Below are 57,671 nucleotides of genomic sequence, written 5' to 3' on the forward strand. Positions count from 1 at the left end.
GTGTGGTCGGCGACGAGGACAACGCTAGGGCTGCGGAGGGCCGCCGACGATCCAGTCAGCCGCCCGACCCGGGTACAGCAGGCTGTACCTTTCCCCCCGCCGTGGGCCGGCTCCGACCTCGGTCACCTATGGTCTGTGCCGGGGAGGTGCACATGGCGGAGGCAGACACCGGCGGGAGCCGCGAACGCGGGGTGCGGCGGTATCTGCGCGACCGGGTACGGATCTCCGTCGACGCCCTGGAACACCTGGTCGGCGGCCTCGGTACGGCGATCCTGGCGTTCGCGGCGCTGCTGCTGCTCTCCGTGGTGGCACTGGCCTGCCTGGTCGGGATCGGTCTGCCGGTGATCCCGTCGGCGTTGAAGGCGGTACGGTCGGCCGCCCGGCGGGAACGGGCCCGGCTGTCCCGATGGGGGTTCCGGCTGCCCGAGCCGCCACCGGTGCCCGCCGGCCTGCGGCAGGCCCTGCGCGATCCGTGGGTGCGGCGGGAGTGCGGGTTCGTGGCCCTCCACGGCACGGTCGGTCTCGCCCTGGGCGTGTTCGGGTTGTCCCTGCCGCTGTCCGCCGTGCAGAACCTGCTGTTCCCGTTCTACTTCTGGTTGCTGCCTCCGGAGGAGGGTGGCCCGGGTCTGGTCAACTGGCGCATCGACGGGCTGCCCGACGCCCTGGTGGTCGCCCTGATCGGGGTCGGCTGGCTCGCCGTGACGGTGGCGCTCGGGCCGCGCATGGCCCGCCTCCAGGCGCTGCCGGGGCGACGGCTACTGGCCCCGCCCCCCGACGTCGACGCCTCCCTGCGGATCGCCGAGCTGACCGCCACCCGGGCGGCGGCCCTGGACGCCCACGCCGTGGAGTTGCGCCGCATCGAACGCTCCCTGCACGACGGGGCGCAGAACCGGCTGGTCGCGGTCACCGTGCTGCTCGGTGCCGCCCGGCGGGCACTGGCCCGCGATCCGGCGCAGGCGGCGCAGGTGCTGGACCGGGCCCAGGACGCGGCCGAGTTGGCCCTGGCGGAACTGCGGACGGTGGTGCGGGGGATCCTGCCCCCGGTGCTGGACGACCGAGGGCTGGCCGGTGCCCTGCACGGGCTGGCCGCCGGCTGCGGGGTGCCCTGCACGGTGGAGGTCGAGGTACCGGGCCGGTGCGCCGCGTCCGTCGAGACCACGGCCTATTTCGTGGTGGCGGAGGCGCTGACCAACGTCGCCCGGCACAGCGGCGCCAGCACGGCCGCCGTCACCGTCCGACGCGAGGCCGACCGGCTGCACCTGTCGATCACGGACGACGGTCGGGGTGGCGCCGATGAGCGGCACGGCTCCGGCATCGGTGGCATCCGGCGCCGGGTCGAGGCCCATGACGGCCGGTTCACCCTGACCAGCCCACCCGGTGGGCCGACGACGATATTCGTGGAGTTGCCGTGCGGATCGTGATCGCCGAGGACGACGCCCTGCTGCGCGAAGGGCTGGCCCTGCTGCTGCGGGCCGAGGGCCTGGAGGTGGTGGCCACCACGGACTCCCCGACCACCTTCCTGTCCGCGGTGGACACCCATCGGCCGGAGGTGGCGATCGTCGACGTGCGGATGCCCCCCACCCACACCGACGAGGGGATCGTGGCCGCCGTCGAGGCCCGGCGTCGGCACCCCGGCCTGGCGGTGCTGGTCCTGTCGGCGTACGTCGAGCAGGCCTTCGCCACCGACCTGCTGGCCGCCGGCGCGGTACGGCTGGGTTACCTGCTCAAGGAACGGGTGGGTCGGGTCGAGGAGTTCCTCGGCGCGCTGTACCGGGTAGCCGAGGGCGGTACGGCGATCGACCCCGAGGTGGTCAGCCAACTCTTCGCCCGCAGCCGCCCGGACAGCACCCTCAGCCTGCTGAGCGCCCGGGAACGGGAGGTGCTCGCGCTGATGGCCGAGGGGCTGGGCAACACCGCGATCGCGGAACGGCTGTTCGTCACCGAAGGGGCCGTGCACAAGCACATCCGCAACATCTTCGCCAAGCTCGGCCTGGCCCCGGACGACTCGGCCGACCGTCGGGTGACCGCCGTCCTGCGGTACCTCAAGGACACCCAGGGCCGCGTTTAGTACAGCCTGCTGTACCCCGGTTGGCCCGTACGCTAGATCGTCCGGGACGCCGTAGCGCCATAGCTTTTCCGTGTACTCGATCTGCCGAGCTCACGGAGAGGCCGATATTCATGTCCGCCATTGCTGGACGACCCGCCGAGCCGGCGGTACGCGTCGGAGGACTCACCCGCACCTACGGCACCGGGCCCCAGGCGGTCACCGCCCTGGCCGGCATCGACGCGGAGTTCCACCGCGGCACCTTCACCGCGGTGATGGGTCCCTCGGGCTCCGGCAAGAGCACCCTGTTGCAGACCGCGGCCGGTCTGGACCGGCCCACCTCCGGCGAGGTGTGGATCGGCGACCAGGAGCTGTCCCGGCTGTCCGAGACGAAGCTGACCAAACTGCGTCGCAGCCGGATCGGTTTCGTCTTCCAGGCCTTCAACCTGATCGGGGCGTTGACCGTCGAGGAGAACATCCACCTGCCCCTGCGGCTGTCCGGTGCCAGTCCGGACCCCGCCTGGCTCGGGCAGGTCCTGGACCGGGTCGGGCTCGTCGACCGGTTGCACCACCGTCCGGCCGAGCTGTCCGGTGGGCAGCAGCAGCGGGTGGCGATCGCCCGGGCCCTGGCCATGCGCCCCGAGGTGATCTTCTGTGACGAGCCCACCGGCGCTCTGGACACCCAGACCGCCGCGGAGGTGCTGGCCCTGCTGCGGTCCGTGGTGGACCAGAGCCGGCAGACGGTGATCATGGTGACCCACGACCCGGTGGCCGCCTCGTACGCCGACCGGGTGATGGTCCTCGCGGACGGCCGGATCGTGCACGACATGCCGCAGCCGGGTCCGGAGCGGATCGCCGAGCAGTTGGCGCTGCTCGGACGCCGTCAGCTCGTCGCGCAGGGGAGCTGAGCCATGCTGAGCCTGGCTGTCCGGATGCTGCGGCACCGGATCGGAAGCGCGGTAGCCACCCTGGTCGCCCTGGCCTGCGGGGTCATGATCCTGATGTCGGTGGGGCTGCTGGTCGAGTCCGGACTGCGCTACACCCCCACCCCCCAGCGGTACGCCGCCGCCGACATCGTCGTAGCGAACCACGACATCACGATCACCGGCCGGGAGTTCGACGGAACGACCACCACGACCAGGGTGCCCCTGCCCGAGGGTGGGACGGTGCCGGTCACCCTGGCCGAGCAACTCCGGCAGGTACCCGGAATCACGATGGTCGCGGTCGACCACACGATGCGGGCGGTCGTACCGACCGTGGCGCCACAGCGGACGGCCGCCCACGGGTGGAGCAGTGCCGCCCTGACCCCCTACCGGATCGTCGACGGCCGCCCGCCGACCGCAGCGGACGAGGTGGCCGTCGACCTGCGGCTGGCCAGAACCGCCGAGACCGAGGTGCGCCCCGGCGACCGGATTCCGGTGATCGTGCAGGGCGGGATGCGCAGGTACACCGTCAGTGCGGTGGTGGAACGCGCCGTGGAGGGCGACTGGCCCGCCGCGGTGTTCTTCACCGACGCGCACGCTGCCGCGCTGAGCCCGTACCCGGGTCGGGCCGGGGCGATCGGGATCGTGATGACCTCCGACGCGGACACCTCCGTCGTGCTGGCCGAGGTGCGGCGACTGTCCACCGAGGCCGGAGCGCGGGTGTTCACCGGTGCCGAGCGCGGGCGACTGGCCCAGTCCGAGGCCCTGGCGGCCAGCGATCTGCTGGTGGAGGTGGGTGCGGTCTTCGGCGGGTACGTCGCCGGGCTGGTGATGTTCGTCGTGGCCGGCACGGTCGGGCTGGCGGTCCGCCACCGCCGCCGGGACCTGGCCCTGTTGCGGGCCATCGCGGCGACCCCCGGCCAGATCCGGGTGATGATCGTCGCCGAGGTGCTGCAACTGAGCCTCGTGGCGGTCGGGTTGGGCATCCCGGCCGGGCTGTTCGCCACCGGCTGGGTGCACCGGCAGTTGATCGCCCGGGGCTTCATTTCCGAGGGCTTCCCGCTCACCGGCGGCCTGCTCTCCGCCCTGGCGGTGACCGTGACGATCATGCTGGTGGCGGTGACGGCGGCCCTGATCGCCGCTGGGCGCACCGTACGCATCCGCCCCACCGAGGCCCTCGGTGAGGTCGCCGTGGAGCCGGCCCGCAACAGCCGGACCCGGCTGATCGTCGGGCTGGTGACCCTGGCCGCCGGGATCTCCCTCACCATGGTCACCACGGCCGCCCGGGGCCCGGCCGCCCTCGGCGCGGCGCTCGGCATGCTGTACGTCCTCGTCCTGGCCGCCGCTCTGCTGGCGCCCTGGATCAACCGGTACGCCGCACGGGCCCTGGGCCCGGTGCTGCGGACCGTCTGGCGGGACAGCGGATACCTGGCCGCGGCCAACCTGCGGGCCAACGCCCAGGGCATGGTGACCGTGCTGACCGCCCTGGTGCTGTCGGTGGGCTTCGGGGGCTCGATCTGGTTCCTCCAGGACAACCTGGAACGACAGACCCTGGCCCAGAGCCGCGCCGGAATGCTCGCCCAACACTCGCTGGTCTCGCCGGTGGGGCTGGCCCGGACCGCCGTCACCGACGCCCGCGCGATGCCCGGAGTCCTGGCCGCGACCCCGATCCGACGGACCACGGTACTCACTCGGGTGCTGGGTGAGACGGAGGAGGTCAGCGCACAGGGCATCGACCCCGCCGGTGTCGAACACACCCTGGACCTCAAGGTCACCGAGGGCCGGCTGGCCGACCTGCACGGCGCCACCGTGGCCCTGTCCACCCTGCAGGCCGCCTCCCAGGGGGCGAAGGTCGGCGACCAGGTGGCGATGTGGCTGGGCGACGGTACCCCGGTGCGCTTGCGGGTGGTGGCCCTCTACGAACGGGGGCTCGGCTTCGCCGACGTCACCGTGAATCGGGAGATCATCACCGGACACACCGCCACCGACCTGGACGACCAGGTGCTGATCCGCACCGAAGGTGATTCGGTCCCCCTGGCCGACCTGGTCGATCGTCATCCGGGCAGCGGGCTGATCGACACCGGCACCATCAACGGTCAGTTGGCGCAGGACCTGGCGATCAGCGCCTGGCTGAACAAGATGCTCATCGGGGTCATGGTCGGCTACGCCGCGCTGGCCGCCGCCAACACGATGGTGATGGCCGCCCTGGCCCGGGGTCGTGAGCTGGCCCTGCTGCGGCTGGTGGGGATGACCAGACGCCAGGTCAAGCGGATGGTGCACGCCGAACAGGTAGGCCTGCTCGGTACCGCACTGCTCATCGGCGGGGTCATCGCCGTGGTCACCCTGACCTCGGTGGTCCGGACCCTGACCGGGCAACCGGTGCCCTACGTCCCACTGGCCGGCGGGCTGGCCATCATCGGCGGCGCCACCCTGCTGGCGCTGACCACCACCGTCCTGCCCATCGGCGCGCTGCTGCGCACCCCGCCGGTCAACGGCATCGGGATCAAGGAATGACCCCGGAATCCGTCTCGTGGATCGCGGCACCCGGCCGCCGATCCGACAACTCACCAGGAGGTCCCGTGTCAACGTCAACGACAGAGAAGTCCATCGCCCGACGGGGCATCGCCCTGCTGGCCGCCTGCACGATGATCGGGTTAGCCGTGGTCGGCGTACGGTCGGCCGATCCGGCCGTGGCCAAGCCGCCGAAGGACACCATCCAGGTCAGCCTGAACGAGTTGGTGGGCGCCGGTGTCGCGCCGGGAGCATTCGCCTCGGTACGGGACCGCACCGGCCGGGTGACCCACTACACCGCCGGGGTGGCCGACCTGCGCACCCGGGGGAAGGTTCCCGCCGACGGGTACTTCCGGATGGCCAGCAACACCAAGATGTACGCCGCCGTCGCCGTCCTGCAACTCGTCGACGACGGCAAGGTCCGCCTGGACGAGCCGATCGAGACGTACCTGCCGGGTCTGGTTCGCGGCACGGGCTTCGACGGGCGGACGATCACCGTCCGGCAGGTGCTGGAGCACACCAGCGGCCTGCCGGGTTACGACCTGCCGCACGTCTTCCAGTGGCGCGACCGGTACTTCGAACCCCGCGACCTGCTCGACTCGGCCTTCGCCAAGGAGGCGACCAGCCCGGTGCCCGGCGCGACGATGCAGTACAGCAACACCAACTACATCCTGGCCGGGCTGCTCGTGCAGAAGGTCACCGGACGGCCGATCAGTGAGGTGATCACCACGCGGATCCTCGACCGGGCCGGCCTGCGGCAAACCTACTGGCCGGGGGTCGGCGACCAGAGCATCCGCAAGCCGCACGCGAACGGCTATCTCCCCCACCCGGAGACCGGGAAGTGGACCGAGATCACCCGACTGGACCCCTCCATCGGCGGCGCCGCCGGACAGATGATCTCCACCCCGAGTGACCTCAACCGGTTCCTGGTGGCGTTGCAGAACGGCAAACTGATCAAGCCGGCGACCCTGGCCCAGATGCGCGCCGGCAAGCCGTTCTACCCGGGCGGGGAGGACCTGCCCGAGCTGGTGTGGCACTACGGGCTGGGCACCATCGGCTTCGAGCTCAGTTGTGGCGGTCGGGCCTGGGGGCACGGCGGCGACATCGACGGATACTCCAGCCGTACCGCGATCACCACGGACGGCCGGGCGGTGACCCTGGTGGTGACCGCGGACTCCAGCCCGGTGCCCGACGGGGTGTTCCGGGTGCTCGACGCCTTCGACGCCGCGTTGTGCGCCGGCCGGTAGCCGTACCCTGATCGGCCGCCCCTGCGGGTTCGCGCAGGGGCGGCCCTCCCGTCAGGGGTGCAGAACCGCCTTGATCACGTCCTGCCGTCGGTCGAAGCGCTGGTAGCAGCCGGGTGTAGCGGCGATCGGATCACCCGCCCGCACCTCGGCGAGGGTGGCCGCGGCGTGCCAACCGGTGACAAGCAGGTGGCCAGGGTCGACGACGGTGCCGACGGCCGTGCGGCGGTGGCTGGTCGGCTCAGCTGTGATCGAGGACGAAGGCCCGCATGAGGGCTGCGCACTCGGCCGCGTGGGTCTCCAGCAGCAGATGTCCACCGTCGTAGATGTGGGCGTCCATGCGGTCGAGGACCCGGTGGTAGGCGAGGACCTCCTCGACGTCGAAGTACGCATCGTGCCGTCCCCACATCACCAGGGCCGGCGGCTGGTGGGCGCGGTGGTAGTCGGCTATCTCCTCGAAGCGGGCCACGTGGTGGGCGTAGTCGGTGAAGAGGGCGAACTGGGCGTCGAGGTTGCCGGGGCGACTCATCCGCTCCCAGTCGAGATGCCACGACTCCGGTGGCTGCAGGACGCGTAGGTGCTCGGGCAGCCCGGCGAGGTACTGGTCGCGGGTACCGGCGAAGTTCAGCCAGTCCGGTAGCGCCGCACGCCTGCCCTCGGTCGGATCGGCCCAGTACGCCCTGGCGCTGTCCCACTGCTCTCCCAGGCCCTCGGAGTGGGCGTTGCCGCTCTGCACGATCAGGCCGCGAACGCGTTCCGGGGCCCGGGTGGCCAGGTGGTATCCCACGGGTGCGCCGAAGTCGTGCAGGTAGACGAAGAAGCGCTCGACCCCGAGGCGGTCGAGCAGGCGTTCGACGGTCCGCGACAGATTGTCGAAGGTGTAGTCGTAGTCGTCGACCGGCGGCGCGCAGGACATGCCGAAGCCGGGCAGGTCCGGGGCGATCACCCGGGCGACCTCGGCCAGGGTGGGCATCACCTCGCGGAAGGAGTGCGAGGAGCTGGGGAATCCGTGCAGCAGCAGGAGGGCCGGCCGGCCGGGGCGCCCGGCCTCGCGGTAGAACACCTCCAGGCCGTCGAGATCCACCTGTCGGTGCCGGACCTTCTGGACGCTCTGCATCGTCGGCCTCCCGGCGGTTGGCATCGCTCACCAGCCCCATCGTGGCGGACCGGCACCCTGATTGACCGCCCGTTGCGACACCAGACCAACGACCGGGTCACTGTCAGGGCCCGGCGCTACCCTGCCGGCATGGCCGAACTGGAGGAACTGATCGTCGCCGACGCCGCGGCGCTGCGGGACTGGTTGTCGGAAAACCATGCCCGCTCCCCCGGGGTCTGGCTGGCCCTGGGGCGCAAGGGTGGCACGGTGACGACCCTGACCTGGCAGCAGGCGGTCGAGGAGGCCCTCTGCTTCGGCTGGATCGACGGGCAGGCCCGCAAGCGGGACCAGGAGACCTCCTTGGTCCGGTTCACCCCCCGCAAGCCCCGCAGCTCCTGGTCACAACGCAATGTCGCCCATGTGGCCCGCCTGGAGCAAGAAGGGCGGATGCAGCCATCCGGCCGGGCCGCGGTGGAGGCCGCCAAGGCGGACGGACGCTGGGCGGCCGCCTACGCCCCACCCTCGGAGGCCGAGGTGCCGGCCGACCTGCTGGCCGCCCTGGCCACCGACCCCGCCGCCCAGGCCATGTTCGAGGTCCTCACCAAGACCAACCGGTACGCCCTCATCCACCGCCTAGGCGCGGTGAAACGGGCCCAGACCCGGGAACGGAAGATCGCCGAGTTCGTCGCCATGCTGGCCCGCCACGAGACCATCTACCCCCAGAAGGCCAAGCCGTGATCGGCTGCTGCCCGCCCCCTGGTTCCTGGCCGCATGGCAGAAGATGCGCACCCGGCGGCCGTGCGTCATCGTTTGCCTGTCGACCAGCCGAAGGGGAGACGAATGGGACAGGCCACCGTCATCCGCTACACCACCAGACCGGAAGTCGCCGAGGAGAACGCCAAGCTGGTCGAGGAGGTCTTCGCCGAACTGGCGCAGACCCGACCGGACGGCCTGCACTACGCCACCTTCCGGCTGGGCGACGGCACCGAGTTCATGCACCTGCTGGTCGCCGAGGAAGGCTCGACCGCGCTGACCGACACGGCCGCCTTCCAACGCTTCCAGGAAGGCATCCGCGCCCGCTGCGCCGCCCCGCCCCAGTTCACCCAGGCGAGGGTGGTCGGCTCGTACGCCCTCGGCGGCATCTGACCCTTCTCCGGTTGCTGCGGTCAGCCGAGGGCACGCCACAGGGACCGACCCGCCAGCCGTGGGGTCGAGCCCATTGCGAATCCGGCAGATCGTCCGGCGTCGGCGTCATGAATAGGTCTTCCGACAGGGGTTGGGATCCTGCTCCCTCATCCTGAGGCTACCGCCGGTGCTCGACACAAGCAGGGAACGCCGTGTCCATCTTCATGCGAATGACGTCCCTGCGCCTCTCCCACGGAGGCCCTCCGGCGCGGACAGGCTTCACTCCTACATCGTTCAGCACAAGCATGGCTTGCCCAGTGATCCCCTCGCTCGTCATTTGACCGGCCCAACAATCATCGAGGGATGGATGCTGTCGCCCCGCTCGTAGGTGTTCTGATAGGTGGCCTCTTGGTGCTGGTTAGCGACCTGCTGCGCCGCCGAGTCGAATGGCAACGCGAACTTGTGAAGAGACTCGCCGCCAGCGGCACGGACCTCGTTGTGCTCCTGCACGGCAGCTTCGGCGAACTCATCGAAGCCCGCGATACGGCCAGGCAGGTGGAGAATCCGCACGCCGGCCGGGCGGATCGCCTCCAGGCGTACAGCCGCTTCTACGCCAACCCAGGCAGCCGAGCCCTTGGACCTCATGCCGAACGGGTTCTCACCGCGCACCGCGCTGTACGCGCTGCACATGACGCTGCAAATGACGTATGGGAGCGCGCTGCTGGTGAATACTTGGAGGCGACCGGCGCGTTCGAACTCGCCTTACACAAGGCCATTGTTCGGGGTCGACCACCTCGTGATCCTCAAACTTCAGAGGTGGCACCAGACTCGCCCTGAACCTCGCTTCCCGCGTTCGATCACCCAGTGCCTCAGCAACTGCACAACCAGCACCTCCTTCGGACAGACAGGTTGTCAAGATCGTGCTTCTCGGCCATTGCTAGGGCCTGCCGCAAGCGCCTCTATTCAGGGGAATCTTGTCGACCAGGGGCATGAGCTGGCTGGCCGCAGCGGGGCGATCTCAGCCCTCGAGAACGTCGGAGACGATCCATGGTGGCTACTCACCCTCCTCATGTTCAGACAGAACGACTCTCACGTCCCGGCCCAATATCATTAAGTGAGAGTTGTGATCCCCCCGTAGCTTCGCTGCCTCGTTTCGGTGGTGGGAATAGCGCACCGTCTCCGTTGTTGATCTCATAGCGCCACCGCGGATTCAGATCCGTATCGTCTGAATAGTCCTGCTGCCTCGGCCCATCGGATGCAAATCTGACGCCGACGCCTGGGGCCGCTCGCAACCCCCAAGCGCTGCGTCGCCTTGGCTGACAATCGCCGCGCGAATCGCCTCCTCTCCGGCAGCGGTCGGCACAGGTCGTCGAATGCTTCCTGATTGCGGCTGCGGCGGTCGCTCGGTCGTCGCATTCCCTGCGGTAGCGGCTACGGTAGAGTCGGTGCGGTGACGGACCCTACCGCGCCGCTCTACGTCGCTGCGGACATTCATGGCCACCGCAAGGAGTTCGGTCGCGCGCTCGTCGAGGCGGGCCTTGTCGGCCCGAACGGCCGTTGGTGCGGCGGACCTGCTCGATTGTGGCTGCTCGGTGATTACGTCGACCGTGGCCCCGACGGAATCGGTGTGATCGAGGACATCTGGGCCCTAGCTGCGGAAGCAGCCGCCGTTGGCGGCGAGGTACGGTGCCTGCTGGGCAACCACGAGGTGCAGCTGCTCGCCGCCCACCACTTCGGCACGACGCCAGTTGTCGGGCTCAACGAGCCGGGCGGTTTCCACAGTGGTTGGGCCAGATTCGGCGGTTGCGACGAGGATTTGCGCCGGTTGACCGACGAGCACCTGGCCTGGATGTCCGCCCTGCCGGCCGTGGCGGTCGTCGACGACATCCTGCTCGTGCACTCCGATTCCGTGCGGTACCTGGAGCATGGATCCGATGCGGAAGCCGTCAATACCAGTGTGCGGACCGCCCTACAGACGCGCGACGCCAAGGTGTGGCTGAAGCTGTCGTATCAGATGAGTGATCGTGGCGCGTTCCGCGGCGACGACTCGGCGAAGGTCGAGGCTGCGGTTTCCGCCATGCTCGACCGCTTGGGCGGCACGGAGATCGTGCACGGCCACAGCACCCTGACAAAGCACTTCGGGGTGGTGCCCGAGGAGGTCAAGGGGCCACTGCGGTACGCCGGCGGCCGAGTGTTGGCCATCGACGGCGGCGTCTACGAGGGCGGCCGCATCATTGTCACCCGGCTGCGGTGAGCGCCACCATCGTGGTCGGGCGGCGACATCTGCCGCCCAACCACGGCGGTTACCGCTGCGATGGCACGGCTGGGGTCGCCGCGCCGGTCACGGCGGCCGCTGGCGGCGGGCAGGCTACATAGCGGCTGTCGGCGAACATCAGCGCCGGCCCGTCCGACAGGATGTCGAAGGCTTGGACAGCGCCGAACACGACGGCATGGTCGCCGGCCACGCGGACATCCACCACCTCACAGTCGAAGTAGCTGACACCCTGCTCCAGGATCGGTGCCGAGGAGCACGGTGCCGGCCGCCAGTCGACGCCGGTGAAAGCGCTGGCCCCGGTCCCCCGGCGGGAGCTTGCGAACCAGTCGGCCACCGGCTGCTGGTGGGCGCCGAGCACCGTGACGGCGAAGATGCCCGACGAGTGAATCCGCTCGTAGGTGCGACAGGTCAAGCCGAGTGACACCAGCACCATCAGCGGATCCAGTGAGACCGTGACGAACGAGTTGACCGTCATGGCGTGCGGCTGGGCGTCGTTGAGAGTGCTGACGACGGCCACCCCGGTCGGGAACCGGCCGGCGGCACGCCGGAAGCGGAGGCTGGTCGAGTCGGGGGTCCTGGTTGCCTGCGAGGTCATGGGGTCTCCGCCGATGTCAGCGCGCGGAGCCGGTCGAGGTGCTCGAGACCTGCCATCACCTGATCGGCGGGTACTCCGAAATCGATGAGGCAGGCGACCTCGTCGACCCCGGCCTTGGCGAAACGCTCGACGGTGTGCTGTGCCTTCTCGACCGTGCCGAGCAGGCCACTCTCGTCGTAGTACCGGTCGAAGGCCCGCTGCACGAGCGCATCGATGTCGCGCTCCCGCAGCTTGGAGGGATCGATCCGGCGGGCGGTACCGGTCTGCGAGCCGAGTAGCAGGCCGAGTGAGCTCCGCAGGTATGCACTGAGGGGCTCACGAACCAGATTGCGGACGTGGTCGTCGGCGCCCAGGAAGGTGTGCACCATGAGCACGACGTGACCGGGCCACCCGTCCGCCCCTGGCCGCTCGGCGATCGCTTCGCGATACGCCTCGATCTTGGTGGCGACGTCGTCCAGGTCCTGCCCCAGCAGGTGGGTCAGCACCCCCGCGCCGATCTGCCCGGCGGCGCGGAAGGTTTCCACCCCACCGGCACTGGTGATCCAGATCGGGATGTCGTGCTGTACGGGGGCCGGGAACGCACGCACCTCAGTGGCCGCACCCACTCCGTCGGTGACCGGCATCGGCTCGCCACGCCACAGGCGTCGTACCTGCTGGGCGTACTCCAGGGTGAGTTCGCGGCGAGTCTGGTAATTCTCCGGCCGCAACGCGAAGTCGACCGCGTGCCAGCCGGAGGCGAAGGAGACTCCGGCCCGACCTCCGGAGAGATTGTCGACCATCGCCCACTCCTCCGCGATACGCAGCGGGTGGTGCAGGGGGGCCACGACACTGCCGGCCCGCACCGCGACCCGCCGGGTGACCGCGGCGACGGCAGCGGCCGTCACAGCCGGGTTCGGATAGATCGCACCGAACGGGTGGAAGTGTCGCTCGGGAGTCCAGACGGCCGTGAAGCCGTGCTCGTCGGCGAACCTGGCTCCGTCGAGCAGCATCCGGTAACGGTCGTGTCCGGCGTCGCGCTCGTCGCTGGCGAAGTAGAAGAGGCTGAAGTCCACCGGTGTCTCCGTTCAGTTCGTGGGTGCGAGTGAGCGCACCATGTCCAACAGCCGGTCGTAGCTGGCGTCGAGGTCGCTCGACATGGCCAACTCCCAGATCAGTCGGTCGGCCAGCAAGCTCCGCAGGTCGTCTTCGATTTCACCGAGGAGCACCGGATCGGCCTTGCCGGTGGCGAAGTCGTCGCGGCATCGCTGCACCGCCTCGTCGACCGTCAACGGCCGTATGGTGGCGTCTCCGCGGCTCAGGAAAACCACGCTGTCCGGCACGACCGAGGACCGCAGCCTGGCGGTCAGCGGCCCGCTGATGGTCACGCGAAGCTTCTCGCCGTCGTTGACCGGTGCGGTCACCGCCTGCGCCAGGTCCGCGTTGCCGGCTAGCCGCTCCGGGGTGACGTAGAGGGCCTGGGGGTAACCCCACAGCCGTCCCGGTACCTCGTCCCGCAGGTCACGGACCATGATGTCCTCGCCGACGAGTTCGGCGCCGTGCCGCAGAGCGGTGTGGACGAAGGTCGACTTACCCATACCGGTGGGCCCGCTGACCAGCACAGCGTGCCCGTCAGCGACGAACGCCCCGGCGTGCAGGGGGTAGAGCCGCGAGGAGCGACACACCAGGTACAGCGCGAGTCGCTCGAAGATCCACCGACCCCACACGATCGGGTTCGTGAGGTCCGCCGCGCACAGGGTCACCCTGGCGACCCCCGCTGCCACGTCGAACTCGCACCTGGAGCCACCCGTGTCGATGATGATCGGATCAGCGGCGATCACCTCCTCGGTGTGCGGCGGCTCTGCGGTGGCTGCGGCAGGATGGTCCGCCACCCGGACGGCCAGCCTGAGGCTGGGCGCGTCCGCACGTGGCGCTACCGGCGCGCCGAAGAAGGCGTCCACCACCGTGGCCGCGCGTGGATCCGCGACGCAGTGCACCGAAATCCCGTAGATCTCCCGGTAGGTCTCATTCATCGCGCGGCCTCTTCCTGACGTGGGGGTGTACCGGGGACCGAGCCCATGCCGCTGTCCACGGTGGTGGCGGGCGCCGCTGCGGCAACCTCGCGGGCAGGAGGGCGGGTGCGTTCGGCCCAGCGCGCCACGAATGGTGTGATCGCGCCCGCCGCGAACAGCAGGGCGCCGAAGATCAGCCAGCCGGGGCGACCCACACCGATGATGAGGACCGCGGTGATCGCCGGGGTGACCATCTTGGCCACCTTGCCCCCCATGCCGAACAGGCCCTGGTACTGCCCCTGCGCGTGCTCCGGTGCGAGTTCGTACGCCAGAGCCCAGGAACCGGCGGCGTAGAGCAGTTCCCCGAGCACGTGGATGAGCGCTCCGACGATGAGGACGACCACCGCCAACCAGGCGGGCGCACCGGCGGCCAGGGCGAAGACCCCGCAGCACACCGCCAGAAGCAGCCCGGAGCGGCGCAGCGCCCGGGCGCCGCCCTGGACGGTTTCGGCGCCGGCGCTGGCCCGCACCTGAAACAGGATCACCATGATGGTGTTGACCAGCAGGATCGCCGAGTACACCGCGACCGGTGCGTTCGTTCGGTCCGCGATCCAGAGCGGCAGGGCCACCGTCAGCAGCCCGTCGTTCATGGCCAGGATCGCCGTCAGCGCAGTCACGGCGAGATATGGCCGGTCCTTGAGCACCAGCCCGACGGAGGCCTTCTCCTCGTGCCGGGTGATGTGCTCATTGTGCAGACGCAGGAAGAGCAGGGCGCCGAGGATGAAGGCGGCACCGCTGACCAGCAGCATCGTCCGGTAGGCGGCACCGGTGTTGAGCTGTAGCGCGACGCCACCCACCACCGTGCCCAGCGAGATGCCGATGTTGGTCACGGAGCGCAGGTAGGCCCGAGCCTTCACCCGCTGCTCCCGGGGAACCGCCTGGGCGACCAGCGCCCCCCGTGACGCGTCGGCTCCCGCCTCCGCACCGACCACGAGCGCGGCGAGGACCACGAAGCTCGTAAACCCGCCGACGAAGGTGTACCCGCAGACCAACGCGCCCTGCAGGGCGACGAAGGCTATCGCGGTGTTGCGGGCGCCCAGCCGGTCGGCGACATGGCCCGCCGGGATGCTGATCAGCATGCCGAAGGCGGCGGCGAGGGACAGGCCTAGCCCTACCCGGGTCGGCGAGATGCCCACCGAGCGGATGAAGTACAGGACGCTGACGGACAGGAGAATGCCGTTGCCGAATGTGCGGGCCAGGTTGCTGACGGCCAGCACCCGCACCGGACCCTGCGGCGGGACCAGATGTTCTAGCAGTTTCACGTACGCACCCCCGCGGTCGAGCGTTCGGCTTCCGGTGACGGAGCGGCCAGGAGGGCTAGCAGCCGACCCCGGTCGACCTTGCCGTTGCTGTTGAGTGGAAACTCGGTGAGGCAACGGTAACGACGGGGGACCATATATACCGGGACCCGACGGCGTAGCCAGGTGAGCAGTTCGTTGTCGGCGACCATCCCGCCGGTGTAGAAGGCGGCCAGCACGACGTCCTCCCCTTCGGGAGCCGCGACGACGACGGCGTGGTCGACCGCGGGATGGTGGCGCAGCGCGGCCTCGATCTCACCCAGCTCGATCCGGTACCCCCGGATCTTCACCTGGTTGTCCAGCCGACCCAGGTGCACGAGCTGGCCATGTTCCACCCGGACCCGGTCCCCGGTGCGGTAGTAGTCCGCCGCCGAGGGACTCCCCAGGGTCGGTGTGACCACCCCCCGGTCGTCGAGGGTGCAGAAACGGCCCCGGTCGTCCGCCGGGTCGAGGTATCCGGTGAAACGTTGCTGCCCGCGTACCACCAACTCTCCCTCGCTGCCGGGGACCCCGTCCTCGTCGACGACGAGGTATTCCAGCGACGGGTAGACGGCGCCGATCGGCACGGTGTCGTTGGAGGTCGGCGGCCAGGTCTCCGGATCCGGACCCAGGCGGTACTCGCTGCACGCCAGGGTTAGTTCCGTGGGCCCGTACACGTTGTCGACGATCGCGCGCGGCGCTACCCCCCGCCATGCTCGGGCCTGGGCGTAGGTGAGCTGCTCGCCGCAGAAGATCGCATACTTCAGCTCGGTCACCCGCCCGGCCGGCAGGTTTCCGAGCCCACCGGTCACCGTGATGACGGAGGGGACGGAGAACCAGTGCGTGATCGCGTGCTCGACCAGGTAGTCGACCGGGCTCAGCAGTTCGTCGCGGGTGGGAACGATCAGGGCCGCACCGCCGCCCCAGGTGACGAAGAGGTCGAACACCGACAGGTCGAAGGTCAGATCGAAGGTGTGCGACATCCGGCAGCCGGGGCGTACCCGGTAGCGGTCGATGTTGTGCGCCAGGTACCCGGACAGGTTGTGGTGGCGGATGGGCACCCCCTTCGGCTGCCCGGTCGAGCCCGAGGTGAACAGCACGTAGGCCACATCGTCCGGCGCGGTGCGGTAGGGGGGCAGCGCATGCGTGACGTGCGCCGCCAGCAGCTCCTCGTCGGTGACGGTCAGCACGTGGGAGTGCAGCTCGGCGGCGACCGCAGCGGCGACGGCCCCGTCGGACAGGACCAGGTCCACCTCGGCCATCTCGCAGACGGTGGTGTTGCGGACGGCCGGGTAGCGCGGATTGAGCGGGACGACGGCGGCACCGAGACGCTGTACGGCCAGGTAACCGGCGTACGCGACGATGCTGCGCGAGGCCAGGAGCGCTACCCGCCGGGGCACGGCGCCGTGCTCACGCACGATGTACGCCGCGATGGTGTCGGCGAGGTCCGCCAGCCGCCGGTAGCTGATGGAGGATCGGCGGATGCGCAACGCCTCGGAGTCCGGCCACCGTCGGGCCGACGCGGCGAACCACTCGTACAGGGTTTCCTCAGGTAAGAGCGCAGGTCCAGTCGGCTGCAACTTCGTCACCGCCCCTCAGGTCGACCGCGACAACGGTGATCGTCGTCGGGGCGAGCTGGGGCTGCGGCGACAGGTGCAGCCGTTGCAGGTCGTCCGCGGCAGGAAGCGCGGCGAGGCAGTCGCAGGGCTGCTCGTCGAAGCCGGCGAACCGGTAGGCGACCTCCATCATCCGGTTGCGGTCGCTGCGTCGGAAGTCGGCGACCAGGTGAGCGTCGGCCCGAGCCGCCTGGTCGGTCAGCCACCGCAGGATCACCGCGCCGGCGCCGAAGGCGACGACCCGGCATGAGGTGGCGAGCAGCTTCAGGTGATAGACCCCGGGGTACCGCTCCAGGAGGATCACGCCGACGGCGCCGTGCGGGCCGAACCGGTCGGTCATCGACACCACCAGCACGTCGTGGCCGCCGGTGGCGACCATCCCCCGCAGTGTCTCCTCCGAGTAGTGCACCCCGGTGGCGTTCATCTGGCTGGTGCGCAGGGTGAGTTCCTCCAGCCGCGCGATGTCCGCGTCGGTGGCCCGGTCGATGCCCATCCGCAGGTCGAGCGAGCGCAGGAACTCCTCCTCCGGCCCGTCGAAGCTGGCGCGCTCGGTGTCCCGACGGTTGCTCGCCTGGTACATCTCACGGCGTCGCCGAGAGTCGGCGGTGATCACCGGCGGGTTGAACTCGGGCAGCTCGGCGAGGCGGAGGGCCTCCTCCGCCGGGTAGCACCGGACCTCCGGCAGGTGGAAGGCGACCTCCGCCCGCTCGGCCGGGTGGTCGTCGATGAAAGCGATGGTGTGCTGGGCGAACTTCAACGTGTCCGCGATATGACGCACCGCGTCCGACTTGCGTCCCCAACTGATCTGCGGAACGACGAAGTATTCCGCCAACCCGAGCTTCTCCAGTTGGGCCCAGGCCTCGTCGTGGTCATTGCGGCTGGCCACCGACTGCAGGATGCCCCGGGCGTCCAGATCGATGACGATCTGACGGATCTCGTCACTGAGGTGGACCTCACCGTCCTCGAGCAGAGTTCCCTTCCACAGGGTGTTGTCGAGGTCCCAGACGAGACACTTGATCGTGGCGGGGCCGTTGTCGAGGGTCATCACACCTCCCAGATGGTCGCCGACCAGGCGGCGACCGGGCTGTTGTTGAGCACCAGGACGAGGTCACCCTCGGCCACCTCGCCGGTGGCGAGCAGATCCTGGAGGTTGAGCACGACATCCATCGCGCCGAGGTGACCCCACCGGGCCAGGTTGTCTCGGCACACCTGATGAATGGGCAGGCCGAGCAGCGTCTCGTAGAAGTCGAACGCGCCGGCAGTGACGTTCTGCATGAGGGTCGCGGCGACCCCGCCCTTGTCGACGCCCGCGTCGGCGAGCACTCCCTCGACCAGTTTGCTCAGCCGCAGCCTGCTGTGCATCGCCAGGTCGAAGCGGTAGCGGTCGGGCGAGAGGCACTCCTCGCGCCACTCGTACCAGGGGGCCTGCTTGTAGTCGACTCGGAAGAGGTCGTGGAAGCTGCCGTCGGTCTGCATGCGGTGGGCGCGCAGGGCCGGCCGGCCACCGCGCACCATGGTCATGGCGTACGCGCCGTCACCGATCACCGCCACCGGGAACCGGATGCGATCCACCCCGGTGGGGCGGCTGCCGTGGGCGATCATGATGGTGTCGCGGCTGGAGTCGGCGACCAGCAGGTCCCGGGCGAGTGCCCAGGCCGCGCTGGAGCCGGTGCAGCCCAGGCCGTCGATCTCGAAGGCGAAGGCCGAGGTCAGCGCGGCGTCGGCCTGCACCCGGCAGGCGTCCGAGCCGAGCAGAACGTCCGGCGAGCGTGGGGCGACGAGCAGAAGCATCTCCGGTGGTGGCGACCCGCCCGCTGACACCTCCCGGCAAGCCTTCGCGGCCAGCTCCGCTGCCGTCGCGTTCTCGAACAGTCCCACCGTCGACACCCCGCTGCCACGGACGAACTCCGCCTCCTCATGGCCGAGGGTGGGGAACTCCGGCAGGTCGAGGACCTTCTGCTGGGTGTCGGGCAGCAGGCAGTGCACAGCCCCGATGCCGATGGCGGTCATGGCGTCACCGCCAGGGCGTGTTCGGCGAGCAGCAGCTGACTGATCTCGTTACTGCCCTCGATGATCTCCATGAGCTTCGCGTCGCGGTACGCCCGTGCGGTCGGGGAGCCGTCCACCGCGCCGGCGGAGGCGAGCACCTGCACGGCCGTCGCGGCGCCCCGCGCGGCGCCGCGGGCGGCGACATGCTTGGCGGCGACCACGGTGGCGGCGAGATTGAGGGAGTTGGAGTCCCAGCACAGGCTGGCGTGTTCGCACATGCGGGTCGCCACCTGCTCGGCCACGAACAGCTCAGCTAGGTGCCGGGCGACCAACTGGTGCTGGGCCAGCGGTTTGCCGAACTGTTCCCGGACCCGGGCGTGCCCGGTCGCGGCGGCCAGGCAGGCGCGCAGGATTCCCACGCACCCCCACGCCACCGACAGGCGGCCGTAGCTCAGTGCGGAGGTGACGAGCCAGCTCAGCGGCTGACCCGCACCGCGCAGCACGTTCCCCGCGGGCAGCACGACCTCGTCGAGGGTCACCATCGCGTGCCCGGCCGCGCGACAGCCGAGCGGTTGGGCGATGCGTTCGACCCGCACGCCGGGCGAGGTGGTCGGCACCACCACGGCGGCGCCGCCGTCACCGTACCGACCGACCACCACCAGCAGATCGGCGTAGGCGGCACCGGTCACCCACACCTTCTGCCCGGTCACCACCGCACGGTCACCCTCGACGGTGACCCGGGTGCGCATGCCGGTCAGGTCACTTCCCGCGCCGGCCTCGCTGAACGCGACCGCCGCAGTGTCCCCGCCGGCCAGCCGGGTGAGGTACTCCCTGCGCTGCCCCTGGTCACCGAAGCGCTGGATGACCCAGGCGGCCATCCCCTGCGAGGTCATCAGGCTACGCAGGGAGCTGCAGATGGCACCGACCCCTGCGGTGTACTCGCCGTTGTCCCGGCTGGAGAGCCCCAGCCCGCCGTAGGCGACGTCCACCTCGGCGCAGAGCAGCCCCTGCCCGGCCAGCTCCCGGATCACCGATCGGGGAATCTCACCGGCCCGGTCCCAATCGTCGGCGCGTCCGGCGACCAGGTCGGCGACCGTGCGGGTCAGGTCGTCACCCACCTGCCGCCTCCGACCGCAGTCGCCGCACCAGTGCGGTGATCCGATCGACCGTGCGGAAGGTGTCCAGCCGCAGGTCGTCTCCACCGACCACCACGCCGAAGTGGTCCTCGACGTACGCCACGAGCTCCATCGCGAACAGCGACGACACCAGTCCCGAGGCGAACAGGTCGCGGTCCGGCTCCAGCTCTGTCTTCGTCCGGGCCGACAGGAAGGCCAGCAGTTCCGACTGCACCCAGGCGTCGGTGCTCTGGTCGATTGACGCGGTCATGAGCGGGTGCCTCCGTACTCGAAGAAGCCCTGACCGCTCTTGCGGCCGAGCTTGCCTTCCCGAACCATGCGTTGCAGCAGCTGCGCCGGCTGGTATCCGGCGTCGCCCGTGCGTTCCTGTAGGACCCAGAGGGAGTCCACGACGTTGTCCAGGCCGATGAGGTCGGCGGTCGCCAGCGGGCCGGTGCGGTGACCCAGGCAGCCGACGAAGAGCGCGTCGACGTCGGCCGGGGTACTCACCCCCTCCTCCACGAGGTGCGCCGCCCGGTTGATGCTCCACTGGAGGATGCGGTTGATGACGAAGCCGGGCGCGTCACCGACCACGATCGGTTCCCGGGTGACGCTGGTCAGCAGGTCCAGGCCGCGTTCCAGCGCGGTGGGACTGGTGCGCCGGCCCCGGATCACCTCAACCGCCCGGATGATGTACGGCGGGTTCATGAAATGGGCACCGAGTACGTCGGCCGGCCGGACCGCCGCCTCAGCCAGTTCGTCGACCGGGATCCCCGAGGTGTTGCTCAGCACCGGAGTGCCGGGCGCCACGACCTTGGTAACCTCGGCCAGCACCTCAGCCTTGAGGTCGGCCCGTTCGGTGACGCACTCCACGACGGCGGTGGCCTCGGCCAGGTCCCCGACCAGCCCGGTCGTCACCAGTTCGCCGGCCTGCGCACCGCGCGGCAGGCCGCCCATCATCTGACCCAACCGCGTCAGCCGGAAGACCTCCGACCGGGCCCGGTCCAGCCGGGCCTCGTCGATGTCGATCAGCACAGTGGGTATACCGTGGCCGACCGCCAACGCGGCGATGCCGGTACCCATCGTCCCGGCACCGACCACGGCGAGCCGGTGTGCGAATGCGGTGCTGGTCACGGCGCCCCCACTTCGATCTTCTGGGCGGACTCGAGGTCCTCGGCGATCAGCTCGCCGAACTTGGTGGTGGTACGGGCGAGGAAGGTCAGGCAGCGGCGCAGCAGGTCACCGGTCGGTGCCGGGTCCAGGCCACGAGCGGCTAGCCACCGCCGCCAGGCGACCGCCTCCAGGTCGCGCTCGCCGAGGGCGTGCCCCTCCAACTCGTAGAGGGCCATGGTGGCGAGAAGTTCGTTGCCGGTGGCCAGGGAGCGGTCGGCGACCCTCCGCTGCCACTCCTCAGGGGTGACCGCAGTGGTGGGAAGCCCGACCTCGGTGAGCAGCGCGAAGAGGCGTTGTGGGCTCACCGCGACCTCGTCGGTCAAGTGGTACACCCGGCCTGCGGAGCCCGGGTCGAGGGACAGCTCGGCGATCGCCCGGGAAACCAGGTCTACCGGGGCCATCGGCATGGCCCGGTCGTCCATGGGGTGGGCACCCACCGCCAGGCCGCTGGCGGCGATGTGCCACACCAGGTCCTTGTGGTTGCAGGCGCCGGTCTCGGTGGAACCGAGGATGAAACCGGGACGGAAGATGCGGACCCGCATGCCGTCGGTTTCGCTCCGTTCGAGGATCCGCTCGCACACCCACTTGCCCACGCCGTACCCGCCCTGCTGGGGGTCCAGCGGCTGTTCCCGGGTCTCCAGGATCCTGCCGTCCGCGCCCAGCGCGTGATGGGTGGCGGCCACAGTGGAGACGAAGCCGAAGTCCGCGATGCCGTGCCGGCGCATCCAGCGCAGCAGTTCCACCATGGTCAGCACGTTGTCGGTACGCAGCACCCGGTACGGCTCGGTGAACACCACCTTCGCGGCGCAGTGCACGACCGTGCCGACGCGTCGAGCCAACTCGCCGTCCCGGTACGTCTCACACAGGGTGCCCACGTCACTGAGGTCGCCGAGGACCAGGTGGACCCGGGACCGGTCCGGTGCCGGCAGGAGGAGGGAGGTGGCAGCGGCGTCGAGCCGGGCCCACGCCTGATCCTCGTCCTCGGCCCGCACGATGCAGTAGACCCGGCCGGCACTAGCCTTGAGCAGCTCGTGCAGCAGGAACGTACCGAGGAAACCGGTAGCGCCGGTGAGGAGCACATCGGTGCCGGCGGCCGGGCGCGGGTTGACCTCGCCCAAGGGAAGTTGCAGATCGAGGTCGATCAGTTCCCCGTCGCCGTCCGCGATCGGATCGATGTCGTCGGCCCCTCGTGCGGCGCCGGCCCGGACCCCGCGGACGATCTCGCCGATGCGACGGATCGTCGCTCGGCTGCCGCCGGCGCGGTGCAGGTTAACCAGCACCCCCAGGCGTCGCTGCACCTCCAGCGCCATCTGCACCGACAGCAGGGAAGATCCGCCCAGGGCACCGAATTCGTGGTCGACGCCGATGCCCTCGACGCCGAACAAGTCACGCCAGATTGCCAGCAGCTCGTCCTCGACCTCACCGGAGCCCGTGCCGGCCGGCAGCGCCGGAGCGGGTCCGGTGGCCGGGGCGGAGACCTCCGCAGCGGACGGGTACCGGTCGAGGATCCAGTGCCGCCGACGGGTGAACGGGTACGTCGGCAGGGCCACCCGCCGTCCGGTGCCGCGACTCAGTGGCTCCCAGTCCACCCGTACGCCGTGCAGCCAGGCGGCGGTGACAGCCGCTTCGATCTGTACGTCGTCCGCGGCAGCAGGCAGGACGAATCGATCGGTACCGGCTTCCCCGGCCCCGACCTGAATGAGGAACCGACCGGGCGGTACGACCTCGGGAACCCTGTCGGTGACCTCGCAGTCGGCGCCGAAGACCTGCCGGAGCCGCTCCACCACAGCGGCCGACGATCCGCCAGCCACCACGGTGACCGCTCGTTCGGTCGACGTCACGGTACGGGCGGCCGGCGGCCGGGGCAGCCGTAGCGTGGCCGCCAACCGCTCCGGTGGCGCGACGACGGCGCGGCGCACATCGAAGTCGTGGCGTCCCACCCGCAAGGTGTGGGCGACGTCGGCCGGAGGCAGCTCACCCTCTTCCAGCCGGTCGGCGAGATTACGGGACATGGCGTCCAGCTCGCTGCGGTTGCGGGCGGAGAGCACCAGCGTGATCGACGGCCGGACGGGCGCGCTGGGCCGCACCGGCGCGGGGGGCGGCGCCAGGACCACGGCGGCGTTGGTGCCACCGAGGCCCATCGAGTTGACCAGGACGAGTCGCGCCGGGTCGGCGGTGTGCCCTGACTCGGTGCTGACGAAGAACGGACTTTCGGCGAGCATGCCCGGGTGACGCGGATGCCGGAACAAGGGGTGCGGGGGAAGGTTGCCGGTCCGCACGACATGCACGGCCTTGATGAGGCCCGCGATGCCGGCGGCCGGCCCCGGGTGGCCGATGTTCACCTTCACCGAGCCCAGCCCACAGTAACCGGTGTCGGCACCGTAGTGCCGCAGGCCGTCGCTGAGCCCGCGCAGTTCGATCTGGTCACCGAGCGCGGTGCCCGAGCCGTGGGCCTCGACGTACCGCAGGTCGCGTCCGGAGGCGTCGGCGACCCGCAGCGCCCCGCTGACCACGTCGGCCACCCCGGACGGGCTCGGCGCGGTGAAGCCGGAGCGGGCGGATCCGTCGTTGCCCACCGCGGAGCCGCGAACCACCGCCAGGACGTTGTCGCCGTCGGCGAGCGCGTCCGTCAGCCGCCGCAGCACCACGACCCCCACCCCGGAGCTGAACGAGGTGCCGGTGGCCCGGGAGTCGAAGGCGCGGCAGAAACCGTCCTCCGACATCAGCCCACCGGCCTGGTAGCGGTAGCCCATCACCGGCTCCAGCACGGTGGCGCCACCGGCCAGCGCGATGTCGCATTCACCGGACAGCAGGCTGAGCACTGCGTAGTGCAGGGCGTACAGCGACGACGAACAGGCCGTCTGGACGCCGACGCTCGGCCCCCGCAGGCCCAGCTTGTACGCCACCCGGGAGCTGAGGAAGTCGCCGAGGCCACCAAGGTGCAGCCCCATGTCGTCCACCGCGGCCGCCAGGCCCGACTCGCGCACCTTCGCGGCGAACACGGCCGAGGAGTAGGTGCTCGACGCGCCCCCGGCGAAGACGCCGGTCACCGGCCCGTCGGGACGGGCGGGATGCCCGGCGGACTCGAGCGCCTCCCAGCAGGCCTCGAGGAACAGTCGCTGCTGGGGGTCGATCAACTCCGCCTCGGCGGGCGGATAGTTGAAGAACTCCGAGGCGAAGTCCGCCGCCTCCGGCAGGGTGGCGGCGACCCGGACGAACGCCGGATCCCGCAGGGTGTCGTCGCTGACCCCGGCCGTCCGGAGGGTCTCCTCGTCCAGCGGCCGGGTGGACACCAGCCCGCTGTCCAGGTTGCGCCAGAACGTCTCCGGTGTGGTGGCGTCGGGGAACCGGCAACCGACTGCCACGATCGCGATGTCGGTGCTGCTCACTGGCTGTCCTTCGGGTCTCGGCGGGCGCGATTGAACAGGGCTGAGCGCTCGCCGGGCCCCACCTTCGCCCGGGTCACCGGAGCACGGCCACCGCAGATGAGGTCGGCCTGCGCCACGACGGTGGTGTGCTGGAACAGGTCGGCGGCGTCGAGCCGGCCGTCCGCGAGCGGATTGAGCTGGTCGAGCAGCAGGATCAGCAGCAGCGAGTCGCCGCCGGCCTCGAAGAAGGACACGTCCAGTGGCACGTGCGCCACGTCGAGGACCTGTTCCCAGGCGCGCCGCACCTTCTCGACGATCTCTGATTCGACGATTACCACGAGCTCTCCTTCGTGACTCCAGCGTTCAGATCGGTGGTGAGGTCGGTGACGCAGCGCTCGATGCTGTCGAGCAGGGCGTCGATGGTCGCGGCGTCGAACAGGCCGGTCGCATAGGTCGCGGTGTACGAGACGCTGTCCGGGAGGTCGGTCGCGACAAGCTCCAGCTCGTACTTCAGGTGCAGCGGGACGAGTTGGCGGAACCGCACGGTGGCGTCCGGCCCGAAGTCCGGGATGGCCGGAGGGGCATCCAGGGCGGCGAGGTACACCGGTGTGACGGGTGGGCGGCTCAGGTCCCGCCCGGGGTGGATGGCGGCGGCCACCGCGTCGAAGGGCGCGGCAGAGTCGCGGTAGGCGGTCATCGCGCTGTCCCGGACCCGGTCCAGCAGCTCCCGCCAGGTTGGCTCGCCCCGCAGGTCGACCCGCAGCACGAGGGTGTTGACGAACATCCCGACCGCGTGCGCGGTCTCGCCCGTCTCGCGGCCCAGCCACGGGAACGCGAACAGGAAGTCCCGCTGCCCGCCGGCCCTGGCCAGCACCGCCCCCAGGAGGGCCGCGGTCGTCATGAAGGTGGTGACGCCCAGGTCGTTCATGGTCTCGCGCAGCCGCGCCGCGAGCCCCTCGTCCAGGGTGCGAGTCCGGGTCGCGGCGGTGGTCGATTGGACGGTGGGTCGTGGCCGGTCATGCCGCAGCTCGATGTCGGTGGGCGCGCCGCGCAGGTGAGCCAGCACCGACTCCGTCGCCGGCACCGGGCTACCGGTTAGCACCGCGGCGGGGTGAATCGCCGGCGGCAGGTCAGCGGTGGCCCCATCTCGGCGGGCCCGGTAGACCGCCGCGATCTGGTCGAGCAACTCGGCCTGGCCCCAGCCGTCGATCACGATGTGGTGGATGGCCAGGATGAGCAGCACCCGCTCCTCGCCGACGATGATCTCGGCGCGGGCCGGTGCCTGCTCCGCCAGGTCGAACGGGCTCCAACAGGCGGTCGCGAGGTGCGCGGCCAGCCGCTGCTCGTCCCAGCCCCGCGCGGAGGTGATCTGGAGTGGTGGAGGCGGGCCGTCGGTGGTGTAGACCACCGCGCGTGCGGTGGTGTCGAGCCGGAACCGGGAACGCAGCGCCGGATGCCGTGCGAGCACCTGGCGGGTGGCTTCGGCGAGCAGTTCCACGTCGCGGTCACCGAATCCGGCGGAGTCGAACTCGAGCACGGTCGGTGCGAGGTACGCACTGCGCAGTTGCTCCACCCGGTCGATCAGCCAGAACCGGCGCTGCGCCGAGGAGGCCGGGTACACCTCGTCGGACGTCGGGGCCTCGGCTGTCACGGGCCGCCCGCCGGCGAGGAGCCGGCCGAGACCGGCGACCGTGGGTTCGGCGAGGAACTGCCCGAGCGGAAGCGGGTGGCCCACCTGCCGTTCGGCGGCCGCGAGCATGTTGACGGCCAGCAGCGAGTGGCCGCCGAGCACGAAGAAGTCCGTGTCCGGCGCGAGGGCCAGGGCGTCGACCGGACGCCGGTTCTGCCCGGTGCCGGCCAGTGCGGTGGCGAAGATCCGCGCGGCGCGCAGTTCGTCCCCGTGCAGTTGCACGCTGGGTCCGGCGGCGTGGGCCAGTCGCACATCCCGCATCCCACGCAGCGCCGTCAGGTCGGCCTTGTCGTTGACCGTCATGGGGATCGCCGGCACGGCGTACACCTCGGTCGGCAGCACGGCCGGCGGCAGCCAGCGCTGCAGTGGGCGCAGGACGTCCTCTCGGCTGGACGGCGCGTCGACGTCGTCGAGTTCGACGAATGCCACGAGTCGACGAGGTGCCCCCTCGGCGAGGACCACCGCGCCGCGGATGCCCGGTTGCTCCTCGATGAGGCGCGCGACCTCGTTCGGCTCCACCCGGTGGCCCAGAATCTTCACCTGGTCGTCCACCCGCCCGAGGCAGAGGATGGCGCCGTCCTGGCGCAGCACCGCGCGGTCGCCGGTGGCGTACATCCGGGCGCCCGGCTCGTCGCAGTACGGGTCGGGCCGGAAGGCCGCCGCCGTCAGCTCCGGTTGCCCTAGGTAGCCCAGGGCGATGCCGGTACCCGCCAGATACAGCTCACCGGGGACCTCCCTGGGCAGTTCCTCCCCGTACGGCCCGAGCACGTACGCGCGGGTGTTGGGCAGCGGGCCGCCGATCGGCGGCCGTTCCTCGGCCAGGTCGACCGGTGCGAAGGTGCCGATGCAGGACGCCTCCGTGGGGCCGTAGATGTTGCGGACCTCGACGCCCCACGCCTCGCTGCAGTCCTTGGCGAGCTGACGGGTGACCGCCTCACCGCCGAGGTAGAGCGTGCGCAGCGTGGTCGGGCCACCTTCGTCACTGTCCAACATCGCCCTGGCCAGGCTGGGGGTCATGGAGGTCACGGTCGCCCCGAGCGGGCCGCGTACCAGGCGGGTGAGGGCCCTCGGGTCGCGCCGCTCGAGGTCGTCGGCGTAGACCAGGGTGGCACCGCTGACCAGGGTGCGGAACGCTTCGAAGGTCGCCCCGTCGAACGCCGTCGACCAGGTGCACAGCACCCGGTCCGACACGGTCAGCGCGGTGTCGGCGGCCCACCACAGCGCCGTGTTGAGCAACCCGCGGTGCGGCACGAGCACGCCCTTGGGCCGGCCGGTGGTGCCGGAGGTGTAGATGACGACCGCCGGGTCGTCGGGTTCGGTGCCCACGGCCGCCGGCAACCCGTCCACCCCCCGCAGGTCCTCCAGAAGCGTGAGGTCCACGGCCAGCTCGTCGAGCATCGACCGGCCTGCCTCGTCGGTGAGCACCACTCGTGCGTCGAGCTCGCTGAGGATGTGGCGCAGCCGATGCTTCGGGGTGTCCAGGCTCAGCGGGGCGAATGCCGCGCCACTGCGCAGAACACCCAGGCAGCCGGCCACGAGGGCGCCGCCGCGCGCGGCGAGCACCGGCACGAAGTGACCCGGACCGATCCCCCGGCCCTGCAGGTGGGAGGCGACCGCGCCGGACCAGGCGTCGAGGCCAGCCGACGAAAGACTGATCTGGCCAACGCGCACGGCCGTCATGTCGCGGGCACGCAGTTGCGCTACGACCAGGTCTGCGATGGTGGTCACGCCGCTCCCCCGATCATGGCCGCACGGGCTCCAGCGAGATCGCTGACCGGGCCGACCAGCACGCAGGGCGGCACGAGGTCTGGCTCCCGTCGGGTGAGGGGCAGATGGCACACCCGTTGGTCGGGGTTGGCCACCGCGGCGGCGAGCAACACCTGAAAGTGCCCGGCGAACTCGACGGCGAGGTCCGAGGAGTACAGGTCGTCGGCGTACTCGACGGTGCCCACGATGGCGTCCGGCCGTTCCTCGAGGATGAGGAGCAGGTCGAACTTCGCCGTCCCGGTGGGAAGCTGGACCGGCGCCCCCCAACGCGGTCGGACGGAGTCCCAGGCCGGCATGTTCTGCAGCGCGAAGCCGACCTGCACCAGTGGGCCGTTGCCGCCGATCTCCGCGCTGAGCTGGTCGAAGGGGATCAACTGGTGGGTCAGCGACCGGAAGGCCTCCTTGCGGACCTCGCCGCAGAGGGCACTGAACGAATCCTCCGCCCGAGGCGCGCAGCGCAGCGGCACGGTGTTGACGAAGAAGCCGACCAGCTTCTCCGTGGCCGGATGGGGCCGGTTGGCCGTGACCGTACCAACGAGGAACTCGCTTCGTCCCGACCAGCGCCGCAGCACCTCCTGGTAGGCCGCGAGCAGAACGACGAAGGGGGTCACGCGCAGCCGGGCCGCGAGGCCGTGGACGTCGGCGCGCAGCGGGTCGCCGACCTCGAACACCACCTGCCCGCCCTGACGGGTCGGGGCCCCGCCCCGGCGTGCCTCCCCCAGCCCGAGCACCAACGGACTGGCGTACGGGCGCAGCTCGGCGGCGCGGGCGGTGAGCCGGTTGCGGGCGGCGTCGCCCCCGGTGACCTCACGGTCCCAGACGGCGAAGTCGATGTACCGAATCTCCGGCTCGGCCCACTCGACGGGACGCCCGGCGAGCACCGCGCCGTACGCCTCCTCCAGATCGGCGAAGAACACCGACAGTGACCAGCCGTCGATGGCGATGTGGTGGAAGGTGATCAGGGCGGCGTCTCCCCCGGGTACGCCCCGCCACACCCGGCAGCGCACCGGAATTCCACCCGCAAGGTCGAATGGCTCGCACGCCGCTGCGGCGGCCTCGGCGTGCAGCCGGTCTTCGGGGTTGGGGTCGCCCGTCAGATCCACCACGTCCAGACGAACAGTCACGCTCTGCGTCACTTCCTGGACGGGCTGACCCTCGACGAGGTGATACCGGGTTCGCAGCACCGCGTGTCGGTCGGCCACCGCGGTCAGCGCGGCGGACAGCGCCGCCGGATCGAGCGGCTCGAGCCAACGCATGAGCAGCGGAACGTTGTACGTGGCAGCGCCGGGGTCGGCTGCGTCGATGAACCACAGGCGCTGCTGGGCGTGCGACAGCGGGGCCTGGGATAAGCCGGTGTGTCGCAGGACTGGTTCGACATTCGCTGTGATCACGATGATTCCCGCTGAAGATCGAGGTGACTGGTGAGGGGCGTCCGCGCCCCGGATCGAAGGGACCTGGCCAGGTCGGCCATGGAATCCGCCAGCAGCACGTCCGCCGCCTCGACCTCGACCGACAGTTGTTGCTGAAGTCGCGACATCACCTGTACGGCCAGGATCGAGTTGCCGCCTAGGTCGATGAAGTTGTCCCCGGGGGACACGCCGGGCCGGCCGAGAACCTCGCGCCAGATCGCCCGCACCTGTTGGAGTACCGGATCGTCCACCTCCGGCGTCGGCTCCAACTCCCGGGCGTCGGCGTCGAGCAGCGCCCTCAGGTAGTCACGGTCGACCTTCCCGGTGGGACCGACGGGCAGGTGGGTCAGCTCGACCCACCGCGCCGGCACCATGTAGTCCGGCAACCGCCGGCTGAGCGCCTCGGTCAACCCGGGCAGGTCGACAGACGCATTGGCCGGGGGCAGCACGAAGCCGACGAGCATGGCCGAGGGCCCCTCGCCCACCCGCTCGACGAAAGCTGCGGCGGCCAGGCCGGTGCCGGTAGCGGCTCGCTCGATCTCCTCCAACTCAATGCGGTAACCCCGCATCTTGACCTGGCGGTCGCGCCGGCCGAGCAGTTCCACCGCCCCGTCGGATCGCCGACGAGCGAGGTCACCGGTGCGGTACATGGTTCGTCCGGTCCGTGGGTCCGAAACGAAGCGTTGAGCGGTCAGATCGTCCTGTCCCAGGTATCCGGTGGCGACGCCGGGGCCACCGATCCACAGCTCGCCGACCTCGCCGTCGCTCACCCCGTGCCCATCCTCATCCATGATGGACAGGTCAGTGTTCTCCAGAGCGAAGCCCACCGGGACTTGATCGAGGCCGTTCAGGGTGGCGGGCGTACAGGTGAAGAAGCTGGCGAAAGTCGTCGTCTCGGTGGGCCCGTAAGCGTTGATCAACCGCTTCGGCGGATCGGAGGCCAGCACGGCGCGGGCCGCGCCGATCTCCATCTGCTCGCCACCCACCAACAGATCCCGTACCGACCGGAACGCGTCCGGCCGCTCGCGGGCGACCGCGTGGAACAGCGATGTGGTCAGGAACATCGTCGTGATCTGGAGCCGCCGGGTCTCCTCGACCCAGCTCTCGATCCCAAGGTCGGTGAGGGCGGGCACCACCACGACGGTGGCACCAGCGCACCAGGTGCTCCAGATTTCGAAGGTCGTCGCGTCGAACGCCGGGTTGGAGGAGTTGGCGACCCGGTCGCCGGGGGCCAGCGGGCAGTAAGGCTGGTCCAACACCAGCCGGCGCACCGCCCGGTGCGGAATGACGACACCCTTCGGCCGGCCGGTGGACCCCGAGGTGTATGCCACGTAGATCGGATCGTCAGCGCTTCGCGTGCGGGATGCACCGGCCTCGCCGAGGTGCCCGGCCTGCCGCGTCCACTCGACGGTCAGCGCCCCGTTGTGCACGTCGACCACCGCGCGTGCGGCCGTCTCGTCGAGAATCGCGCCGATTCGCTCGGCCGGCGCGTGCGCGTCCAGCGGGACGTACGCGGCGCCGGCCCGGACGATGCCGAGGACGGCGACAAGCAGATCTAGCGAACGGGGCCCCCGGACAGCGACGTACTCACCGGCAGCGACACCGCCGCCGGCCAGTTGGTCGGCGACCTCACCGGCGCGCTCCCACAACTGCGCATAGGTCAGGACCGACGAGGTGCCGTCGCATGCGGCAGGCGCGGCGGGCTGGACAGCGGCCCACTGCTGCACCAGGCACGCGACATTCTGATCTGCGGCATCGTTGTCTCGATTCACCTCGGCGCCCCCATCCGCTCGGTCAACCCGACGCTCAATGGTCGAATCGGCGTGCACCGTTCAGGCACCGTTCACGCATCGATCGTGCACTGTTCAACACGTTGGGGTAATGCACGCAGGCGAGGGAGCCCCTATGATCTGACCGGTACCCAGGCAGGTCAGGTTGATCAATTCACGTGTCGCCAGGTTAGGTTGATCAATGTCACGTATAGCGCTTCTCGGCCTCGGCCGTATGGGCAGCCAGATGGCTCTCCGGCTACTCGACGAGGGCCACCAGCTGACCTTGTGGAACCGAAGCGGGGTTCCCGATGTTCTGCAAGGAACCGAGGCCACCGCGGCTCCGACGCCGAGCGAGGCGGCGCGAGGGGCCGAAATCGTCATCACGATGCTGACCGACGGAGCGGCGGTCACCGACGTGCTCTTCGGCTCGCACGGGGCCGTCAACGGGCTGAGCCCGGAGGCGGTGCTGGTCGACATGTCCACCATCGGACCCGCCGCCGTCGCCGAGTTGCGGGCGCGACTCGCACCGCAGCTGCGGTTCATCGACGCACCCGTGCAGGGCAGCACACCCAAGGCCCGCGCGGGCGAGTTGGTCATCCTTGCCGGGGGTGCTCCGGTCGACGTCGACCATTGCCGACCCGCCCTCGAGTCGCTCGGAAAGCTGCGTCATGTGGGAGCACTCGGGGCGGGTGCATCGGCGAAGCTCGTGGTCAACCTGGCTCTCGGTAGCTCGTTCGTCGTACTCGGCGAGGCGCTCCGGCTCAGCGATCATCTCGACCTCGATGCCGAGATGATGCTGGACGTGCTCACCGGGACCGCCGTGGGTTCCCTGGTGCCGAGGTTGCGCGCCCGCCTGTCGAACCCTGACGCGCCCACGCAGTTCTCGGTAGGCCTGGCTGCCAAGGACCTGCGCCTGGTCGGTGCCACCGGAGCGCTCGACGACGGCGCGGTCGCAGGCGCGGAGCGCATGCTGACCGCAGCGGCGGACGCCGGCTACGGTGAGATGGACATTACGGTCCTCCCCGCTTTTCTGCGCGGCGGGAAGGATCACTAAAGCGATTCGGGCGATTTTGTGTCATTGCCCGACCAGCAGATGGAACCCAGGGGTGGGGGTTCATCTGCGACCACTCACGGCAGACGTTTTTCAGACGCTATCGCCCGCATAAGCGGGTAGGGTCCAGCACCGGACCGCCGCTCAGCGAGCCGTGGACTCTGTCAGAAGACTGTCGCTGACTCTGAGTGCACCGTAGCCGTATAACTTGGAGACGATCAACGGCGCGAATGCGCAACAGGCACGGGGGGATGTTCCATGGAGTTTTCCATTCTTGGCCCGCTGGAGGTGCACGGCGCCTCGGGTCTAGTCGATCTCGGCGGTGACCGACAACGGAAGTTGCTGGCAATTCTGCTCGTCAACGCCAATCTCAGCGTCCCGGTGGAACGGATGGTGGACGAGCTGTGGAGCGACCCGCCCAGAACGGCTCGGCGGCAGGTCTACAACGGGGTCGCCGCACTTCGGCGACGATTGGTGGAGGCCGGCTTCCCATCGACAGCCCTGCACACCGAGGCAGGGGGCTACCGCATCCGACTCGACCAGGCGGTCCTGGACGCTGACCTGGTCCGCCAGCGAATCGCCGAGGCTGACCGGGCGGTGGCCCAGGGTCGCAACCAGGACGCCATCCACCTGCTGGCCGCCGCGGTGGGCCAGTGGCGAGGCAACACCCTGGACGGTTCGAGGACCCCCCTGCTCGACAGCGTGGCGGCACGCTTCGATGAGCAGCGAATCGGCCTGGTGGAGAGGCTGGCCGAGCTACGGCTGGCCGCTGGTGAGGGCGCCAGCCTGGTCAGCGAGCTCAAGGAGTACGTCGCTCGCTACCCACTCCGGGAGTCCTTGCGGGGCTCCATGATGCTTGCGCTCTACCGCAGTGGCCGACAAGCAGAGGCGTTGGCCACCTTCGATGAGGGCCGTCACCGCCTGGCCGAGGATCTCGGTCTCGACCCAGGTGTCGAGTTGCGCCGCATCCACACTGCCGTGCTGCGCGGCACAGGTCATCCGCCAGCCCGGAAGGCCTACGAGCCGGCGGCCCCCGCCGCCACCCCGGCCACCTGCACCTCCTACCTGCCACCGCGACTGTCCGACTTCGTCGGACGGCAGGATTCGATCGCTCAGGCGACCGAGGCGGTCGAGTGGGCTGCCGAAGCCAACCGCCCCACCGTCCTGGTCATCGATGGCATGGGCGGGGTGGGTAAGACCGCATTCGCCGTCCACCTGGCTCATCGACTGGCCGAGCGGTACCCCGATGGGCAGTACTTCGTCGACCTGCGAGGCTTCAGCGCTCGGCAGCATCCGCTCAGTCCCGAGGCGGTGGTGGACGCACTGCTGCGTCAGGCAGGGCTGCCATCGGCGCTCAAGCCCTTCGAATTCGACGCGGAGGCCGCGCGGCTTCGGGCTGCATTGGCGGGACGTCGCGTGCTGATGCTCCTCGACAATGTCGCGGACACGACCCTCGTGCCGGCCCTGCTGCCGGGAACCCCGGGTTCTCTGGTGCTCGTCACCAGCCGGCGACAACTGATAGCCCTGCCGGATTCGCACCCGGTGAGCCTTCGTCCGCTCGGACCGGACTGCGCCCTCCAACTGTTCAAGACCACCTGCGGCCAAAACCGGGTCACGGAGGAACTCGCAGCGAGCAAGGAGGTCGTCCGGCTTTGCGGGCACCTGCCCCTCGCCGTTCGAGCAGCGGGCTCCCGACTGCGTCACCGCCCTATGTGGACGGTTGCGGATCTGGTCAGGCAACTTCAGCACCCGAGTCAGCGGCTGCGCCTACTCGGGCCGCACGAGCAGACCGTCTCCGACACCCTGCTCACCTCATACCACCGTTTGAGCGACGCACACCAACGCCTGTTCCGGCTCCTAGGCCGGCAGAGTGGCCCCCGGCTAAGCGCCCGGAGTTGCGCCGCAACCGCCCGGATGCCCCTCGCCGCGCTGGAACAGGGGCTCGAGACGTTGGCTGACGACAACCTCATCACCGCCTGCGACCGCAAGCGCTACCAGTTGCATCCACTGCTGCGTGACCTCGCGATCGAGCTCAACGACCGCGCAGAATCCACTACAGCGGTGAGCATCGAGGCGATCGGACACGCGAGCTTCGGTCGCGCTTCAGTCGTGTCGTGTCGGTCGGCGGCAGACGGCCCGCACCCAGCGGACGGCTCCGCCGCGTGACCACCAGGGAACCGCTGCGGATCGGCGCTGGCGGCACCTACCGGCCCGATCACGGTTAGTAGCGATACCCGAGCAACGTCACTTTGGCGTTGGGCCTGGCGCGGGCATCAGGCAACCACCGCGTTGATCATCGATGATGGTCAGGCCAACCGAAGATCGTACGGTTGAACCGCCCCGGTTTTGTAGAGACCTCGATGTTGTGGATTGGGTGGAGTCGGATGGGCATGCTCACTCCGGTCGAGCATGAGCGGCTCCGCCCGGTCGCCCTGTCCGTCACCTGACGCCAGCCAGCACGGCTACACGAAGCCCAGAGACATCATCGGTCGGGTCTGCTGCACCGGCAGGTGACAGGTGTAGTCACGCGGCCTGACTGGCCGGTGGGTGCATGATGGTCTCGAATTCAACGGGGGTGTCGGCGTACGGGTTCTGGTGCAGAGCCATGTACGCCCAAACGTGCAGAGGCCTGGGCGAGTGGCGCTGGGGGACCTTGCGGCGCCGGTCGCCTCGGCGACGCATATACGTTGCTCACGTTTAGTAACCGATGGGCGTGGGCTGGCGCCCGCGTCGCGGTATGAGCGCGCTTTCGATCAGGCTTACCGGCGCTGGCACGGCATCAGGCTCTGCGCGTTCGCGCACACCGCACTCGCCCGGGGTGGCGGTGTGAAATGTGTCATATCTCAGCCTGTCCCCGCATGTCGTTTGACCAGGTCACAGCGCAGACATGAACAAGGCACTCGGGTTTGCGCCGAGCCTGCGGTGTCGCGCGACGATGGCGCGGTCCCGCAAGCGCGGTGCCATGGCGTCGGCATGCCGAAGTCCAGGCTTCCGACGACCGCCCGCCGTATCCAGCCGAGACAGATGGAGAAGCAGATGACGATCCTGGTGACCGGCGCGACCGGCTCGGTGGGCCGGCTCGTGGTCGAACGGCTCGTCGCCGCCGGTGTACGGGTGCGGGCGTTGACACGTAGCCCGGACACGGCGCGGCTGCCGGACGGCGTCGAGGTCGTCGCGGGCGATCTCGCCGACCCCTCGACGCTGGTGTCCGTGTTCGGTGGGGTACAGCGCATGTACCTGTTCCCAGTCCCGGCGACCGCACGCGGCGTCGTGGTGGGGGCGGTTGACGCCGGAGTGCGGCACATCGTCGTGCTGTCGTCCGGTGCCGTCACCGCTGGCTTCGACACCGACTTCCACTTACCGGTCGAGCGGGCCGTGGAGGCGTCAGGCGTGGCGTGGACACATGTGCGCCCGGGCGAGTTCATGCTCAACAAGCTCTCGCTGTGGGGGCCATCGATCCGGGCCGAGCGGGTGGTCCGGGAACCGTTCCCGGACACGGCGTGGTACCCGGTGCACGAGCACGACATCGCCGACGTCGCGGTCACCGCACTGCTGCACGCCGGCCACGCCGGCCGCGTGTACGACGTGAACGGCCCCCAACTCATCAGCAACCGGGACCAGGTGCGTGCCATTGCCGAGGCGATCGGCGAGGACATCCGGCTGGAGGTCGTGACCCCGGGCCAGGCCCGACAGCACTACCTCAGGCAGGGAGGATTCGCTGCCGCCAACGCCGACTTCCTCCTTGGCTTCGAGGACTACTCCGGCAACGACACCACCCCGACCCCCGCCGAAGCATTCGACCCGGCGTCGGCCGGACCGCTACCTACGGCTGAGCAGGTGACCGGACGCCCGGCAAGAACGTTCGCGGCGTGGGCGCACGATCACGCCGACGACTTCCGCTGAACCGCGCCCGTCAACCCAAACCGCAACATCCACACACTTACCGCGGCCATGAGAGTAAGCCGGCGGGTCGACCAACATGACTGACTGTAATTGCTTGCTGCAGAGCGAGCTCGGTTGCGAGCCGCAGCTTAATTTCCGAGTGTCGATAGCTGCCGTGTATCCGGTGGCGTACCCGGCTCTGCACTCGAAGCCGTACGCCGACACGCCGTAACCAGCGACTACAGCGACGCCTCCCTGGTTCGCGCGGTGCTGCAAGGCATGGCCAACGCACTCCTCGACCGGCTGACCACCAACGACAGCGCTCGAGCAAAGCTCAAGAGATTGCGCGCGCCTGGGCAGGTGCGGACCTCGCCACGGCGGTCGAGCAGGCCGCCAGCGACGGCGTACACAACGAACCTGCCGTCCTGCTCGCCGCTTTCGCGGCCAACGACGCCTTTACGGGCGACAGTGAAGCCGGTGAGGCCGACTTTGATCTGAAAGCAGACGACATCTGCGAGCAGATGGTCGCCGCCCTCGCCGGGCACCCGGAAGGCCAAGTCGCACTCGCCGACCGCGCCGGGGACAGGAGCCGACCTTCTGGTGCGGGGCCAGGTCGGTCCGGGTTACTGGAGCCGACCCAACCGATACGGGCGCTGACCGCGCTACGGCTCGCACATGCCTGCCGTGCCACACAAGACCTGCGCGACGCCAGTCGGCATGTGGTCGCCTGGTGGGCCGACCTAGCCTCCTACGCCCTACTCTCCGCCGCGGCCGGTCGTGCCGGCCAGCCGGGCGGGCCGGCTCCCGGTGCGAGCGAAGCCAGGTCTCTGGTACACCTTCGTAGGTCTCGTACGGCGTGCCGCCATCGTGAGAGGTTCCGTCACACGTGCACGACAGGGTTGACTTTCGCGCCGTCGAGCTGGTATCCAGCGGCCTGTACCCGGAAGAGCCGCGCGTAGCTGCCGTTCTCGTCCATGAGCGTCTCGTGGGTGCCCTGCTCGATCACGCGCCCCTGGTCGAGGACATAGATGCGATCGGTGTTGCGTACACTGGAGAAGCGGTGAGAGATGAGCAGGACCGTACGCCCGGCGAATAGCTCGCGGATGCGCGCGAACAGGTCGGCCTCCGCCTGTGGGTCGAGCGAGGCCGTGGGCTCGTCCAGAATCACGAACGGTGAGTTTCGGTAAAATGCTCGGGCAAGCGCCAGCCGCTGCCACTGCCCGAGAGACAGGTCCACACCGCGACCGAATTCCTTGCTCAGCATGGTGGCGTACCCCTCAGGCAGTTTGGCCATGAAATCGGCCACTCCGGCCGCGCTGGCCGCCCGGCGGACCTGTTCCAGGTCCGCCGGTGTCTCCGGACGGCCGAAGGTGATGTTGTCCAAGGCTGGCAGCTTGTAACGGACAAAATCCTGGAAGACGACCGCACTGTCCGCACGCAGGGAAGTGAGGTCGGTGACGGCCGTGTCGTCGCGCATGACCTGCCCCAGGTCCGGCCGGTACAAACCGGCGAGGATCTTGGCCAGGGTGGTCTTGCCGGAGCCGTTGGTGCCAACCAGGGCGACGATCTCGCCAGCCCTCAGTTGCATCGAGACGCCGCTGAGCGCCGGCACAGCGGCACCGGGATAGGTGAACGAGATCTGGTCGGCAATCAGCGTCTCGAATCCCGTGCCGCCCGCGTCCCGCAGTGGGCGGACGGTCGGATCCGGCTGGTCCTCCCGCGCGAACTCTCGTAGGTCCCGAAGGTAAATGATGGCACCGGCGAGATTACTCAACATCGCCCCGACCATCTGGGTCCGCGTTGACAGCAGCCAGAGGCCAGTCAACGCAGCCAGCGCGGTGGCCAGGTCCAGAGCGCCCGTACGGACGGTCCACCAGACCACTACGATGACGAGGCCGATGAGCGCGTCTGCGGCAAGGCGGGCGACAACCTTGTTTTTCGTGTGCCGCCGGTACAGGTCCGTGGTCGCCTCGATCTCCATCTCGTACTCGCTGTGCCAACGGGCGGACAGCGGTCCGCCCAGGCCGAGGGACCGGATCTCCTTGGCCTCGTCCCGCCCGGTCAGCAGCCGCTCGAGGTATTCCCGCACCCTCCGACTCTCGGAGAGATCGCGGTGCAGGCCGTAGCCCGCGTTGCGTTCCCGGCCGGCAGCTCGCAGCACCGGCAGGCCGCTCAGCAGCGCCAGTGGCACCAGCCACCACGCCATCACGACGAAGGTGGCGGTTACCGTCAGCAGGGTCAGCAGGGCCTGCATGATGGTGACGAGCATGGTGATCACCATGCTCGGCTGGCTGCGCGACGCGAACACCGCGCGCTGCAACCGGTCGTGGAATGCCGCATTCTCGAAGTCGATGAGTTCCACCCGCGCGGCAGCATCGAGGACGAGTTCCACGACGAGACGATCCGCCCTGAGCACCAGGATGCGCTGCCGGGCGGTACTCAGGATGCGCATGATCCCTCCGGCGGTGCCCACGACGACGAGACCTGCGAGGGCGAACAGGACTGTCGAATTGCTGGCACCCGCACCGCCGGAGAACATCGAGGCGAGCGCACCGAGCGAGCCACGGAGCAACAACACGACGCCGGCGATGCCGGCGGACGCCAGGACCTGGGTGATGATGACGTAGATGACGCTCGCCCGATCAGCCCGCCAGGCCAGCCGGATCGCGAACCAGGCTTGATCGAGGATCTGCCGCGCGGTCAGTTCCCGCGTCTCCTCCTCGCGTGTCACCGGCTGCTGCCCTGGGGAGTGGGGAGATGCCGGCCCAGCCAGGCACGGTGTTCCTCGGTGAGGAGCACCAGGTTCTCCCGGTAGTGGAAGGTGTGCCCCTCCTTGGGGAGCAGCACCAGCCGGGCGGTGCCACCGGCGGCGACAATGCCCCGATAGAGGTCGACGGCCTGCTCTGGCGGGGTGGCCGGGTTGGCGTCGTCCGTGCCGTGCGCGATCAACACCGGCCGGCGGAGTCGGTCGGCGAAGAGCAGCGCGCTGAACTCCCGGTAGATGTCGGGTGCCTGCCAGTAGGAGCGGCGTTCGTGCTGGAAGCCACCCCAGGTGAGGGTCCGGTTGTAGCAGCCGCTGTGGACCACGGCGGCAGCCAGTTCGGGAATTTCGGCCAACGCATACAGCGTGAGGGTCGCGCCGAAGCTGTGCCCGCCCACCACGACGGGCACCTGTGCGTCAGCGGTGAGAACGGCCAGCGCCTGCCGGACGATGCCGACGATCTGACCGTGCAGCGAGGCGACGGTCGCATCCTCGGGCCACTCCAGTGCCAGGTCGAGCGTCGCGACCGGGTGACCGGCCCCGATGACCGTGGCGGGCGCCGAGGGCGGAGGTGCGGATTCCTCGCCCGACGCGGCCCGGAGCCAGAGGAAGACCGGCGCATCGTCGCGCTCCCCAACGGCCACCGGTATCCGTAATATGCCGGTCCCAGCCCTCGCTTCGATCCTGACCAGGGGACCATCCAGCCGTGGTTGCTCCCGCACCCGACTGGACGAAGCAGTGGGAAGTAGGGTTTCGCTGACGACGAGGTCACCGCCCTGCCTATGACAGCGCACCAGAGCACCGTCCCGATCAATCACCAACTGGTCGGTGTCGCCGTCGAGCACGCTCCACATACCTCTGGGCGGACCGACGACAATGCGCGACGCCTCCAGCCACGCGGCGGTGAAGTCCAAGCGGTCGAGGTCGACGACACCGAGACCGACCCGGTTCAGGGTGGCGAGCCCGAACGCGACCCGTCCGGGCCTGCTCGGGTCCCCTGCGGGTTCGTTACGGCCGATCCGGATCGGCCCCGCCGCGGCGGTAACGACCAGGTTTTCGTCGGGCATCGCGAGACGTACGGCACCGGTGACCTCTTCGACCAGGAGCGCGGGACCACCCCGGTGCCACAGCGGCAGCCACGACCCGGAGGCCTCCGGTGGCTGCCGGACGCAGGCAGCGGCGCCGCCGTCCACCTCCCGGAACCAGACCGTCGTCGCTCCGGCCGATCGATCGCGCCAGGCGATCACGTCGCTGTCGCCGTACGCCCACCGGCTCCCAGCCGGGGCGGCGATCCGGGACGGACGCGTCGGATCGACGATGCTTACCTGCCACGGCAACCGGTGGGAGTCGCAGCCCGGCGGTTCTCCTCCCAGATGGTCCAGCAGTATCAGCCGGCCCGAGGGTGATGCGACCAAGCGGCCGACGACGAGCGGCGGCGTCAGGGGCCTGAGGTTCCGGGTGTCGACGTCCAGAAGCGAGAGGTGCACCGACACCGCAGCGTGCAGCGCGTCGCCGCTCGGGGTGAAATTGATGAAGCCGGGACCGGTGGCTTCCAGAATCGTCGGTGCGGGAGGCCATTCCGAAGGTGGCTCTTCCTGCTCAGGCACTGTGAGCAGGGCCAACCCCGACCGCCCGATCCAGGCTAGGGGTACGACCTGTCGGCCGCCGTGCGCGGTCAGACTGGCCGCTGCCGATATGTCGCGGTAGTGGGTGATGATCCCGGATGCGTGATCGGCGACCCAGGGGTAGTGCCGTCTTCCCGCGACGGCCAGGCCGGCCACCAGCGGCCGGTGGGGGTGCCAGGCGAGTTCGGGTGCCGCCGCGTCCACGGGTAAGGCCCACGTGGGGTCGCCGACTCGTCCCAACCGGACCGCCAACGGCCGCCCACGGCCGCTCACCGGGCCGCGCCGCTCGCGGTCGAGCGTCAGGTCACCCCATGACACCGGAGAGGACGGGCAGTCGGCGAGTGATGGATGGGTCGGCATGGTCACCTCCGCCCACACCCGGCCGCCGGGCCCCGCTTCCACCCGCCGCCATTGCTCGGCGAATGACTGACCCGCCGACACATCAGCGAGCATCAGCAACCGCCGCCGGAACGCCGAGGACGATGGAGTCGACGAGGGCCTTCACCGGACCGATGCCATCGACCGGCCGGCAGACAGGGTCACCTGCCGCGTTCAACCCCACTGCACATGGCACACCCAACCCGGCCATCATGTCCGGCAGGTTGTCCTCACGGGTCAGCACCGTGCTGGACACCGCTTCGCGGCGCGCCGGCTCCATGGCCGCCAGCAGTTCCTTGAGCGAGCGGCAGGAAGGGCAGGTGTCACCGAGGTAGAGGTGCACCGCAGTGATCTGCTCGGTGCAGGCGGCTCCTTCCTCGGTCACTCCGGACCGGCGGCTGTCAGTCAGCCGGAGGACGCCGAAGGTAGCCAGCGCGGTGACCACCGCGACCGTGGCACGCAGGCCAGCATGGCCTTGGGGTGCGGCGAACGTCACTGCGGCAAGGGCGCAGACGGCCGCGAGAGCGTTCGCACCGACATGGGCCCGACTCACCGAGGCGAGCCGCGCGAGGCCGAAGCAGGCACACCGCTGCCCACGGAGCACATGAGCGACCGCGGCGAGACCAGCGTAGGTGATCATGACCAGCAAGGCGGCGGCTCGGCCGGGCGCGGCCACCGCCACGGCGACCACGGCGCATTCGGCAGCGCCCACCAGCCGTGGTCCGTGCGGTGCGCGCAGCGGTCCCCCACCGATGGGCCACTGCAGGGCCGCCGGAGCAGCCAGCAGCTTCGCCAGCCCAGCCACCACCAACGGGCCGGCCAGCGCAGCCGTCACGATCTCACTGAAGAGACCAGGCGTCAGCGACATGTCAGCTCCCTTCCTGCGATGTCGGCGCCACGAGCCACCCGTTGCGAAGCATGTTCCCGACGAGCCGGTTGACGTAGTCAGCCGGCACCTGCGGAGGCACCGTACCGGCGACCACCCGGTCGAGGAGGTACGCGTCGGGCTCGCCGAGCTCGATCAGGTCCAGGGTCACGGTGTCCAGGAGGACCGCACCGCCGAGGGGCAGATTGGTCAGGGTGACGTGTCGCGCGAGCACCGGCCGGAGTTCCGTCCGTACCTGTTCCGCTGTCATGTCCGTCCTCGCAGCCATCGATCCAACCAGAGCATCCGCAGCAGCGGGAGAGCGTGTTCAGCGAGATCGCGGCCGTCGCGGAGCGTCGCTTGGAGCGCTCGGGAATCAAACAGGCCGAGATCACTTAGCGAGCTCTCGCGGTCGAGCTGGGCGATGATTTTCCGCCGCTCACGTCGGAGGTGGTGGGCGGCCGCCAGCCGCAGCCAGTGGCCGGAAGCAGCCCGTCGTACGCCGACGATGCGGTGCCGGTCGACCAGTTGGTGGAGCGGTAGCTGGTTCTGGAAGACGCCGGACCGTATCCGCCCCACGTCCCGTGCGGGTATGGCGGCGACCGCCGCGATGACACCCGGGTCGAGGGCCGGGGCGACCATGCCTCCGTCGCCACGCTCTTCGAGCCCGGCGACAAGGCGTGCGAGGACCGGCGGCATCGCCTCCAGGTGCTCCTTCCACATCGCCATCGCGCCGCGGCGGTTCGACTCGAACGCCTCCCGCCCCTGCTCGGTCAGACCGGGCAGGTTGCTCACTCCGGTCGGCGAGGGTGCCGGCGGAACCTTCAGCTGCTGCTTGTCGACGAGGGGCACACCCGCACCATCCGGGGACGAGTAGACGACCTTTTTCTCCAACAACGTCCTGGCGGCCTTGAGCGACGGAAGGACGCCCGCGATGTGGAACGGTTCGCAGCCCAGCAGACGCCAGCCGCGGAGCCCGGTGTCGACCTGCGGCAGCTTGACGGACACGAGATCCTCGATGAGCATGCCGCCTACCAACGGCGCACCGATGTGCTGGGCCAGCCGCTCCGCCATCAGCCGCGGCACCTCGATGTCCGGCAGCGGCGGCGCGAGTTCGGACCCGGTCATCCGGTCGTGGTCGAGCAGTTCTGACAGATCGATCGACACGCGTTCGATCCGCAAATCCGGCACCACCGGTAGCGGCTTGGCGCTGCTCGCGGGGCCGAGGTCGGCATGGACCAGCACGGGACGGTGGCCGACCTGGAGCGCGCAGGCGGCCAGGAACGCGGAGGCGAGCCCGCCGCTGTACGCCACCGCGTAACCGGCCGGCTGGGCCTCCAGCATGTGGCCGACCGCCGTCGCCAGGCCAGGCGGAGCAGCGGGTACGGCGGGGTGGGTCGGGGTGACGACGATGCCGCGCGCGTCGAGTCGGACGGTGGTCCCGAGGGTCAACGTGCGCACCCCGGGCAGCGGCGTCCGGTCCGGGGCCGGTGCACCACCATGCACATAGGCCACAAGGGCGCCCGGATCCACTGGTGGCGACTCCGCCGGCGCGAAGGCAGCCAGGTCGGTCCCCCAGTCGAGGCGCCCGTAGTCGACGCGGTAGAAGACCGGACGGCTGGTGGGACGGACCCTACACAACTCGAACCACGAGGACGAATGGGTGAGCCGCACACCGAAACTGTCGTCCAACGCGGTCGCGTCGAAGCGGAGCCCCTCGGCGGTCACCTCAACGCTGTTCAACATGATCCACCCCCGCGCCGAAGCGGTATACCTCGATGTATTCCTCGCGTACGGGCAGGGAGGTGCTGACGACATCATCAGCGCACTGCACCCAGGCGTAGAAGCCGGCCGGCGCCACGGCGGGCACCGCTTCCCGGCCCAGGTGGAACGTGACGGGAAGCCCGACGCGGCTGAGCGCGCACGTCAGAAACAGGGCATCCTCGACCGGATCGAGGAAACCCATCGTAAGCCTCTGCACTATGCGCAACCGAGCGACGGTGGTACCGGCGTCGCCGTCCCAACGGCGACGCGGCGGGGCCACCGGGGGTAAGCCGGACAGGTCATAGGTCCCGTCCTGGCTCTTGGAGTTCCTTAGGAAAGTCCGAGCACCAAGGCCGGCTCGGAGAAGCGACAATGGTCCAATCACGCATTTTCCCGGGTTGTCAAATTGTTTCGGCGAACGGTTCCGCCGGATGTCGCCCGCCATTCTTTGGTACGACATCCGGCGGCACCGCGTTTGGTGGTTCGAGCCTCCGCAGCCTTACGGCTTCAGGATCCACTCGCAGGAGTACCACTCGCAGTTGGTGATGTAATCGGGGTGGTTGCAGCAGTCGGAGTCCCAGATGCAACGCTGGCCGTTGCCGCTGCAGGCTTCAGCGACGACCGTGGGCTCGGCGAACATGTGCTGCTGGAGGCCGTTGCTGGACAGGCGAGCAGCAAGCGAGGTTACCGGCATGTGTGGGCCTTTCTGTCAGGACATTGACGCGATCCACTTTGCATGATGGATGCCCAAACACTATGAAACGACGACTCACGTCTCGCAATGGTTTGTTCGTGTCCCGGACAGTCCGGGACACATTACTTACGCGGGGCCAGTCGGCGAGGTCAGGATCGGCTTCGCCGCCTTGTGAATATCACCGTCAGCGCTGCGAACACGCTGGCGGCCCCGAGGAGAATCCCCGCCTGGGCGAACTGGAATTGCCAGAAGCGCTCGGCGGGGTGGTAGAAGACCGCGTACTGGTAGCCGCGCTGCGCCATGCACTCGGCCTTCACCTGCTGGGCGCGTTCGGGCGTGGACACGTCCGCTCCGGGCGGTACCGGGCACATCGTCTCGGCTGGCGTGCTGACCTCCTGACCAGCGGTGTCAACCCAGGATTCGCCCACCAGCAGGGCTTTCTGACGAAGCAGTTCGTCCGTGCCGCTTGCCACCGCACGTACCGGTTCCGCGTAAGACTCCTGGGCGAGGACCAGCACGGGTATGGTCACCGCGATGACCGCGACGGTGACGGCCATCGCCGGGAGCGTCCGTCGCAGCACCGCGCTGGCCGCTGTTCCCACCAGGAATGCGAAGACCCACCAGGCGGTGGGTGCGACGCCGGTCGCGTTGAAGGTGCCGGGGCTGGCGAACGAGGTCGGCACCACCTCTTCGAAGATTGGCAGCCACAGACTGGTCATCGCCGAGAGCACCAGACCACCCAGGGCGACGGCGGCGACCAGCGCCGTCAGCTTCACCGAGAGCCACCGGCGGATCGGGACGGACTGCGTCCAGGCCAACCGCTGCGTGCCTCGTTCATACTCCCGTGCGATGAGCGGGGCACCCCAGAAGGCGCCGATCAGCGCCGGGCCCACCAGCGGAAGGTAGCCGAAACCCTGGTAGACCAACTGGTAGCGCTCGGACAGCGCCAGGTTCACCTCCCGGCATCCGATGCCAGGACCGGGACAGCCGCTGGGCGCACCCTGCAGGACCTGCGTGCTCGCTTCGAGCCCGGAGGCCAGGAGCACCACACCCAACAGGAGCAGCAGCGCGGCGGTCGCCAGGAACTGCGCCCGATACTGCCTCCAGGTAAGCCAGAGCACGATTCTTCCCTTCAGCTGGTAATTAGTTGAGCACGGTGAGCGTGGGGGGGAGCAGAGCCGCCGCATCCGGGTCGCGCAAGTAGGCCAGGACGATGTCCTCCATACCGACGCTGCGAGTCGTCCAGCGGGGATCGACGATGGCGCTCGTGCCACGCACGAGCAGGCTGACCTGACGTCCCGCGCTGCTGCGGGCGACGACCTGGTGCTGGGAGGCGATGGCGTCGGCGCTGTCTGCCAGCCCGGTGATCAGGCTGTGGGTAGAGACGAGCTCGTCGATGTCGGCACTCACCTGGACCCGACCCCGGTTGAGCACGACCAGCCAGTCGCAGGTGCCTTCGAGGTCGGACACGACGTGCGAGGAGAACAAAACCGTCATCTGTGTCTCGGCCACCGCCGCCATCAACGCCCGTGTCACGTCGTGCCGGGCCAAAGGGTCGAGGTCGGCCAGCGGCTCATCGAGAACCAGCAGGTCGGGTCGCTTGGCCACGGCGACCGTCAGCGCGACCTGGGTTCGCTGACCGCCCGAGAGACTCCCGACCTTGCGGTTCAACGGAATGTCCAGCTCGACCAGACGACGCTGCGCCAGGTCGTCGTCCCAGCGCGGATTGAGCCGCCTACCGAAGCGCAGCATCTCGGACACCGTGAAGTCCGCGTACAGAGGCTTGTCCTGTGCAAGGAAGGCGACACGCTGCAACGCTGCATCGCCGCCCACCGGCTCACCGAAGACGCGCACCTGACCTTGAGTGGGTGCCAGCAGGCCGACTGCGAGCTGGAGCAGCGTCGTCTTGCCGGCACCGTTCGGCCCCACCAGGGCGATCACGCGACCGGCCGGCAGAGACAACGAGCAATCCCGCAAGGCCCAGTTGCCCCGGTAGCGCTTACCCAGACCACTGGCGCTGAACGCCGGCGTCGCTCCGGTGGGCTGAGCCGCCGATGCGGCATCGGCACTGGCCCTCTCCGGATGTGGCGTCTCACTGACGTTCATGCGATGTCCTTCCGAAAGGCGTCGTTCACCACCGAGGCGAAGAGCGCCTCGAGGTCCTCCTGATCCAGCCCACTGCGCAGACCGGCGCGAACCCACTGATCCAGCTGGCGGCGCAGCTGCGCCTGCCCCGCCGGGTTGACCTCGCCGAGCGACCTCCGGACGAAAGTGCCGAGGCCGGGCCTGGCCTCGACCAGCCCTTCGCGCTCCAGCTCCCGGTATCCCTTGAGCACAGTGTTGGGATTGACGCCGAGCTTCATGACAACCTCTCGCGCCGTAGGCAGCTGATCTCCCGGGCGCAGCACCCCGAGCCGTAGCGCATGCTTCACCTGCTGCACGAGCTGCAGATAAGTGGCGACTCCGGAGCGGCGGTCCAGATGAAACTCGATCACCGCCTGCATCCTTCCACTAGTTGACTAGGTAAATGACACACCCATGCCTACTGCGGTGTCAACCCTGGGGGTGGGGTGCTGATGCGGAGCAAGGTCGAGTCGAAGCTGGCACAAGCCTGTGACATGGCATTGGCTTGCCGGCAAGAACCTGCGACTCGCCTGCCGAGGTCCCGCTATCGACGAGAGTCGGGTTCGCCGATCACTTTTCACCCTCTGTGTTCGAGTCGGAACCGTCTGATTGACACAAGCCTGACATGGAGGACAGGATGAACAAGACGTGAATGACGATCGGGGGATCTCGAATGGCAGGTCGATGCTGCGGTCCGCATCGGTGTCGCAACGAGTGGACGGTCCGACCAGCGCACGAGCGTGCAGGGACCCGAGCGGTGCAATCCGGTGACTCGACCTGCGTCTACGCATGAGTCCAGGCAGCAGAAGCGGCCCAGATCCAATCCAAGCGCGGTCGCCACGGGAATTCATGCTTCTCCTGCGGCAGCTCAAGGAGTACGCGGGTTTGACCTTCCGGGACATCGAGGTGATCGCCTCCAGCAAGGGCCACCCTCTCGCTCGAAGCACTGCAGCCGCCGCGCTCGCCCGAGGGGGGCTGCCTCGGCCTGAGGTGGTGAGCGCTTTCGTCGAGGCGTGCGGGACCGACCCCACCCAGTGGCTACGAGCACGCAACCGGATAGCGATGCGCCGATCGGTCGATGATCCGGGCCTGGGATCACCCGCGCCGCACGCGTACCCCCCTCAGCAGCTTCCGCCTCTGGTGCATCAGCTAATCGAGCGGGCCGAGCTGCCCGACATGTCGAAGGCGATCACCACACCACACGACGGGCCACGGACCATCGTGATCAGCGGGGCACCGGGGACTGGCAAGTCCACGCTGGCGGTGCAGGTGGCACACCGGTGCAGTAATCACTTCCCGGACGGTCAGCTCTACCTGAACCTCCTGGGCACCGCACCCGAGCGGCCGCCGCTGACCTCGACGGAGGCCGCCGAAGCCCTCCTCGAGATGCTGGGCGCGCGACCGGGGCAGATGGTCACACCGGAGCGCGCTGCCACGTTCGTCCGCGACATATTGTCCGACCGGCAACTGCTCATCATCCTGGACGACGCCGCTTCGGTCGGGCAGGTTCGCCCGCTACTCCCGCTCGGCTCCAGGACGACCGTGGTGCTCACGTCGCGGACCAGACTCGCCTCGCTGCCCGGCACCCACCTGGTCACCCTCGGCAGTCTCTCGACCCAGGCTGCCGTCGCCCTGCTACGCACCATGTTGACCGATGGACGTATCGAGCGGGACGCTCCGGCGGTCGCTCGGCTCATCCACCTCTGCGGGCACCTCGCACTACCCCTGCGCATCGCCGCCGCGCGGCTCGCCGCCCGCCCCGGCTGGTCGGTCAGCGACATGGTCGACCGTCTCGGCGACGAAGACCGCCGGCTGGACGAACTCCGGGTCGAGGGTCTCGACCTCCGGGCGATCCTCGGGGTCAGCCTGCGGGCGTTGCGGGACGTAGACGACGAGCAGCAGTCGGTCCGCAGGACGTTTCATGCCCTGGGTCAGCTGCCGACCAGCCACATCGACCTCTCCGCAGTCACTGGCCTGCTCGGCCAACCCCGCACGGTGGCCGAAGCAGCGATCGAGCAGCTGGTGGACCTCAATCTGGTGGAGAGCCCGACAGCGGGAAGTTACCACCTGAACCCGCTGATCAAACTTTTTGCCCTGCAACAGTCAATGCCGAGCAGGGGCGCAACGGACGGTCGACATGAGGTCGCGCCCGTACGCTGATCTCCAGCAGACGACCACAGAACAAAGCCACAGGGGCCGCACTGTTGACTCAATCTCTCGCGACACCATAAATTGACGCAGCGCGCGGGATTGAAAGACTGGAGCAGCGACACTCCGGATCACCCGAAGTGCGGTCTAAGTAGGTGGTCACCGATTGGATCGCGCAGACCCAGGCAGAACGCGCCCGCGCGGAAGCAGACCTTCGCATGATCGCGGGCACCACTCCGCAGCGGATGAGCCGAGCAGAAATAGTGGCCCTGGTAACCGCGCTCGACGACATCACCACCGTGCTCCGCGACGCCGACCCCACCGACAAGGCCGAGGTCTACCGGCAACTCGGCCTCCGGCTCGCCTACCAGCCGGAAACGCAAACGGTGTGCGCTGCAGTCGATCTCAGCGCACACCGTGGGGCTATGGTTTGTGTCCGAGGGGGGACTTGAACCCCCACGCCCTATACGGGCACTAGCACCTCAAGCTAGCGCGTCTGCCATTCCGCCACCCGGACTTGCTTCGTTCAGCCTACTCTGCCGCCCTCGGTGGTCCACCATCCGAGGGCGGCCCAGTGGGCCGCACGGGGAGTTACTGTACACGCCCCAGATGGATCATGCACATCGGCGTCCGCCGCCCGCCGGTGCGCGAGCAGCCGGGGTTGTGGCAGCGCGTAGGAGGTACCCGGGTCGGGTAGCGGCATGGCGGCGGTACCCGGCAGCATGGGCCACGTGCCCCATGCCTCTCCCCTGGCCATCACCCAGCAGCGTGCCTTAGCACTGCGCGGGGCGGGCAACCTCGCCGCGGCCCGTGACCTGCTCACCGACGCCTTCGAGTCTGCTCGACCGCCGTTCGGCAAGGATCATCCGGACGTCCTCAGCACCGCGCACCTGCTGGCTCGACTGCACCGGGAGGCGGACGACCCCAGCGCCGCCCGTCGGGTGTTGGAGGAGGCGTTCGCGGCCGGTGAGCGGCGATGGCCGACCTCGGACCCGCTGATGCTGGCCTTGTCGTACGAGTTGGGGTCCGTCGCGGCCGAGTTGGGTAACCGTCATGAGGCCCGACGCAACTTCCTGCGCGTCGCTACCGCCGGCCCCGCCGTGCTCGGTGTGGATCATCCTGCGGTACGCGCGTCCCGCGAGTATCTCGGCGATGCCGCTCCCGCCCTTCCGCCGGCGGTTCCCCCTGCCGCCCTTCCGCCGGCGGTTCCCCCTGCCGGTCAGCCGACGGCGGTCGGCCCGGCGCCGCATGACGCGCTCGCCGAGCCGACGATGTCCCTGGCCGTCCTGTCGACCGCCTGGCAGCCGCACGACGCGGCCACCGCCACCGCCCCGCTACGCCCGGTGACTCCCGATGCCCCGGCCGTGCCTCCCGGGCCCCCCGTGCCCCCGGTGCCCGCTGTGTCGCCTTCCGCGCCGACGGTCCCGCCGGCACCGTCGCCCTCCCCGAGTGTCGTGCCGCCGGTCACCAGCGCACCGCCTTTCACCGAACCACCAATCGGCACCACCGCCTCGTCAGTCACGAACGCACCCACCGTCAGCAGCGCGCCACCGGCTTCGGTGCGACCGGCACCGGCCGGGCCGCCCGTACCGGTGGTGCCGCCGATGCCCGCCCCCAGGGCCGGCGTCCACGATGAGCCCACCCGGCCTTTCCCGCCTGTCCCGGCGCTGCCCGAGGTGGGTGCGCCGGCGGAGGGTTCAGCTGCGACGGGGTCCCGCACGGCACCGTCGCCGGGGGCGGTGGAAGGCACGGACGTAGTCGGCAGGACGACGACACCACTGCCTGTCGACCCGGCGCAGCAGGGAGTCGACCGACCGGCCGCGCCGCAGTGGGCAACTCCCACGATCGCGGTCCAGCAGATCGGGCCGCTGCTGGCCGAGGAGGCGGCCCGGCGCAGCCCCGGTGAGCAGGCCAGGACACCGGGCGCCCAGGCCGCCTCACCCACCAGCGGGCCGTCGAGCGCCGCGTCGCCCACCACCGCGACACCGAGCAGCGCACCACCGAGCAGCGGGCAACCCAGCAGCGGCCCCCCGAACACGCCTGCACCGAACAACGCAGCGCCCATCAGCGGACCACCGGTCAGTGCGCCGCCCACCGCACCAACCGTCGATCTGTCCCGGCCGCAGTCTCCGAGGCACCAGATACCCGAGTTCGGCGGGGCAGGCGGACCGGCAGCCGGCGGCCCACCGGCGCACGAGTTGACCGCCGCCCTGCCCCAGCCGGGACCGACCAGCGGCCCTCCGGGCCGGGTGCCGCTCCCGTTCGGAACGGCCGGCACGCAGCCGGACCAGCAGGACAGAATCACCCCAGCCGGTCCCGCGCCGATCAGCGGACCGCCGTACGGTCCGACCGATGGGGCGCGACACGGCCACCCGATCAGCAGCCCACCCGGGTCGCCCCTGGCCGACGGCCCGCAGCAGTACCCGGGTAGCGCCTACCCGCCGGAGCCCACGCCCTCTGCCTACCCCCAGCACCCACCGGCACAGCAGACCTACCCGACACCCCCACAGCAGCACACGTACCCGCCGCCGGGGCAGCAGGCGTACCCCCCAGCATCACCGGCTGTCCCCGGGCAGCCCGGGGCCTATCCGACGCCGGTGCACCCGCCGACGGCGCAGGCCTATCCCCCGCCCGTCTCCGGTGGGCCGGCCTACTCCGCGGGATGGGGGCAGCAACCGGCACAACCGGTCGCTCAGCCGTACCCGGGGGAGCCGGCGCGCGGGCGTGGTCGGGTGGCCGTGGTGGTGGCGGTGATCGCGGTGGTGGTGGCGCTGGCGGCGGTGATCGGGGTCGGGTTGCTGCTCCTCGACCGGTGGTCCGGCGAGGCCCCGACGACACCGGCCTCGTCGGGGCAGCCGCAGGGCGGTGCGCCGCCCACCCAACTCGTGTTGCGCGACGACACCACCACGATCACGTTGACCTGGACCGACCCGGCGGACGGGCTGGTGCCCTTCATGGTGGCCGGGGGGCGCTCCGGCCAGCCCCTGGGGGTGATGGCCACCGTCAGCCCCGGGGAGACCAGGTACACCGTGAACGGATTGAACTCCCGGGTGGACTACTGCTTCACCGTGCTGGCCGTCTACGGAACGGACCAGTTCGCCACCTCCGGCCAGGTGTGTACGAGTCGCAAGGGCGCCGGTCCGGCCGACTGACCGGGGCACCGTCGTGGTCCGACAGTGCAGCCAGGACACGCCGACGACACGCCACCCTGGGTGTCCGGCAACGGACAATGCGGGTACCCGCCGTTCGTAGCGTGACCATATGATGGCTCCCGGCTCAGGGGAGGGGTCGCCGTACGGGGGGCGCCACCTGCCAGGACGACACGGGAGGCGCCAGCTGTGGCGATCATGGACGAGGTCGATCCGATCCGCGCGACCCGATCCCGATCCCGACTGCGGGGTGGACTGGTCACCGTGGCCACGGTGTTGGCCCTCCTGGCGGCGATGGGCCTCACCGTGCTCGGGCTGGGTTCGGCGGACAATGCGGTGGCCAGTTACGACGCCAGTTCCTGGTTGTGGAGTGCGACGCGCAGCGAACTGGCCCGGGTCAACGGGGTGACCGCCCGGGTGGACACCCGGATGGAGGTGCCGGCCGCGCGGCGGCACCCGATGCAGGTGGTGCAGACGGATCGGATGCTGGTGCTGCGTGACCTGCACACCGGTCAGATCAGCGCCCTGGACCTGGCCACCTTGCAGATCACCGCGACCACCCCCACCACCCCGGGCCTCGGGGTCAGTGTGGCCCTGCACGAGGATGCCGCGTTCGTGGTGGACGCGGTGCAGGGTGTGGTGCGGCAGTTGGATCCCCGGTCCCTGGCCCCGGTGGGTGAGCCGGTGCGGTATCCGCCGGGTATCACCGGTGGCACCTTCGACGGCAAGGGTCGGTTGTGGATCGCGGTGCCGGCCGAGGGCACGGTGTCGGCGATCACGGCCGCCAAGCTGTCCTCCTCGCCGGCAGCGGATGCGTCGGTCTCCCCCAGCAACGTCGAGACCCATGACGTGGCCGAGCCCAGTCACGAGTTGATGGTCTCCACCCTGGATGACGGGGTGGCGGTGCTGGATCGTACGGCCGGGAGTCTGGTCACGGTGGTCCGTGGGGAGACCCGGCGTACCCCCTTGGGTGAGCAGTTGGCCCGGCCGGGCACCTTGCCGATGCGGACCAGCGGGCCGGTGGTGCCGGTGACCGTGCCCGGTCAACGGCAGGTGCACGCGGTCACCGAGGGCGAGGTGCGGTCGTTCACGGTGCCGGGTGAGGGTGACCGGCTGGGTGCGGCGGTGGCCTGGGCGGGTCGCATCTACTGTGCCGACGAGGCGACCGGGGTGGTGTACGCCTTCGACGCCACCGGTCAGGTGGTGGAGACCATCCGGGGGCGTTGGGGTGGGCCGCTGGAGCTGGAGGTGCGGGAGAACCACCTGTTCATCAACGCCCCGAACGCGGCGACCGCCCGGGTGGTCAACGACCGGCACGAGGTGCGTGAGGTCGACAAGTACGCCAATGACGTGCTCGGTGGTGACCCGCCGGAGGAGGCACCACCGCCCCCGCCTCCCCCGCCGAAGAAGCCCCAGGTCAGCAAGCCGGGGGCGCCGCGCAGCGTGACCGCCTCGGCCGGTGACGCGCAGGCGCGGGTGAGTTGGCGTCCGGCGGCGTCCAACGGTGCGGAGATCACCCGTTATGTGGTGGAGGGTGCCGGGCAGCGTCTGGAGGTGGGTGCCAACCAGCGGTCGGTGCAGGTCAAGGAGCTGACCAACGGGGAGACGTACACCTTCTCGGTGCATGCGGTGAACGCGAAGGGTGCGGGTCCGTCCCGTAAGAGCAACCCGGTGACCCCGACGGCGGAGGTGCCGGACCCGCCGACGAGCGTCTCCGCGCAGGCCCGCCCGGACGGCACCGTGGTGGTGACCTGGCCGGAGGCGAACGGGCAGGGCAACAAGATCGCCCGGTACGCGGTGACGGCCACCTCGGCGGGTGCGAACGCCCCGGCCGGGGAGTCCGAGGGCACCGAGTTGGTGATCGAGGCCGGTGAGTTGGAGTACGGCACCCAGTACGCCTTCACGGTGGTGGCGGTCAACGACAAGGGTGCGGCCTCGGAGTCCTCGCCGGTCAGCGACACCGTGGTGCCCTTCACGGTCCCCGGGGAGCCGGTGGAGTTGACCGCGAGCACGGTGGCGGACCGTCCGGGCACGGTGGCGGTGCAGTGGGCACCGGCGGAGGCCAACGGCCGACCGATCACCGGGTACCTGGTGGAGGTGGGCGACAAGCGCAGCGAGGTCACGGACACCCGTACGCGGGTGGAGGGCCTGGGCGACGGGCAGAATGTGACCGTCCGGGTCCGGGCGGTCAACGAGGCCGGTGAGGGTCCCCAGGCGACGACGACGGCGCGGACGGTGGCGCCGCCCCGGGTGACCGTGACCGGCTCCTCGGCGACCGCCACCTCGGCGACGGTGGCCTTCACGGTGGATGCCGGTGGTGGGCAGGCGGCCTGCACCCTGACCCGGTCCGGTGAGCCGGCCGTCAGCGGTCCGTGTTCGCGGATCACCATGGAGGGGCTGACCCCGGGTACCGGTTACACCTTCACGGTGACGGCCACCAACGCCGCCGGGTCGGGTACGGCCACCCGGGCGCAGCAGACCGACGCTCTCTACGGCATCGCCACCTGTGTCAACGGCAGTGAGCCGGAGCAGCGCACCTACTGTGACCGGGACCGCGACGGCCGCAACGGCAACGAGATCTTCTCGGTGCCCCGGCAGGACAACGACCGGCAGGTCGGCTGGGCCAGACCAGGGACCCGACTGAAGGCGCTGTGTCGGGTCCGCGGCGAGGAGGTGTACGCGTTCGTCTACAACGACGACAAGCGCAGCACCTGGTGGGTGCGGGTCGAGTACAGCGGACGCAACTACATCCCGTGGGTCTGGTTGAACCTGGAGGGCGGCGACAAGATCAACGTTCTGCCCACCTGCTGATCCGCCCTCAGGCAAGGAGCACCGCCGTGAACAGCCAGGAACCCCTCAACCAGCAGGAGGTGCAGGGCTTCGCCGCCCTGGCCGCCCGGCTGGCCGAGACCGTCAACGCAGTGGTGCTCGGTAAGCCGCAGGTGGTCCGGCTGGCGTTGACGGCGCTGTTCGCCCAGGGGCATGTGCTGCTGGAGGACGTGCCCGGGGTGGGTAAGACGACCCTGGCCCGGGCCATCGCGGCCACCGTGAAGGGGCAGTGGCGGCGTATCCAGTTCACCCCCGACCTGCTGCCCTCGGATGTGTCCGGGGTGACCATCTTCAACCAGGCCACCCGGGGCTTCGAGTTCCATGCCGGCCCGGTGTTCGCCAACATCGTCATCGCCGACGAGATCAACCGGGCCTCCCCGAAGACCCAGTCGGCGCTGCTGGAGGTGATGGAGGAGCGGACGGTCACCGTGGACGGGGTACGCCATCCGGTGCCGCAGCCGTTCCTGGTGGTGGCGACCCAGAACCCGGTGGAGATGGACGGCACCTACCGGCTGCCGGAGGCGCAGCTGGACCGGTTCCTGGTCAAGCTCTCCGTCGGCTACCCCGACGAGGCCGTCGAGGTGGAGGTGCTGCGCGGGGCCACGGTCCGCTCCCCCGAGGCCCTGGCCCCCGTTACCGACACGGAGACGGTCGGGGAGATGGTCCGGATGGCCCGGCGGGTGCACATCGCCGAGCCCCTTTACACGTACGCGGTGCGGCTGGCCGCGGCCACCCGTACCCATCCGCAGGTGCGGGTCGGGGTCAGTCCCCGTGGGGTGATCGCCCTGACCCGGGCGGCGTGTGCGTACGCCCTGATCGACGGCCGGGGTTGGATCATGCCGGAGGATCTGAAGGCCCTGGCCGAGCCGGTCTTCGCCCACCGGCTGCTGCTCACTCCGGACGCCCAGGTTCGGGGGGTGACCGCCGGGGAGGTGCTGCGCCAGGCCATCGCGTCCGTGCCGGTGCCGCTGCCGTCGGGGCAGCCGGCCTCGGCGTATCCCTGATCGGCGGGGAGGGCGTGGGGATCACCGCCCGGGGCCTCGGTCTGCTCGTCGCCGGGGTGCTGCTGCTCGGGGCCGGGTTCCGTTTCGGGTATCCGGAGTTGACCGTGCTGGGGGCGGCGGCCGGGGTAGCCGTGGCGATCGCGGTGTTGACGGCCGCGTGGCGGCCCCGGTTGCAGGTGCGGCGGCAGGCGGATCCGGACCGGGTGGCGCGGGGTGAGCCGGCGACGATGACCTTGACCCTGCGCAACACCGGTCGGCTGGGTGCGGCGAGTCTGCTGGCCGTCGACCGCTGCGGCGACCAGGTGGTGCCGGTGCCGGTGCTGCGGCTGCGCCCGGGTGCGGACACCACGGTCCGGTACGAGGTGCCGACCGCCCGCCGGGGGGTGGTGCCGGTGGGCCCGCTGCGGGTGACCCGCCGTGATCCCCTGGGTCTGGTCGTGCTGGCCCGCAGCTACGGCGACAGTGTGCCGGTGTGGGTGCACCCCCGCATCCACCCGTTGCGGGCGGTGCCCACCGGTGCCGGCCGCAGCCTGGACGGGCAGGTCGACGCGGTACCGCACGGCTCGATCACCTTCGACTCGTTGCGGGAGTACGTCGTCGGCGACGAACTGCGGCGGGTGCACTGGCGTACCAGTGCCCGGGTCGGTGAGCTGATGGTGCGGGAGAACGTGGACACCAGTCTGCCCCGGATCGTGGTGCTGCTGGACAACCGGACGGCCGCGCATCCGCAGCGGGTACGCGGGACGGCCGAGTCCTTCGAGTCTGCCTGTGAGGCCGCCGCCTCGGTGGTCACCGCGGCGGTCCGGGAGGACCTGCCGGTGGTGCTGCTGTTCGTCGCGGCTGACCTTTCCAAGGTGGGCACCGGGCAGGAGAGCCCGGCGGTCCAGGGGGGACCGACCGGGCCGCTGGACCGGTTGGCGGCGGTCTCGCTGACCGGGGAGGGCACCCTGGAGGCCGCGGTGGCCCGGCTGCGCCGGGAGCGGCTCGGCGACACCCTCGTGGTGCTCACCGGGCCGGGTGGGCGTGAGGACCTGGGACACGTCGGGGCCCTGCGTGGGGCGTACCCCTCGGTGGTGGTCGGGGTTTTCGGGGCGGCGGACCCGACCCCGGCGGGTACGGGCGGCCTGCTCGTGGTGGACGCGGTCGACGGGGCGGCCTTCGCGGCCGAGTGGGACGGGGTGCGCCGGTGGTGAGGCTGCTGCGGGCCCTGGCGGTGCCGACCGCGTTGGTCGGGATGGTGGTCCTGGCCGGGGTGACCCTGGACCGGGTGTACGCGGGCTCCCTGCTGACCCTCCTGGTGGCCGGGGCGGCCCTCGGCTCGGTGCTGGTCTCGGTGGCCGCGCGGCGACTGCCCTCCTGGCTGGTCGCCCCGGTGTCCGTGCTGGTGATGGCCGGTTGGACGGGGTGGTGTCTGCACCTGGCCGCTGACCGGGCCGGGTTGCCGGGCGGCTTCGCCGAGGTGGCCCGGGAAGCCGCCGCGAACGGCATTCCCCGGCTGCTGACCGCGATGATCCCGGTGGAACCGGTCCCGGACACCGTCCTGGTGCCGGTGGTGGGCGCCTGGCTGGCCGGGCTGGCCGGCGCGGAGGTGGCGTTGCGCGCCGGCCGGGTGCTGCTGGGTTACCTGCCGCCGGTGCTGCTGCACGTCGGGGCGGTGTACGTGGTCGGGCCGAACGCCGAGCCGGCGATCGGCCCGACCGTGGCCCTGGTGGTGGTGGCCGGGCTCGGACTGGCCGCCTCGACGCGACGTGAGGGTGACCCGGTCGACGGCCCGGCGCCGACGATGCCGTCCGGGGTGCGGGCCCGGTTGGCGGTGACCTCGGCCGCCGGTACGGCGGTGGTGGTCGCGGCGGCCACCCTGCTGGGCCCGGCGGTGGCCGCCCTGGTGGAGGTGCGGCCGGTGGACCCCCGCCGCTACGTGGAGCCGCCGCAGGTCCAGACCCTGGACGAGAACCCGCTGATCCGGATCTCCGGGTGGGCCCTCAACCCCGACCAGCAGCTGTTCCAGGTGAAGACCGCCGGTGCCGGCGGGGGGACCCGGATCCGGCTGGCCGTGCTGAGTGACTACGACGGGGTGACCTGGCGGGTCGGGGCCACCTACCGCAACGCCGGCCGGATCCTGCCCACCGTGCCGCCGGCACCACACGCCACCGTGGAGACCCTCCGGCAGGAGATCACCATCGGTGAGCTCAGTGGACAGTTGCTGCCGGCGGTGCCCACTCCCCGCGAGGTCAGCGGCGCCCGGGTGGCGTACGACCCGGGCACCGGCACCCTGATCCGTCCCGACGGGCTCAGCCCGGGGCTGCGCTACACGGTGACCTCGGCCCGGGAACGCCCGGATGCGAACCTGCTGGCCACCG

Annotated in this window: 45 protein-coding genes and 1 tRNA gene (1 of these 46 cut by a window edge); 18 read left to right on the top strand and 28 right to left on the bottom strand. The window is 70.0% G+C overall.

What is annotated here, in order from left to right:
• Positions 1–152: 152 nt before the first annotated feature.
• The 5 genes from ABZ795_RS16355 to ABZ795_RS16375 all read left to right on the top strand — a co-directional run bounded on the left by ABZ795_RS16355 (position 153) and on the right by ABZ795_RS16375 (position 6,725).
• On the top strand, positions 153–1,421 hold the full coding sequence (locus ABZ795_RS16355; RefSeq protein ID WP_357530928.1) for a sensor histidine kinase: 1,269 nt from the start codon (positions 153–155) through the stop codon (positions 1,419–1,421).
• Positions 1,409–2,068, top strand: coding sequence for a response regulator transcription factor (locus ABZ795_RS16360; RefSeq protein WP_357530929.1), 660 nt, complete (start codon positions 1,409–1,411; stop codon positions 2,066–2,068). The genes ABZ795_RS16355 and ABZ795_RS16360 overlap by 13 nt, the downstream gene beginning before the upstream one ends.
• 110 nt (positions 2,069–2,178) lie before the next feature.
• On the top strand, positions 2,179–2,952 hold the full coding sequence (locus tag ABZ795_RS16365; RefSeq protein WP_327025228.1) for an ABC transporter ATP-binding protein: 774 nt from the start codon (positions 2,179–2,181) through the stop codon (positions 2,950–2,952).
• 3 nt (positions 2,953–2,955) lie between these two features.
• Complete coding sequence (locus ABZ795_RS16370; protein WP_357530930.1) at positions 2,956–5,481, top strand: FtsX-like permease family protein; 2,526 nt, start codon at positions 2,956–2,958, stop codon at positions 5,479–5,481.
• Between the two features lie 65 nt (positions 5,482–5,546).
• Complete coding sequence (locus ABZ795_RS16375; RefSeq protein WP_357530931.1) at positions 5,547–6,725, top strand: serine hydrolase domain-containing protein; 1,179 nt, start codon at positions 5,547–5,549, stop codon at positions 6,723–6,725.
• A 238-nt stretch (positions 6,726–6,963) separates the two neighbouring features.
• Here ABZ795_RS16375 and ABZ795_RS16380 read toward each other — a convergent pair whose 3' ends face one another.
• A complete protein-coding gene (locus ABZ795_RS16380; protein WP_357530932.1) occupies positions 6,964–7,839 on the bottom strand; it encodes an alpha/beta hydrolase in 876 nt (291 codons plus the stop codon).
• Positions 7,840–7,968: 129 nt separating this feature from the next.
• On the opposite strand from ABZ795_RS16380, the gene ABZ795_RS16385 reads away from it, so the two are divergent.
• Positions 7,969–8,556: a YdeI/OmpD-associated family protein gene (locus tag ABZ795_RS16385; protein WP_357530933.1), complete on the top strand. Its 588-nt coding sequence runs from the start codon at positions 7,969–7,971 to the stop codon at positions 8,554–8,556.
• Positions 8,557–8,658: 102 nt separating this feature from the next.
• Complete coding sequence (locus ABZ795_RS16390; RefSeq protein WP_357530934.1) at positions 8,659–8,964, top strand: hypothetical protein; 306 nt, start codon at positions 8,659–8,661, stop codon at positions 8,962–8,964.
• 312 nt (positions 8,965–9,276) lie between these two features.
• On the opposite strand, the gene ABZ795_RS16395 is transcribed toward ABZ795_RS16390, so the two are convergent.
• Complete coding sequence (locus ABZ795_RS16395) at positions 9,277–9,633, bottom strand: hypothetical protein (RefSeq protein ID WP_357530935.1); 357 nt, start codon at positions 9,631–9,633, stop codon at positions 9,277–9,279.
• A 760-nt stretch (positions 9,634–10,393) separates the two neighbouring features.
• On the opposite strand from ABZ795_RS16395, the gene ABZ795_RS16400 reads away from it, so the two are divergent.
• Entirely contained in the window at positions 10,394–11,197 is an 804-nt protein-coding gene (locus tag ABZ795_RS16400) for a metallophosphoesterase (protein WP_357530936.1), read from the top strand.
• A 49-nt stretch (positions 11,198–11,246) separates the two neighbouring features.
• Here the strand turns inward: ABZ795_RS16400 and ABZ795_RS16405 are convergent, their stop codons facing one another.
• Genes ABZ795_RS16405 through ABZ795_RS16475 form a run of 15 tightly spaced genes read right to left on the bottom strand, consistent with a single transcriptional unit; the run spans position 11,247 to position 31,037 of the window.
• Positions 11,247–11,813, bottom strand: a complete 567-nt coding sequence (locus tag ABZ795_RS16405; RefSeq protein ID WP_357530937.1) for a flavin reductase family protein — start codon at positions 11,811–11,813, stop codon at positions 11,247–11,249.
• On the bottom strand, positions 11,810–12,865 hold the full coding sequence (locus ABZ795_RS16410; protein WP_327025217.1) for a MupA/Atu3671 family FMN-dependent luciferase-like monooxygenase: 1,056 nt from the start codon (positions 12,863–12,865) through the stop codon (positions 11,810–11,812). The genes ABZ795_RS16405 and ABZ795_RS16410 overlap by 4 nt, the downstream gene beginning before the upstream one ends.
• A gap of 12 nt (positions 12,866–12,877) precedes the next feature.
• Positions 12,878–13,822 (bottom strand): hypothetical protein, encoded by a 945-nt coding sequence (locus ABZ795_RS16415; protein WP_357530938.1) that lies wholly within the window; start codon positions 13,820–13,822, stop codon positions 12,878–12,880.
• On the bottom strand, positions 13,819–15,123 hold the full coding sequence (locus ABZ795_RS16420; RefSeq protein WP_357530939.1) for an MFS transporter: 1,305 nt from the start codon (positions 15,121–15,123) through the stop codon (positions 13,819–13,821). Before ABZ795_RS16420 ends, ABZ795_RS16415 begins: the two co-directional genes overlap by 4 nt.
• Positions 15,120–16,727 carry an amino acid adenylation domain-containing protein gene (locus ABZ795_RS16425; protein ID WP_357530940.1) on the bottom strand — a complete coding sequence of 536 codons (1,608 nt, stop codon included), beginning with the start codon at positions 16,725–16,727 and terminating at the stop codon, positions 15,120–15,122. The genes ABZ795_RS16420 and ABZ795_RS16425 overlap by 4 nt, the downstream gene beginning before the upstream one ends.
• Positions 16,687–17,799 carry an HAD-IIIC family phosphatase gene (locus tag ABZ795_RS16430; RefSeq protein WP_327025213.1) on the bottom strand — a complete coding sequence of 371 codons (1,113 nt, stop codon included), beginning with the start codon at positions 17,797–17,799 and terminating at the stop codon, positions 16,687–16,689. Before ABZ795_RS16430 ends, ABZ795_RS16425 begins: the two co-directional genes overlap by 41 nt.
• Positions 17,799–18,764: a 3-oxoacyl-[acyl-carrier-protein] synthase III C-terminal domain-containing protein gene (locus tag ABZ795_RS16435; RefSeq protein WP_357530941.1), complete on the bottom strand. Its 966-nt coding sequence runs from the start codon at positions 18,762–18,764 to the stop codon at positions 17,799–17,801. Before ABZ795_RS16435 ends, ABZ795_RS16430 begins: the two co-directional genes overlap by 1 nt.
• On the bottom strand, positions 18,761–19,861 hold the full coding sequence (locus tag ABZ795_RS16440) for an acyl-CoA dehydrogenase family protein (protein WP_357530942.1): 1,101 nt from the start codon (positions 19,859–19,861) through the stop codon (positions 18,761–18,763). The genes ABZ795_RS16435 and ABZ795_RS16440 overlap by 4 nt, the downstream gene beginning before the upstream one ends.
• Complete coding sequence (locus tag ABZ795_RS16445) at positions 19,854–20,129, bottom strand: acyl carrier protein (RefSeq protein WP_327025210.1); 276 nt, start codon at positions 20,127–20,129, stop codon at positions 19,854–19,856. Before ABZ795_RS16445 ends, ABZ795_RS16440 begins: the two co-directional genes overlap by 8 nt.
• Entirely contained in the window at positions 20,126–20,992 is an 867-nt protein-coding gene (locus ABZ795_RS16450; protein ID WP_357530943.1) for a 3-hydroxyacyl-CoA dehydrogenase family protein, read from the bottom strand. Before ABZ795_RS16450 ends, ABZ795_RS16445 begins: the two co-directional genes overlap by 4 nt.
• Positions 20,989–24,420, bottom strand: a complete 3,432-nt coding sequence (locus tag ABZ795_RS16455; protein ID WP_357530944.1) for a thioester reductase domain-containing protein — start codon at positions 24,418–24,420, stop codon at positions 20,989–20,991. Before ABZ795_RS16455 ends, ABZ795_RS16450 begins: the two co-directional genes overlap by 4 nt.
• Complete coding sequence (locus tag ABZ795_RS16460; RefSeq protein ID WP_327025207.1) at positions 24,417–24,737, bottom strand: phosphopantetheine-binding protein; 321 nt, start codon at positions 24,735–24,737, stop codon at positions 24,417–24,419. Before ABZ795_RS16460 ends, ABZ795_RS16455 begins: the two co-directional genes overlap by 4 nt.
• Positions 24,731–27,817, bottom strand: coding sequence for an amino acid adenylation domain-containing protein (locus ABZ795_RS16465; RefSeq protein ID WP_357530945.1), 3,087 nt, complete (start codon positions 27,815–27,817; stop codon positions 24,731–24,733). The genes ABZ795_RS16460 and ABZ795_RS16465 overlap by 7 nt, the downstream gene beginning before the upstream one ends.
• Positions 27,814–29,247, bottom strand: coding sequence for a condensation domain-containing protein (locus ABZ795_RS16470; RefSeq protein WP_357530946.1), 1,434 nt, complete (start codon positions 29,245–29,247; stop codon positions 27,814–27,816). The genes ABZ795_RS16465 and ABZ795_RS16470 overlap by 4 nt, the downstream gene beginning before the upstream one ends.
• Positions 29,244–31,037 (bottom strand): non-ribosomal peptide synthetase, encoded by a 1,794-nt coding sequence (locus ABZ795_RS16475; RefSeq protein WP_357530947.1) that lies wholly within the window; start codon positions 31,035–31,037, stop codon positions 29,244–29,246. Before ABZ795_RS16475 ends, ABZ795_RS16470 begins: the two co-directional genes overlap by 4 nt.
• 199 nt (positions 31,038–31,236) lie before the next feature.
• Here ABZ795_RS16475 and ABZ795_RS16480 point away from each other — a divergent pair, with 199 nt between their 5' ends.
• The 3 genes from ABZ795_RS16480 (at position 31,237) to ABZ795_RS16490 (ending at position 35,991) form a co-directional block, all read left to right on the top strand.
• Positions 31,237–32,091, top strand: a complete 855-nt coding sequence (locus ABZ795_RS16480; protein WP_357530948.1) for an NAD(P)-dependent oxidoreductase — start codon at positions 31,237–31,239, stop codon at positions 32,089–32,091.
• Positions 32,092–32,346: 255 nt separating this feature from the next.
• A complete protein-coding gene (locus ABZ795_RS16485) occupies positions 32,347–34,254 on the top strand; it encodes a BTAD domain-containing putative transcriptional regulator (RefSeq protein ID WP_357530949.1) in 1,908 nt (635 codons plus the stop codon).
• An 870-nt stretch (positions 34,255–35,124) separates the two neighbouring features.
• Positions 35,125–35,991, top strand: a complete 867-nt coding sequence (locus tag ABZ795_RS16490; RefSeq protein ID WP_357531017.1) for an NAD(P)H-binding protein — start codon at positions 35,125–35,127, stop codon at positions 35,989–35,991.
• 218 nt (positions 35,992–36,209) lie between these two features.
• Here ABZ795_RS16490 and ABZ795_RS16495 read toward each other — a convergent pair whose 3' ends face one another.
• The 10 genes from ABZ795_RS16495 to ABZ795_RS16540 all read right to left on the bottom strand — a co-directional run bounded on the left by ABZ795_RS16495 (position 36,210) and on the right by ABZ795_RS16540 (position 46,552).
• Positions 36,210–36,527 carry a hypothetical protein gene (locus ABZ795_RS16495; RefSeq protein ID WP_357530950.1) on the bottom strand — a complete coding sequence of 106 codons (318 nt, stop codon included), beginning with the start codon at positions 36,525–36,527 and terminating at the stop codon, positions 36,210–36,212.
• A gap of 323 nt (positions 36,528–36,850) precedes the next feature.
• Positions 36,851–38,701 (bottom strand): ABC transporter ATP-binding protein, encoded by a 1,851-nt coding sequence (locus ABZ795_RS16500; protein ID WP_357530951.1) that lies wholly within the window; start codon positions 38,699–38,701, stop codon positions 36,851–36,853.
• Positions 38,698–40,716, bottom strand: a complete 2,019-nt coding sequence (locus tag ABZ795_RS16505) for a prolyl oligopeptidase family serine peptidase (protein WP_357530952.1) — start codon at positions 40,714–40,716, stop codon at positions 38,698–38,700. The genes ABZ795_RS16500 and ABZ795_RS16505 overlap by 4 nt, the downstream gene beginning before the upstream one ends.
• Before the next feature lie 82 nt (positions 40,717–40,798).
• Positions 40,799–41,602, bottom strand: a complete 804-nt coding sequence (locus ABZ795_RS16510; RefSeq protein WP_357530953.1) for a hypothetical protein — start codon at positions 41,600–41,602, stop codon at positions 40,799–40,801.
• A 1-nt stretch (position 41,603) separates the two neighbouring features.
• A complete protein-coding gene (adfB, locus tag ABZ795_RS16515) occupies positions 41,604–41,870 on the bottom strand; it encodes an actinodefensin-associated protein B (protein WP_357530954.1) in 267 nt (88 codons plus the stop codon).
• A complete protein-coding gene (locus tag ABZ795_RS16520; protein WP_357530955.1) occupies positions 41,867–43,327 on the bottom strand; it encodes a hypothetical protein in 1,461 nt (486 codons plus the stop codon). Before ABZ795_RS16520 ends, adfB begins: the two co-directional genes overlap by 4 nt.
• Position 43,328: 1 nt before the next feature.
• Positions 43,329–43,565 carry a hypothetical protein gene (locus tag ABZ795_RS16525; protein ID WP_357530956.1) on the bottom strand — a complete coding sequence of 79 codons (237 nt, stop codon included), beginning with the start codon at positions 43,563–43,565 and terminating at the stop codon, positions 43,329–43,331.
• A gap of 641 nt (positions 43,566–44,206) precedes the next feature.
• The gene (locus ABZ795_RS16530; protein WP_357530957.1) at positions 44,207–45,178 is read right to left on the bottom strand and encodes a hypothetical protein; all 972 of its coding nucleotides are present in this window, start codon (positions 45,176–45,178) and stop codon (positions 44,207–44,209) included.
• 22 nt (positions 45,179–45,200) lie between these two features.
• The gene (locus ABZ795_RS16535) at positions 45,201–46,163 is read right to left on the bottom strand and encodes an ABC transporter ATP-binding protein (protein WP_357530958.1); all 963 of its coding nucleotides are present in this window, start codon (positions 46,161–46,163) and stop codon (positions 45,201–45,203) included.
• Positions 46,160–46,552 (bottom strand): GntR family transcriptional regulator, encoded by a 393-nt coding sequence (locus ABZ795_RS16540; RefSeq protein ID WP_357530959.1) that lies wholly within the window; start codon positions 46,550–46,552, stop codon positions 46,160–46,162. The genes ABZ795_RS16535 and ABZ795_RS16540 overlap by 4 nt, the downstream gene beginning before the upstream one ends.
• 769 nt (positions 46,553–47,321) lie before the next feature.
• On the opposite strand from ABZ795_RS16540, the gene ABZ795_RS16545 reads away from it, so the two are divergent.
• Together ABZ795_RS16545 and ABZ795_RS16550 are read left to right on the top strand one after the other, a co-directional pair.
• Positions 47,322–48,341, top strand: a complete 1,020-nt coding sequence (locus ABZ795_RS16545; RefSeq protein ID WP_357530960.1) for an AAA family ATPase — start codon at positions 47,322–47,324, stop codon at positions 48,339–48,341.
• 143 nt (positions 48,342–48,484) lie between these two features.
• The gene (locus ABZ795_RS16550; protein WP_357530961.1) at positions 48,485–48,781 is read left to right on the top strand and encodes a hypothetical protein; all 297 of its coding nucleotides are present in this window, start codon (positions 48,485–48,487) and stop codon (positions 48,779–48,781) included.
• Here the strand turns inward: ABZ795_RS16550 and ABZ795_RS16555 are convergent.
• Positions 48,763–48,846 (bottom strand) — tRNA-Leu (locus tag ABZ795_RS16555). The two genes, ABZ795_RS16550 and ABZ795_RS16555, sit on opposite strands and share 19 nt — an antisense overlap.
• A 214-nt stretch (positions 48,847–49,060) precedes the next feature.
• On the opposite strand from ABZ795_RS16555, the gene ABZ795_RS16560 reads away from it, so the two are divergent.
• The 5 genes from ABZ795_RS16560 to ABZ795_RS16580 all read left to right on the top strand — a co-directional run.
• Positions 49,061–51,481, top strand: a complete 2,421-nt coding sequence (locus tag ABZ795_RS16560; protein ID WP_357531018.1) for a tetratricopeptide repeat protein — start codon at positions 49,061–49,063, stop codon at positions 51,479–51,481.
• 195 nt (positions 51,482–51,676) lie between these two features.
• A complete protein-coding gene (locus tag ABZ795_RS16565; protein WP_357531019.1) occupies positions 51,677–54,289 on the top strand; it encodes a fibronectin type III domain-containing protein in 2,613 nt (870 codons plus the stop codon).
• 26 nt (positions 54,290–54,315) lie between these two features.
• Positions 54,316–55,311: a MoxR family ATPase gene (locus ABZ795_RS16570; protein WP_357530962.1), complete on the top strand. Its 996-nt coding sequence runs from the start codon at positions 54,316–54,318 to the stop codon at positions 55,309–55,311.
• Positions 55,312–55,325: 14 nt separating this feature from the next.
• Positions 55,326–56,504, top strand: a complete 1,179-nt coding sequence (locus ABZ795_RS16575; protein WP_357530963.1) for a DUF58 domain-containing protein — start codon at positions 55,326–55,328, stop codon at positions 56,502–56,504.
• Between the two features lie 41 nt (positions 56,505–56,545).
• A protein-coding gene (locus tag ABZ795_RS16580; protein ID WP_357531020.1) for a transglutaminaseTgpA domain-containing protein crosses the window boundary here: on the top strand, positions 56,546–57,671 show its beginning. It continues 1,163 nt past the right edge of the window; the window shows 1,126 of its 2,289 coding nt (coding positions 1–1,126); it begins with the start codon at positions 56,546–56,548; its stop codon lies off the right edge, out of view.

Source organism: Micromonospora sp. NPDC047134 (assembly GCF_040643455.1).
Taxonomy (GTDB): domain Bacteria; phylum Actinomycetota; class Actinomycetes; order Mycobacteriales; family Micromonosporaceae; genus Micromonospora.

What these genes read in the sequence shown, in the direction of transcription:
- ABZ795_RS16355 (WP_357530928.1), top strand. Translation starts at nt 153, where the DNA reads ATGGCGGAGGCAGACACCGGCGGGAGCCGCGAACGCGGGGTGCGGCGG.
- ABZ795_RS16365 (WP_327025228.1), top strand. Translation starts at nt 2,179, where the DNA reads ATGTCCGCCATTGCTGGACGACCCGCCGAGCCGGCGGTACGCGTCGGA.
- ABZ795_RS16370 (WP_357530930.1), top strand. Translation starts at nt 2,956, where the DNA reads ATGCTGAGCCTGGCTGTCCGGATGCTGCGGCACCGGATCGGAAGCGCG.
- ABZ795_RS16380 (WP_357530932.1), bottom strand. Translation starts at nt 7,839, where the DNA reads ATGCAGAGCGTCCAGAAGGTCCGGCACCGACAGGTGGATCTCGACGGC.
- ABZ795_RS16385 (WP_357530933.1), top strand. Translation starts at nt 7,969, where the DNA reads ATGGCCGAACTGGAGGAACTGATCGTCGCCGACGCCGCGGCGCTGCGG.
- ABZ795_RS16390 (WP_357530934.1), top strand. Translation starts at nt 8,659, where the DNA reads ATGGGACAGGCCACCGTCATCCGCTACACCACCAGACCGGAAGTCGCC.
- ABZ795_RS16395 (WP_357530935.1), bottom strand. Translation starts at nt 9,633, where the DNA reads ATGTGCAGCGCGTACAGCGCGGTGCGCGGTGAGAACCCGTTCGGCATG.
- ABZ795_RS16405 (WP_357530937.1), bottom strand. Translation starts at nt 11,813, where the DNA reads ATGACCTCGCAGGCAACCAGGACCCCCGACTCGACCAGCCTCCGCTTC.
- ABZ795_RS16415 (WP_357530938.1), bottom strand. Translation starts at nt 13,822, where the DNA reads ATGAATGAGACCTACCGGGAGATCTACGGGATTTCGGTGCACTGCGTC.
- ABZ795_RS16430 (WP_327025213.1), bottom strand. Translation starts at nt 17,799, where the DNA reads ATGACCCTCGACAACGGCCCCGCCACGATCAAGTGTCTCGTCTGGGAC.
- ABZ795_RS16435 (WP_357530941.1), bottom strand. Translation starts at nt 18,764, where the DNA reads ATGACCGCCATCGGCATCGGGGCTGTGCACTGCCTGCTGCCCGACACC.
- ABZ795_RS16445 (WP_327025210.1), bottom strand. Translation starts at nt 20,129, where the DNA reads ATGACCGCGTCAATCGACCAGAGCACCGACGCCTGGGTGCAGTCGGAA.
- ABZ795_RS16480 (WP_357530948.1), top strand. Translation starts at nt 31,237, where the DNA reads ATGTCACGTATAGCGCTTCTCGGCCTCGGCCGTATGGGCAGCCAGATG.
- ABZ795_RS16485 (WP_357530949.1), top strand. Translation starts at nt 32,347, where the DNA reads ATGGAGTTTTCCATTCTTGGCCCGCTGGAGGTGCACGGCGCCTCGGGT.
- ABZ795_RS16490 (WP_357531017.1), top strand. Translation starts at nt 35,125, where the DNA reads ATGACGATCCTGGTGACCGGCGCGACCGGCTCGGTGGGCCGGCTCGTG.
- ABZ795_RS16505 (WP_357530952.1), bottom strand. Translation starts at nt 40,716, where the DNA reads ATGCCGACCCATCCATCACTCGCCGACTGCCCGTCCTCTCCGGTGTCA.
- ABZ795_RS16510 (WP_357530953.1), bottom strand. Translation starts at nt 41,602, where the DNA reads ATGTCGCTGACGCCTGGTCTCTTCAGTGAGATCGTGACGGCTGCGCTG.
- adfB (WP_357530954.1), bottom strand. Translation starts at nt 41,870, where the DNA reads ATGACAGCGGAACAGGTACGGACGGAACTCCGGCCGGTGCTCGCGCGA.
- ABZ795_RS16525 (WP_357530956.1), bottom strand. Translation starts at nt 43,565, where the DNA reads ATGGGTTTCCTCGATCCGGTCGAGGATGCCCTGTTTCTGACGTGCGCG.
- ABZ795_RS16535 (WP_357530958.1), bottom strand. Translation starts at nt 46,163, where the DNA reads ATGAACGTCAGTGAGACGCCACATCCGGAGAGGGCCAGTGCCGATGCC.
- ABZ795_RS16565 (WP_357531019.1), top strand. Translation starts at nt 51,677, where the DNA reads ATGGACGAGGTCGATCCGATCCGCGCGACCCGATCCCGATCCCGACTG.